Genomic DNA, 57671 nt, shown 5'->3' on the forward strand with positions numbered 1-57671 from the left:
ACAAACAAAAACTGACTGGCGCAGTTTCGGTGCTTTCTCGGCCTTTGTTATCGCTCTGTTTACCGAGATGTACGGCTTTCCGTTGACGATTTATTTCTTCTCTGGATGGTTGGCGGAAAAATATCCCGGCGTCGATTTTCTCTCCCACGAAAATGGGCATTTGCTGCATACCATCGTGGGGTTCGAGGGGGATCCGCATTTTGATCCACTACATATTGCCAGCAATGTCCTGATTGTACTCGGCTTCTTCCTGCTCGCTTCGGCGTGGAATATTTTGCACAGGGCACAACAAACCCGTTCTCTAGCGACAGCCGGCTGGTATGCCCGCTGTCGGCACCCACAGTACATAGCCTTCATTATGATTATGTTTGGATTTTTATTGCAGTGGCCCACACTGCCCACGTTGGTGATGTTCCCGATATTGGTAGTGGTTTATGTGCGTCTCGCTAAGCGGGAGGAGCGTATGGCGATAGAAGAATTTGGTGAAGAGTATCTCAGCTATATGAAGTCGACACCTGGGTGGATTCCAAAATTCACCATCGACAAAACCGTTTCCACATGATGAGCCCTTTCCGATTATTAACCCGGCTATTGCAGAGATCGACAATTTGTATGGCCTTGATAGCGTGTCATTTTATGCTATTAACCCGACAAACAAATAATTCTCCTGAATTATGTATTTGTCGCCCTTGAAATACTGGCGTAAATGCGCGGATTTACTGGTATTCCAAGGGCTCGCGCCAGCCTGCGGCTGTCGGCGGCACATCCCTGTGCCGCTATTAACCGGGCAATATTCTATTGCCGGGTTAATAAATCCCAGGTGTTGAATCCTGCCTGCGAAGCATCGCGAATCTGTCTGGATGGTATCGAAGACGTGCTGGCTAAACATGACCTGGAAATAGGTCGCGATTGGTGGACCCATTTCAAAGAAGGCTATTACAAGTTTGTCGATGAAAATATAAACGAAAATAGCCGTCATGAATCTTGGATCTGTCATCAGTCACCACCGGGGAAAGGTCTAAAGCGTTGATGAATAACGAGGATAATGAGGTGCCATCGGGAGCATTATGAAAGAAACAAATTCGCTTACGGTCATTGACATGGGTATCGACACCCATCAGGAGCCGGTTGTATACATGCGCAGTGACTGTCACATTTGCCGTTCAGAGGGTTTTACGGCTAACAGTCGTGTGCTGCTGCACTATGAAAACAATTCAATTATCGCCACTTTGAATGTCGTGGATGAAAAGGTGCTGGCGCCTGCGCATGCTGGATTGTCCAAAATTGCCATGCGCCGCTTGGGAGTGCTCGATGGAGTATCGATAACGATAAGTCACGCGCCGGTCATTACCTCACTGACAGCCGTTCGCAAAAAAATATTTGGTCACAAGCTTAGTGATGAGGAAATTTGGGCGATTGTCTCGGACATCAGCGCCCATCGATATTCCGATATTGAAATTGCGAGCTTTCTCAGTGTTTGTGCCGGCAGCCGCCTTGACGTGGATGAAATTATTAGTCTCACGCAGGCTATGGTGGCTTGCGGCAGGCGTTTAACCTGGCCAAATGAGACCCTGATTCTCGACAAACATTGTATAGGCGGGCTACCAGGAAACCGCACAACACCGTTGGTGGTTGCCATTGTCAGCGCGGCAGGATTGACGATTCCAAAAACCTCGTCGAGGGCAATCACGTCACCAGCTGGTACTGCCGATACCATGGAATCCTTGACCACCGTCAATCTAAACCTTGCGGATATTCAACGTGTCGTCAATGAAACCCACGCCTGCCTTGCCTGGGGAGGGGCGGTGAACCTGAGTCCTGCCGACGATCTTTTGATTCGTATCGAGCGAGCGCTGGACCTTGACGGCGAAGGCCAGTTGATTGCCTCGGTACTGTCAAAGAAGATTGCCGCCGGTTCTACTCATGCGGTGATCGATATTCCCGTTGGTGCAACGGCGAAAATTCGCTCGCAAGTAGAGGCCGAGCGCCTGGCATCATTGTTCACCCAGGTCGGGGCGGCCTGCGGTATCCAGATTCGCTGCCTGATTACTGATGGCAGTCAGCCTATCGGAGCCGGCGTCGGACCAGTCGAAGAAGCACGAGACGTATTGGCTGTTTTACAGGGGCGCGATGATGCGCCGCAGGATTTACGCGAACGAGCGCTTTATCTCGCTGCGCACCTGTTCTCACTCGCATATCAGGAGCGCTATGAACTCGGGCTGATCCGGGCAATGGATATCTTGGACAATGGCGAAGCCTGGTTGCAATTTCAGCGGATCCTGGCAGCACAAGGCGGAATCAAATCACTGCCGAAGGCCAGTTATCAACATACAGAAGCTGCTCCGATGACAGGCACATTGCAAGCCATCGACAATCGTCAGCTAGCGCGTTTAGCGAAACTGGCCGGAGCACCGACCACGGCAGCTGCAGGTTTACGTCTGCATAAACGTGTTGGTGACAGAATCGAGCGCGGAGAGCCGCTGTTCACCCTCTACTCCGATACAGCTGGAGAGCAACAATACGCCTTGGATTTTTATCAACAATCAGCAATTTTTAATATTGGAGAGGCTTGATGAACGAACAGAAAGAGACAGTCGGCCAGTCCCCATTGGTTTTTTCCCTTAATGATCACCCGTTGAAGAATTTGTTGACCAGGGCAATTGGCGGTCAGCAGGGCGGTTTTGACACGCGGCAGTTTCCCGATGGTGAGTCTTATCTGCGTGTTTCCTCAATGATTGAGAAAAGTCCCTGTGTGGTTATCGCTGACCTATCGCACCCGAATGACAAGTACTTACCGTTGCTGTTTTTAATCGAAACGTTGCGTGAATTGGGTGCATCCCAGGTCGGTTTAGTCGCACCTTACCTGAGTTATATGCGCCAGGATCGCCGTTTCATTGATGGTGAAGCAGTGACTTCACGCATTTTCGCCCACTCGCTGTCACGTCATATTGATTGGTTGGTTACCGTCGACCCACATCTGCATCGCTATCATGCCTTAGACGAAATCTATTCTGTGCCCAGCCGTGTTGTTCAAGGGGCGCCTGCATTAGCACAGTGGCTGCAGGGGCAAAATAACCTGCTATTGGTGGGACCGGATAGCGAAAGCGAGCAGTGGGTATCGAATATTGCTGAGTTTAGTCAACACCCTTACGTGATTGGCGAGAAGCAGCGTTTGGGAGATCGCAATGTCGAAGTGACCTTGCCGGATATCCATGTTCACGGTGGCCGAACCGCAGTCATTATCGATGATGTAATATCCAGTGGCCAGACTATCCTCCAATGTATAAAAGCCCTTCAATCAAAAGGGATTGACAGTATCCAGTGCGTGGCGGTACACGGTATTTTCGCCGATAATTCCGACAGGGCCTTGATGGCCGCCGGTCTCAGCCAGTTGGTAACTTCCAACACCATTCCCCATTCGTCCAACGCCATTGATATCACGCCGCAGCTGATCACTCCCGTTATCGACATGCTTAATTTGTCAGGAAAGTCTTCATGAAAATTACCTTTTTGGGCGGAACGGAAACCGTGACCGGTTCCAAATTTCTTCTGGAAACAGACAATACCTCGGTATTGGTCGATTGTGGCCTCTATCAGGGCTACAAATGGCTGCGGGAGCGCAACTGGCAATCTCTGCCACTGGATATCGACAAGTTGGATGCTGTCATACTCACCCATGCGCACCTCGACCACTCCGGTTATATCCCGGTGCTGTACAAGCGCGGATTTCGTGGGCCAATTTTTACCCATCATGCCACCAAGGCCTTGTGCCAAATCCTGCTGGCAGATAGCGGCCATATTCAGGAGGAGGACGCCAAATATTACAGTAGACATAAACTGAGCAGGCACGAACACCCTGAACCGCTCTATGACCGTCAAACGGCCGAATCCAGCATGGTCCTGTTTCAATCAGTTGACTTCGATGAACAGGTTGTTGTGGGGGATATTCGTTTTTACTTCCAGCCGGCCGGGCATATTCTTGGGGCTGCCAGCGTTATCGTTGAGGCAGAGGGAAAGCGCATTGGTTTCTCCGGTGATGTGGGCCGATTCAATGATGTACTGATGAAGCCACCGCGCCCCCTGCCTGAGCTTGATTTCTTATTGATGGAATCCACCTATGGTAACCGCCAGCATGAGACAAACGATGCGGCGCAGCAATTGGCCTCCATTGTAAATCGTGTCGCGAAGAGTGGAGGCGTTTTGCTGATTCCGGCTTTTGCGGTGGGGCGGGCGCAGGCCTTGCAACATCTCCTGGCAAGCCTGATGGACCAAGGCGTCATACCAAGGCTTCCGATCTATCTCGACAGTCCAATGGCGATTAAGGTGTCGGATATCTTTTGTCGTTTCAGTGAGCAGCATCGATTGACGGAAGCACAGTGTCACCGTATGTGCGATGTTGTCACCTATACCCGCACGGTGGATGAGTCCAAGGCGCTGGCTGGGCAGGCCTTTCCCCACATTATTATCGCTGGCAGCGGTATGGCCACGGGTGGCCGTATTCTTCACCACTTCAAGCGCCTGTTAGGCCACTCCAAAACCACAGTGCTGTTTACGGGCTATCAGGCAGGCGGCACTCGTGGCGCGAAAATGCTGGAAGGCGTCGATGCGGTGAAGATTCACGGTGACTGGATTCCAGTGAGAGCTGAGGTCGACTTGATCGCGGGTTTATCGGGACACGCCGATTATCTCGAGCTTACCGAGTGGTTGCGACAGTCAGAATTAACCGACGCCACCCGAATCAGGCTGATTCACGGTGATCCGGAGGCTCTTGAAGGCCTGCGAGTGCACTTGCAGGAGCAGACGAAATTAAAAGTGGATGTTGCGGGCTATCGCGATATTTTGCGTCTATAACAGATTCGGAAATCATTGTCAGAGGATAATTTCATGCAAATCGAGACCCTAAAAGATGTGCTGCACTGGACTAAAGAGTTTCATCAGCACCTAAGTCAGTGCTTATCCCACTGCGCGGACAAAAATACTGACGAGCGAGCTCGAATGATCCTTGCCTACCTTTCCGATCATGAAAAAGCGTTGACTAAGGTGGTGACTGGATTTGAAAAATCTGGGGAAGAGCATGCCCTTAACACCTGGTGCTATGAATACCTACACCATCATCCGATTGCCCGGCATGTTCATTGCGATTCCCCCTTCGCCGAACTGAATGCCGAGCAGATTATGGAAGTGATCGTCGATCAGCACCGGCAGGTGATTGAGTTGTATCGCTCCCTCGCATCGAGGGCGGATATTCCGCCTGCGAAAGAATTGCTGGACAACCTGAAGTCGATGGAAGAGCATGAAATGATGCGCATGTCGCAATCTGCCAACCGGTTTGAAGAGATGTAAGCAGTTGGAATCAAAAAACTGCTGAAGAGAAGGGGCTCCTATGCCATTACATACTTTGACATTGGGCCTGACGGGCGGCATTGGCGCCGCCATATTGTGGCTTGTTTGCGGCGTTTTGGTCATGCTGTTCCCTTCAATGTTGTTGTCCCTATGCAATGATATGTTGCCTGGGCAACAGCGGGGGCCGGACTGGCATCTAACTCTGGTTGGGGCAATTAACGGATTGCTGTACTGGATGATCATCGCAGCTATTACGGGTTGGCTTCTGGCCGCTGTTTACAAGCGGTTACTGGCTTAAGTATTGGGTACATCGTCCAAACCATGATGACTTTGCCAAATAAGCAGCCTGCTATACTGACCGTCAATTTAGGAAGTTCCAGTGTCAAATGGGCCCTATTTGGTGCCTCGTCACTGGACGCTTCAGGAACACCTTGCGCCATTGATTACGGACAAGTGTCCATACAGACTGGCGCGGACATACCCTTCCAACTGGATGGCGTGCTTGCAAATTGCGATGTTCGCGTACTGATCGTCAGGGTGGTACATGGTGGTCCGGAATTTCTGGCACCTGTGGAGATCAACGGTGAAAACCTTCAACGGTTGAAATCTGTGATTTCCCTGGCGCCGTTGCACAACAAGGTTGCAATAAATTTCATCGAACAATGGCGGAACACCCGCATTTCATCCCGGGTCTTTGCTGTATTCGACACGGAATTTTTTACCAATCTTCCAGCGGTTGCGCAGGCCTATGGCCTCCCCTCTCCATTGATGAAAAAATACCAGATACGACGCTACGGCTTTCATGGTTTTGCCCATGCCGATATGGTCCGGCAGTGGCGACAATTGAACCCGAGTATAAAACAGTACACTCTCGTCACCGCTCAACTGGGTAGCGGTTGTTCCATCGCTGCCATTCGCGACGGAAAACCGGTGGATACCACTATGGGCTTTACTCCCAATGAAGGTTTGCTGATGCGCACCCGCAGCGGTGATATCGATCCCGGTTTGCTGGTCTGGCTGCAAAAGCAGGAAAGTTGGTCCCCCGAAGAGGCCGACTACATGCTAAATCACGAGTCGGGTTGGCGCGGAATGTCCGCTGGAATCGACAACATGGCTGATCTGTTTATCAGCAGCCGGCCGCAAAGCCGCCTGGCTTTTGAGCTGTTTCGTTATCGCTTCCAGAAAACGCTGGGCGCTTACTTTGCGATTTCAGGCGGCCTGGATGGTGTGGTCCTAAGTGGTGGTATTGCAGAGAATAATGCAGCCATTTGCCGGAACCTGCTGTCCGGGCTTTCGCATCTGAATATAGAATTAGAACCTGACCAGGCCGATAGCGACCTGCCGTTATACCTCTCGACCGCCGAATCTTCGGTGAAATGTTATGTGGTCGCCGCGGATGAGGCGGCCGCGATGTTATGGGCTGTACAAGAGAAATTTTCTGATGATCTTGCCGTTCAGCTCGGAATTGACTGAGGAATCTCCATGTATGTGATAGACCAACAAAATGATCACAGAATCGGTCAACGGGCAAGGTTGTATCGCGAAACTTACCAAGCGTTTGCCCATTGGGCGAATGGTTATGGGGCAATACAACATCGAGATGAGACTCAGGTGCGTGTCTTTGATCTGTGCCAGCAGCTGGTCTGCGCGGGGCGGTTTCCACAGATCGAAGAGGCTTTGGAGTTATTTAGCGCTGCCGACCGCCTGGCGAGCGCGGCCATGTGGCTGGTGGTGCATATGACTTACAGTACCAAGGTAGATCTTGCCGGTGGAACGCTCGAAGCCGGCGACTTCAAGGTCAACCCCCAGGGACATACCGGCGGCTCTCTGAATATGGTTCCCGCCTATGTAGGTTATATGGTCGCCAACCAGCTGGCAGGTATCACCCGCAGCTGGTTGATGGGGCAGGGGCATTGCGTGGCAGCGGTTGATGCGGTCAACGTATTGTTGCAAAACCTCTATCCGGAACAGGCTGAACGTTACCCCTTAAATAACGAAGGGTTGTCGCAGTTATCCCGGGATTTTTACAGCTATGCCATCGCCGATAGCGGCCGGCCCGGTGTCCCCTTGGGCAGCCATGTGAACCCCCATACGGCCGGTGGCCTGATCGAAGGTGGTTATCTCGGCTTTGCCGAACTGCAATATGTGCATATGCCTCTGCCGGGCGAGCGGTTGGTGGCGTTCTTGAGCGATGGCGCTTTTGAAGAACAACGTGGCAGCGATTGGGCCAGCCGCTGGTGGCGTGCCGAAGATTGTGGTCTGGTCACCCCGGTGATGATCGCCAACGGGCGGCGTATTGATCAGCGCTCCACCATGTACCAGCAGGGTGGCCTATCGTGGTTTTATGAGCACCTGGAACACAATGATTTTTACCCTATTGCTATTGACGGGCGCGATCCCGCCGCTTTTATCTGGGGAATTTTTGAAGCGGAGGAAAGACTTCAAGCCTGCAGTACGCATATTCGCCAGGGCACAATGCGCTATCCGGTGAAGTTGCCGTACCTGATTGCCGAAACGGAAAAGGGCTACGGCTTTTACGGCGCTGGAACCAATGCCGCGCACGGTACGCCTTTACCTGGAAACCCGAGAAGTGACGAAGCCTCCCGGGATTTATTTAATTGCCACGCAGCCAGATTGTTTGTTCCGCAAAATGAACTGCACAAGGCTGTCGCGCAATTGACGCAACACGAAGCGGATAACCGCGTTCGGGAAAAGCACCACACGCTCTGTCAGCGTAAAGTTGTACTGCAAGTGCCTTCCGAGGCACCGCTGCACGAACAAGGCGAAACACTTTCACCTATGGCAGCGGTGGATGCACGACTATGCGAGTGGCATCTCGCCAATCCTGATGTGCGCGTACGTGTCGGCAACCCCGATGAGCTACGTAGTAACCGTATGGGTAAGACGCTGGACCTGCTCAAACACCGGGTGCTGAATCCGGAACCCGGTGTGGCCGAGTCGATACAGGGCTCCGTCATTAGCGCCCTTAATGAAGAGGCAGTGGTGAGCGCGGCGCTGGCTAATAAAGGCGGCATGAATCTGGTAGTCAGTTATGAAGCTTTCGCCATGAAGATGATCGGTGCATTGCGCCAAGAAATTATTTTCGCGCGCCACCAGAAAGAGCTCGGGCGAGCGCCGCACTGGTTGTCGTTGCCCGTCATCGCCACTTCCCATTTGTGGGAGAACGGCAAAAACGAGCAATCGCATCAGGATTCCGCCTTCGGCGAAGTACTGCTGGGCGAGATGAACGATATGGCACGGGTGGTGTATCCGCCAGATACCAATAGTGCCATTGCCTGCCTCGACGCCTGCTATCAAAGCCAGGGGAAAATCTGGGCGATGACGATTCCCAAGCAAGAGGTTACTACCGTTTTTAGCCCGGAACAGGCCAGGCAGTTGGTGGAGTGGGGCGCCCTGACACTAGAAGAGGACGAGAATGTCGATGTGCAGTTAGTTGCGGTGGGCGCTTATCAATTGCATGTCTGCCAGGAAGTGAGACAGCTACTGATAGCAGACGGTATTGGCTGCCGTATCACTTGCGTGATCGAACCAGGTCGGTTCCGAATCCCGCGGGATGAACATGAGCAATCATTTATTGGCACGACAAGCATTCGAGCAGAGTTGTTTAGCGATGATATTCGTCTGCGCGTGTTTGTTTGCCACCTGCGACCAGAAATCCTGCTTGGCGTCTGTCGTCCCCTGGACCTTGGCAGTGAACGCTGTTTGGCTTTTGGTTATTCCAATCGGGGCGGAACACTGGATACAAAAGGATTATTACGGGCAAATGGATGCGATGCCCGGTCTATTGCCGCGGCGATCACACAACGGTTGAGCTGAGCGTAAAGAGATCACCCCGATAAGGGCGCGACGCTGCCAAGGCTACTGAAAGCTATGCGGCCGATTACAAGCAAGCGAAGCAGGACTGGTGTCTGAAAGACAGTGTATTTACATCACCCGCTATCCACTGCGAGCTTCGTTTGATGTGATCGAAGTGGCCATCCAAAGGAAAGCGATAACGCCGCATTGCGAGCTTATCGACAGGACGGCGTGCGGGTTTATTCGCCATGGCGAAAATTGTGAATTCGATAATCTGGCGCATTGGCTAATCGGCGGCGGTTGTCATTGAGAAAAAAGTATGAATAAACAAAAGCAGTTTAACCTCGTCTATCTGTTCGTCGCGTTGTGGGGGATTGTATTGTTTCAGAGCTTTTGGGGGCATACAGCCCGCCAAGTTGAGCTCAGTTACAGTGAATTCGAACGCTACCTTGAACAGGACCGGTTAAAGGACCTGGTGGTTGATCAGCAAACCATTAGCGGCAGTTTTAAGGAACCAATCGAGGGAAAAGATCATTTTGTCACGCCAAGGGTTGAATTCGATCTGGCCGAAAAGCTGAATGCCTACAACGTGAATTATAAAGGCGTGGTTTCAGGGGGCCCTTTGGCTACGCTAATCGGTTGGGTAGCGCCGGCTCTGGTATTTTTCCTAGTGTGGATTCTGCTCTTCCGTAAATTTGCCGGCAAGCAAGGGATGGGCGGTATGATGAATATCGGTAAGAGCAAAGCAAAAGTATTAGTGGAAAAAAATACGGGTGTCGATTTCGAAGATGTGGCCGGCGTGGACGAAGCCAAGGATGAATTGATCGAAGTGGTACAGTTTTTAAAGGAACCCGGTCACTACAGCCGGCTGGGTGCACACATCCCCAAGGGCGTATTGCTGGTCGGCCCACCGGGTACCGGTAAAACCCTGATCGCTCGCGCTGTGGCCGGTGAAGCGGGTGTACCCTTTTTTTCGATCAGTGGTTCCGAATTTGTCGAGATGTTTGTCGGCGTCGGTGCGGCCCGGGTCCGGGATTTGTTCGAACAGGCAAAAAGTCATGCGCCGGCGATTATTTTTATTGACGAGTTGGATGCGCTGGGCCGTGTGCGGGGTGTCGGCGCCATGTCCGGGGGGCACGATGAGCGGGAACAAACCCTGAACCAATTGCTGACCGAGTTAGATGGCTTTAATCCCTCAGAGGGTGTGATTATTCTTGCCGCTACCAACCGGCCGGAAATCCTCGACCCGGCACTGTTGCGTGCCGGTCGGTTTGATCGCCAGGTTCTGGTGGATCGTCCGGATAAGATCGGCCGTGAGCAGATCCTGCGTGTGCATATGAAAAAGATCCATTCTGACCAAACCGTCAGCATAGAAGCAGTGGCTTCCATGACGACGGGGTTTACCGGCGCGGACTTGGCGAACCTGGTTAACGAATCAGCCTTACTTGCCACCCGGCGCAGTGCCGATGCCGTGTCCATGGACGATTTTGTCAATGCCATTGAGCGTATTGTTGCGGGCCTGGAGAAGAAAAACCGGCTGATTAATCCCCAGGAAAAGGCCATTGTGGCCCACCACGAAATGGGTCATGCCTTGGTGGGCATGGCGCTCAGTCCGGAGCAGCCGATTCAAAAAGTTTCTATTATTCCGCGCGGTGTGGGCGCACTGGGCTACACCATCCAGCGGCCTTCTGAAGATCGCTACCTGATGAGTAAAAAGGATTTGCAGAACCGGATTGCCGTTTTACTGGCGGGGCGGGCTTCGGAGCAACTAATATTCGGTGAAGTCACCACCGGCGCGGCAGATGACCTGGTAAAAGCCACTGACATTGCCAGAGCTATGGTGACCCAATACGGAATGTCGGATGAGATCGGTATGTTATCCATCGATGTACCGAAAACACAGTTTCTCGATCCCACTCTTGCTGAGTCAAGCCTGCGCTTTGGCCCGGATATGGCGCAACGTGTATCGGTAGCCGTCAGCAAATTACTGGATGAGGCCTTTCAGCTGGCCACTGACGTGCTGACGTTCAATAAGTCGGTTCTTGAGGAGACCGCCCGCGAACTGCTCGCGGAGGAAACCCTGGACGAGCGGCGCCTGGCGTCCATCAAGAAAAAAATTGCCGTTTCCGATTACATCCAGCAGGCGGCATTTTCCCGTTTAGCTTCAGTGGAGGAGCATTGAAGCGGTGACATCTTGAGGGGGTTTTATCGTCTACATCCTCATCTGTATTGTGGCCGCGTTTTGGTCGGGTGGTCACCGGCAGGTCAGGCGGAGCCCCGGAATACCGTCCGCGGTAGAGCGAAGTGATTGGGTGCGGATGCGCAAAACACTATTGAGGTGTTGCAGCAAGCCCGCGGTGCCGTGGTTTTTATCACTGCCTTGCTGCAGTCGCCAATCCCAGGGACCGAAGCGTATTTGAAGCGCCAGCCGGCACGGGCTCTGGATTCTTCCGGGATGTAAAAGGCCATATCGTCACCAATTATCAATTCATCCAGCGCGCCGGACGTGTGGCCGGTGTTAAAGCTGTATTAGCTCATTGTGGAACGGGACTGACTCGCCGATGACTGAATACCAGACAGAACTTTCCCACCTGATGCTCTTTGCGCAAAGCATTGGTATCGGTTTTTTGATCGGCCTGGAACGGGAGCGCCATCACAATACCATCGCCGGAGTGCGCACGTTTACGCTTATCGCACTGGCTGGTAGCCTGGCGGGGTATATCGGCATATTGAATCAAAACGCGGGCGTAGCCATTACCATCGGCGCCCTGGTTGGAGCGGCACTGGTGGTGGCGCAATTTCGGTCAACCTCGGAAGAGCCGGATACCACTACGATAATGGCCGGGGTGATTGCGTTCGGGCTGGGCTATGGGCTCTGGCTCGGTCACCCTCAGCTCCCAGCCGCACTGGCAATAGCCATTACCGCGATACTGTATTTTCGCGAACAGTTGCGGAGCATGCCCAAGCAATTGACCGACAAAGATATCCGCTCGTTTTTCCAGTTCGCGGCAGTAGCGTTTATCCTGTTGCCTGTGCTACCTGATACTACTTATGGGCCCTACGAGGTATTTAACCCCTACCAGGTCGGTTGGCTGGTGGTATTGATCAGTGGCATCAGTCTTGCTGGCTACGTCGCGTTGCGCTGTCTGGAAGGCAAGGCCGGACTCTTGGTAATTGGGCTGTTTGGCGGGCTTGTTTCCACCACAGCGACAACATTAGTCTACGCGCGACACAGTAAGAATATACCGGGATTTACTACTGCTGCCAGCACCATCATCTTGCTCTCCCACATTGTGCTGTTCGTGCGCATCGGAATTTTGGTTGCCGCGGTTGAGCCCTCGATGCTACAGCCCATGTTGTATTGGCTGCTGGGAGGAGGCTTGGCAGGTACGGCGTATGTGGTCTGGGCATATCAAAGCACCGCCAGCAGGAAGAAAGCATTGCCTGAATTGGAAGTACGAAATCCCGCAGAACTGAAGACGGCACTTGGGTTTGCTGCGGGTTTCGTCTTGGTATTGATGCTGTCTTCCTGGATGAACGATCAATTTGCAGATACCGGCGTTTATTTGGTGGCTTTCATTTCGGGGTTGACCGATCTGGACGCCATCACCATTTCAAACCTAAAACTGGTTTCCACGCAAGCGCTCACACCCTCTGTCGCGGTGATCGCTATTGTCATCGCTTTCATTGCCAACCTGATTTTTAAGTTCTCAATCGTGTTATTCGTAGGGGACCAATCCATGCGTCTACCTGTAGCGGCTGGTTTCCTCACATTGCTGATAGGCATTGGATTAGGTATTAGCACGGAGACATTGTGGTAACTACGACTCTTACAGATGACGGAAATGAACTATGAATATTTTGTTGGCACCGATTTATCCCCCTGATATTTTTTCGGCAATTGGGTATAGGCGGATTTTACGGCCACCATGGAGGTTGTTACGACAGCTCACGCCGGGCGGCTTTGGTAGTGGCAGTGGTAGTTTCGGCGGCGGTGCTTCAGGACCTTGGTGATGCGGTTTTCAATCGCCAACCCCCATTCCGCCATTGTTCATGGGCTCTCAACACGGGTAATCGGAGACCGTACTGTCAAGCTCCAGGTTTGGTACGACAACGAATATGCCTACGCCTGTCGATTGTTGGGTTTACTGGCGGGTTTATAACGTTGGCCTATGCGTTTTCATTAGCGGCAAGATGACAGTCGGCGCGATAGATCATAAGGGGGAATTAAAAATGGAAGAATATATAACTCACTCTGGGAATGGGGGCTCACTATTATCATGATTGTGGGGATTTCATGGCTTTCTACCGTTACGTGGTACCTAAAACCTTGCGTGAGTGGGCCAGCGCAGGGATGTGCAGATATTTATCTTTGCGTTGTATGTGGAGATGTATGGGTTTCCTCGGACCATTTATTTTCTTTCGAGATTCTTTGGGCTCGACAGGACCGATCTAAATGCAAGCTTGTGGTCCACCCTGTTGGGTAAGGGAGATACCGGTATGATAATTTCAGTGATTTTCGACTATGTTCTGGTCTCTCTAGGGATTGGCATTTTTTTAGAGTTGGCGGCAGGAGTTCCGTGCGCGACCAGCCAACGAGTTGGTCACTGATGGGCTGTACCACCTTGTACGGTATCCTCTGTACAACGGCTTATAATTGGGGCTGATGACTAATGCTCTCTAACGGAGGAACAAAAACACCTGAGTTTGATTGTATTGCTAACGCTGGTGATCGTAAGGAAACCTTTCGCTTGTTTATTGAGGGCGACGAGTTGTATTCAGCTATGTTGTCCTCAATCGCAAAGGCGAAAGATTGCATACAATTAGAGAGTTATATCTATGCTGATGATAGGGTAGGGCATCAGTTTAGTCAGGCTTTGATCGAACGGGCACGAGCGGGCGTGCTCGTTAGGGTACATATCGATGCAGCTGGTTCCCTGTTCTGGTTCTCACGAAAAATGCAAAACCATCTCCGTGAGCACGGTGTTCAATTGCGCTGGTTTCACCGCTGGAGCTGGCGCCAGCCATGGCGTTACAACCATCGCAATCATCGCAAGCTACTTATCGTCGATAATCGTATCGCGTATCTCGGCGGCTTTAATATCCACAATGAAAATTCCCGTAGCTTTTATGGAGAGTCCCGCTGGCGCGACACCCATGTGAGCTTTGACGGTCCGCTCGTCGACGTGGCCTCACAGTTGTTTGATACCTTCTGGCAGGGCCGCCAACACTGGGTTCCCAAACAGGAAAATTCCGGTAGCAAATTGTTACACAATCATACCCTGATGTGTCGTTATCGGCTTCGCTGTGTATTTGGGGCTGCATTCAGCAAGGCTAAACAATCTATTTTTCTGACAACTCCTTATCTGGTGCCGGATACGTACACGCTCAAGCAATTACGTCTTGCCGCAGAGCGTGGTGTGGATGTCAGGCTGCTTGTTCCCCGAGAAAGTGACGTGCCAATTGCGCGCTGGGCGGCTCGGCATATTTATGGATCGTTACTCGCGGCAGGCGTACGAATTTATGAATATCTGCCACGTGTACTTCACGCGAAAACCGTAGTCATTGATGGAAGCTGGTCGATGGTCGGAACAGCAAATTTGGATTATCGCAGCTTATTTACCAACTTTGAACTGAATTTGATTACCAGAAATATGAATTTATCCTGTAAATTGAATGATAATTTTAATAATGATTTGCGATTTTCTGAACGCATAGAGTTGGATTCCTGGAAAGAAAGAAAGTGGACATCTCGCGGACTGGAATATTTAGCGATCTTAACGAGGCGTTGGTTGTGGCCATGTTGGTCGTGACTGTATTGCGGTAAAGTCAATGGTTATTCATAGATATTTCTTATTGAAGATAGCGGTCGCGCTGCGATTTTTACAGATTGCGTACGCTGTTGCTGATAGTGCTTACACTGTGCGGGTTAAGTCCCGTGCAACATCGCAGTCGGTCTATAATCCCTCGCGATTAGCCGCTAATGCCACGGCGCGGCTTTTCATTGATGGTAAGTCAGTTGCTGATTGGCGCAATCTCGGCTTTCTTGACGTTATCACCGCGGGAATCCATCAGGGGAAAGGTTCACAGAAAAATAACAACGTGAAGCAGACCAAATTTTCTTCCGGTAAAAGACTGCCAGACGATTTTCCACTTGATATTAATCGAGAACTATCTTGCGCCACAACAAGTGAAGTTGATCAATTTTTCGAAAGCCAGCCAGTGTCGGGCAGGCCTATGGTATGGCACCATGGGCTAACCGGTCTTAAAGCGATAAACGGAGCGACACAGCGATGCGGTTGTTAGTGGTCGAAGATGAGATCAAAACAGGCGATTATTTACAACAAGGTCTGACCGAGGCGGGATTTGTGGTGAGCCTCTCACGAAATGGCCTGGATGGGCATCACCTTGCCATGACTGAAACCTTTGACCTGCTGGTGTTGGACGTGATGCTTCCGGGTATGAATGGTTGGCGCATTGTACAGTCACTGCGGAAAGCGGGCCACCAAACACCAGCCCTCTTCCTGACCGCTTGTGACAGCGTGGATGACCGGGTTAAAGGGCTCGAAATAGGCGCGGACGATTACTTGGTTAAACCGTTCGCGTTTGCCGAACTGCTGGCCCGTGTTCGTACCCTTCTACGAAGAAGCACTGCACCGTTATTGACGGATCAAATCAAGGCGATGGACCTGACCCTGGATCTAAGGCGTCATCGTGCCGTGCGCGCGGGTCGCAAAATTAACCTCAGCCACAAGGAGTTCTGCCTGTTGGAGCTGCTGATCAGTCGCCGGGGTGAAGTCTTGCCACGTTCACTTATTGCCTCTCAGGTATGGGACATGAACTTTGATTCCGACACCAACATAATTGATGTGGCTATCCGCCGCCTACGCGCCAAGATCGACGACGATTTTGAGCCGAAGCTTATTCATACCGTACGCGGTTTGGGTTACAAGCTGGATGTCGAGGATGACCGTGACGAAGTTTAGCCTCACTCGGTGTCGCCCGCTATCGCTCAATAGCCGGGTGATGTTCTTCGTAGCGGTTGCGATCAGCTTGAGCGTGTTGATCATTGGCCACCTGGTACAAAGCGCGGTGGAACGGCACTTCGCGGAACAGGACGCCGGCGAGTTGTTGGTCATTACTCATGCGGTGGAGGCAGCCCTGGAAAGGGCAAGCAATGAAGACCTGGCAGCAACGGACGCTTTGGCTCATGCCGTATCAGGGCATCATGGCGTTTATTTTCAGGTCTGGGATGAAAACAATCATTTGATTTATGGACCGCCTGAGTCGCCGCGTTCAGTGCAAACCATTATCCACGCCCCGGCAAACAGAGCCCGTTCTGACAATTTGTATCTCTGGCCACTAGATGGGAAAACCTACCGTGGCACAGTGACACAAACTCAGGTCGGTGAGAGCCGATACCGCATTGTCGCCGCCATTGACATCGGTCCCCATCTCCAATTTCTGCAAAGCTTTGGTCGCACCCTGTGGCTGATCATGACTGTGACTGGGATAGCTACGCTGCTGGCGGGCTGGTTCGGTGTGCAGCAGGGGCACGCGCCGCTACGCGAGCTGAGCGAAGCGATGCGGGATATACAGCCGGATCGGCTGGACGTTCGACTGGACACCGAGACTGTACCAGCTGAGCTAATGACCCTGGTGGAATCTTTTAATAGCATGATCGGCCGTCTGGAAGACAGTTTTGTAAGACTTTCCCACTTTTCGGCCGATATCGCCCATGAGTTGCGCACACCATTAACCAACCTGATTACACAGACTCAGGTGGGGTTGAGCAAATCCAGAAGCCGTGATGAATACCGAGAGTTACTTTATTCAAACCTGGAGGAACAGGAACGGTTGTCCAAGATGGTGAAGGACATGTTATGGCTGGCCCAGAATGAGAATGGTTTACTCAAACCTGATTGGGAACGATTGGAGTTAGTTCAGGAAGTAAAGGCGGCTATAGAGTTCTTTGCTGCCTTGGCGGAAGAAAAGGGTATCCGGTTACAAGTTGATGCTCAGCCAGCAACGGTCATTGGGGACCGGGCAATGTTGCGCCGTGTGTTGTCCAACCTGTTATCCAACGCACTTCCATTCACTCCTGAAGGGGAGAAAGTGCAGTTCAGAATATGGGAGACCGATAAAACTGCATACCTGAGCGTGGAAAATCCGGGCGCGAATATTGACGCCGAACACCTGCCTCGACTGTTCGACCGTTTCTATCGGGTCGATCCCTCACGTCAGCGCCAGACAGAAGGGGCAGGGCTGGGTCTGGCTATCGTCAAATCCATCGTGGACGCGCACGAAGGCACCATTGATGTTTCTTCTGCACATGGGATAACGTCTTTCACAATCAAGCTTCCTCGGCAGCGAGGGTGTTTCGAAAGCTGACTCGCAAAGACAAAGACCTATATCCCACATCCTTCTAATACCCTTTAGTATTCGACATAGCCTGTAGAGACCTGTAGAATGGGTTTCTCACTGAAAACCCGGACTTCAGGCTTACGTATGGCTATCCCCAAACCCGTCCCGCTGTATCCGACCTATGCTGAGCTTAAGGACTTCAGCTTTAACGACTATCCAGACCTCCGGGGCTTCCTGGAATCTGGCGAGACCTGGTGGCAGGCACACTGGCGCTGGGGCCAGGAGTTCCTGAGCTACACGGGCCGCAACAAGTCCGAGCATACCTTTACACGCTTCCGCAATGAGACCGAACGCTTCCTGTTGTGGGTGTTCCTGGTCAAAGGCACACCCACGGAGCGATTGCGCAAGGCCGATATCCTCGAGTATGCGGATTTCTGCTGGCAGCCGCCGGTGTCCTGGATCTGCCTGGCCAACCACGAGAAGTTCCTGTTCAACAACGGCCGGTTTATTCAAAACCCGTCCTGGGCGCCGTTTAAGCTCAAGCAGCCCAAAAATAGCGATAACCCAGACTCAAAGCCGGATAAAAGAAAGTACAAGCCATCACAGCAGACCTTGGCTGCCACGTTTACTGGGATCATTGCTTTCTACAAGTATTTGATGAACGAGGAATATCTGTATGGAAATCCCGCTCAAATTGCCAAACCAGATTGTCGCCATTTTATCAAGGACGCTCAGGTTAAAGAAGTTCGACGGCTGACCGAAGCCCAGTGGCAATATGTGTTTGATGTCGCATTGACCATGGCCGAAGAAGACCCAATCTATGAGCGAAGCCTGTTTGTAATTTGTGCGCTCAAGACGTTATTTCTACGAGTTTCAGAGCTGTCCGAACGCCCGCAATGGACTCCAATCATGAGCCACTTCTGGCAGGATTCGGACGGCAACTGGTGGCTGAAAATTTTCGGTAAAGGCCGGAAATTGCGTGATATTACTGTTCCAAATAGTTTTGTCCCACTCCTTAAGCGATACCGCGCCTACAGAGGCTTAAGTCCGTTGCCGGCTTCAAGAGAAAATCAGCCCATTGTAGAAAAAACTCGCGGACAAGGCGGTATGACATCTCGACAGATCACTCGTATTGTTCAGCAAGTTTTTGATCGTGCTTACGAGGAAATGCGATCCACCGAAGGTGAAGACAGCGCCCGTAAGCTAAAAGAGGCTTCTACACATTGGTTAAGACACACTGGCGCCAGCATGGAGATTGAACGTGGCCGTGCACTCAAGGATCTTTCCGAAGATTTAGGCCACTCAAGTATGGCAACCACCGATACTGTATACGTACAGACTGAGAATCGCATACGCGCGCAAAGCGGAAAAAGTCGCGGCGTCAAATAGCAGGGAAGGTATATTGCGAAACCGAACTCAAGCAGATCTATAAAATGAGTCACCGAGTATTGCCGATTCTTTTCTTGTTGATCACATTGGTATTCCCGGGGACAAGACGATCGTCATAGTGCTTGGAAAAATAGTAGGCGCCATTGAAAGCGAGGAACCAGGCGAGCCTACCATTCGGCCACCGCCTGACCTGAATCTCTCCGACGTTCGCGTGGTTAGCAAGACTGAGATAAGCGCGCCAGAGCGTACCGGTATGGCGGTCGTATGAACCGAAGAGATACTCACGCTCGTCTGCAAAGGAAAGATTACTAAACAGTAACACCGACGACAGCTTGACTTGGCATCCTTTGTCAATTTCCCAGGTAGTGCCGCTATACCAATAACTCAGCGCCTGAAAGATACCTCTTGAGGATTTCCCGTGAAAGCCCTTGTCAGTCCTAGGGTCAAGGAATTTTACTTCGACACCCATGTACTGATCGGCAAACCCGGCGCGCTGTAGGATCGGCTTAGGCCGGATTACAAAGTCAATCCGGAGATTTCTTTGCTCGCGATCAATATAGCCGAGGCCGTCAACTTCCTCGAAAATCTCAAACCAACGGGAAAATGCCCTCTTGAACCAGTGCGCCAAATCTAGCTCCGAAGACCATCGACTTTCAAGTGCGTCGATATGCGCAGCTCGCTGCTTAACCAGATAACTGTGAAACAACCGGTTGATTTCACAATCAGTGTGTTCAGCTCTAAAGTCCTCGATCGTTTGGTTGATCTGTCTCGAAAAAGCATCGTAGAGATCGACGCTGGGTGGGCGCGAAGGCAGCGCGGGGCGGCTATTGGCCCGTACCCTCCTCATCTCTTCCAGAAACCTAAATTTGACACTGGAATAGAGTTCACCAACTTCCTCATCAAACGGCAGCGGCTGTATAGAGACCCCTTTCTTGGATACCTCACTGCCCACGGCCTCGCCGCAGATCAGACATTGATAGGCGTAAGCCGTCCCCTTACCTTTCTGTCGCTCTCTCAATTCGAGGTGAGTTCTGCAGTCATGCTCAAGGTCTTCAATGCTGGCCGCATTGGCTATGAAACTCGCACCGATAGGATTTGCCATGTGGTATTACTGTACTGATTCCCGTAACTCTTTTTGGTATGAATCCCAAAGTTCAGTTTCGTGCCTGTGTAATCTCGCAATATTAATAAGGATGGAATTAGCTTGATCTGGTAATTCCCAGCAATATCCCATGACTATGTTCTCATACCACTCCAACTCGGGTGGAGGGCACCAATTATCATCTTCCGTTCCAAATGGTGCTAGTACATGCGTGAATGATGACCAGTATCCTCCACGAGACAAATTATGAGAAATTCTTTTTAGTGTTGCATTTGGGTTATCTTCAACAATAATCTCGTGCTTGAGAAAGCAATCTTTTTTCTGGGTCATGAATAACCCCACTAAATAGCCTGATTGTCACATGTCAGGCAATTTACTATATTTTCTGACATGGGTCATCCACCATAACCGCAAAATTGATTCGTGAGCGCTTCGAGGATAAGCGTTCACTTTGTCATTCAAGATCCCCTTCAAACTGGACGTCACAATCGCCACACAATATGTGTAGCTTTGGTCTTCCATACACAATGACATCACAACAAGGGCATTGATAACGGATGCGAGTCTTTCTTCTAGGAGCTTCCAGGATCTGGAGATTGCTTGGCAACAATGAACTGACCGTTGGGCCTGTAGAAGTGAATGGGTATCCTTGATCTAAAGGTGATACTTCGAAGCCATCTTCGGATTGAACATATTCACCAGAGTTACCACTCTCTTCAATGTGCCTATCCAGCAGCGCCCTATTAGGTTTTGAATTAGGGTTGGGTCCTGCAATTACTGGCTCAAATAATCGAGGCAGAGCTTTTCTGTCAAGCCAAGCCAAGCCAATTTCACGGTCCGCTTCAAGCTCCTGAAAGACTTTCAGAAAGCTGCCGTCCTCCAGGATGTAATCCCCCATAAACTGTCCAACTATATTCCCACCGGGCTCACCTGTTGAACTGGGCATCAAACCCACCTCAATCATTTTTTTCGCCCATTCCACATTGTGGTAGTACTTACGCCCGGGGCTCCCGTGGAAATGTTGCCAGCAATGAACCATTTCATGGACCAATGTTTGCATGACTTCAATAAGTCGTGAGCTAGCTATATAGGATGGATTGATCGCTATTTCACTCACAATCTTGCCGCGTACATCACTCCAACGATCACCAGTAAAGTACCCCATTACTCCGGGTTTACGTTGCACTGTGAAAATGACAGGAGGAAGAGATGCATCAAATAACCGCTCGTTAAATCGATCATATGCGACTTGTAGAGATTGATAGAGTTCTGCAGTAGGATTCATCGACTGAATTTTATCAAGTAAGCGATACAATTATCGCATCTTATAAGATATTGGAATTAAAAATCTTCATTTTATTCCATAAATACAATTTTACTGTTGTGTACACTACAGTAAAATCTATATTTTGTTATTAGAATATATTTTTTTATAACCAAATAGAATTAATGGCTTTGCTGGGCCAAGGAAGGGGCTACCAAAATAACATGAGTTCGAAGCAGGAGCACATACTCCCCCCATCCCGGCAAAAGGCTTGGGACGCACCTCCAAAACTCGATTTGCGGCAACGAAGCGTTTTTACGTGTGATTCGATTACCCAGCGGGCACTTAGGAAGATAACTCGCGAGGATTACAAAGTCGGCTTTCTTCTCCAAGTCATTTACTTCACGCGAAAACGTCAATTCTTCAACGTATCAGAGTTTCCAGTAGAACATATCCGTGCAGCTAGAAAAGCTCTATCTCTGAAGTCGACCAAGGCTTCGTTTGACTACCCCACAGATGTCGCTTCCCGGCACAAGAGTAAAATTCTAAAGCAATATGACTGGCAAGCTTTTGATGCGAGTTTCAAGGCAAGGTTTAATGATCTTGCGAATTCCCTAATTGATAAACGTCGCAGAAAATCTGACATCGCGGATTGTTTATTGGAGTATTGCCTGGAGCAACATCGAGAGGTCCCTTCATTTACCACTGTCCGAGAAACTATTCAACATGGATACCGAGACTACGAGGAAAAGCTCGCCACAGAAATCCGTACTCACTTGTCAGATGCGCAACAACAGGTTCTAAATAATCTAGTCTCGGAATCTGACGAATTTCTGCTGCATCGTGATGTCAAACGTATCAAACAGGGAAGCCAACTCAATCACTGCAAGTTAAATGGGAGAATATTGCAGAAATTTCATGATTTGCATACTGAGTTTTTACCTGTAATTTCGGCCTTATACCTTACCCAGGAGGCAACAGAAGATCTCGCTATTTGGGTAAAACAAGCGACCACCACTCAACTCCGAAAGTTTCGAAATCAGGATCGCCGGAACTTACATTTACTGGCATATCTACAGTACCAGCACTTTCACCGTTCAGATGCCGCTGTAGATGCGGGAAAAAAGATCGTCACACAGCTTTTAAATCATGCTAGGGCCTATCAAAATAGAGAAAGTGATAAGCACGAAAGTGAATTCTTAGACGCAGCGGCGGCTATAAGTAATGTTGCTCGCAACAGTAAAGAACTGATCAAGAAAATCATCGATATAGCACGATCAAACAAATTATCAGATCGGGAGAAGGTACGTAAAATTCTAAAATTAGCTGAATCGCTCATGCTTTCAGACTTTGAAGATGTCGACGTCACCTTGCAGGCTGTCGACACCGACATAATAAAGCGTCGCCAGAAGTTTGACTACTATAACTTTATATTTTCAAGATCCAGCTCAATTCAGAAATCACTAGGCCCGCTTTTGAGGCCGCTGGTTTTTGAAAGCTGCTCAAGCCCGGAGCTCCTTTCGGCGATAACAGCATATCAGAAAGGTCTGGATAAGATTTCCGATACAACTCCAATGAAATTTTTAACAAAGTACGAGCGTGATCTAATCTGCCGAGAGGACGAGTTTTCCGCTATTGGAAAGTACAAAGCATTACTAATTATCCGCGCTTTCGAGGGGTTTAAAGATGAATCTTTGACTCTAAAGTACAGCTACAAGTACCGACCTACAGAGTCTTATTTTATGCCATCTGAAATATGGCGAAAATCTTTCGATGAGATTCTTATTTCTACAGGCTTGAATGAATACCGTGACCCTGAGAAATACTTGGATTCGATTGGAAAAACCGTGACAGAACTCTTTAAAACGGTTAACCATCGAATCGATAGCGAAGAAAACACGTATGTAAAATTTAATAAAAACGGAACTTGGTCAGTCGACACCCCAGCAACGGACTTTTCAACTGATCAGTTTGTCTCTCAGCTCATGGGAGAAGAAGCAAGCTTTAGTCTTTATCAAATCATCCACCAAATAAATACGTACACAAATTTTACCGAAGAGCTAGAGCATCGCACAAAACGATTTGCCAATGAGGAGTTTATGCTGTCGCATGCCTATGCGGCACTCATGAGCTTGGGTACAAATATTGGCCACAATCATATGGCCAAGGCATGCCAAGAAATTTCTTTAAAGCAGCTTAGAGATATTGAATCTAATCGCTTTTCTGTGAATAACTTAAAGAAAGTAAATGAGAATATAGTACATCTAATTAAGAGCTTGTCACTTCCAAAAGTATATTCTGGTGACGATGGGAGATTACACACCTCTAGTGATGGCCGCAAGATTGTAGTGGCTGTAGATTCACTGATGGCAAATTTTTCATATAAATACTACGGAAAAGATAAAGGAATTAGTGCAAACGCTTTTATCGATGATCAGCAGATTTTCTTTAATGTCAACGTTCTAACATCTTCAGAGCGCGAAGCTCCATATATGCTAGCCGGGATTGCTGAATCCAAGCGTACTCTTTACCCGGAAACCAAACTAAAGAAGGAAAATCACTTACATTCTACAGATACGCATGGATATACAGAAGCGATATTTGCTGGCCTACATTTTTTGGGAGTAACTTTTGCCCCAAGAATAAAATCCGTACAAGGGCAAACGCTATACTCTTATGAAAATGAATCACTAAAAAAGAATAGTAAGTTTAGAATCGGCCCGAAGACCAAGCTAAATAGAAAACTCATTATTAAGCGCTGGGATGACATTTTACGGCTAATGGCCAGCATCAAAATGAACTATGTCTCCGCAAGTGATATTTTTCGAAAACTATCATCAAGCTCAAGAGATACTGAATTGTATCGAGCTGTTAAAGAGTTTGGCCGACTACTTAAAACACACTTTATATTGACTTACGTAGATGATCTGGAGTTGCGTCAAGTAATTGAAAAGCACCTCAGCCGAATCGAACTGGGCCAAGGCTTGTCAAGGTCAATTTTTCACGGCCGAGGTAAACGGCTATATGTTGGCTCAAAAGAAGAGATTGATAGAGTTTTACTCTGCAGCACAATACTTCAGAATATTGTGATTGCATGGAACTATCTCTACTTGTCTGATTATTTGCTTTCTATCGATGATGCTGAACAGCGCCAGTCTATCGCTGATGGTATTTCTAATGGCTCAGTTATCAGTTGGGAGCATATCAATATGCTAGGTAACTTTGATGAGCAACTACAGGGGCCGGCCTTCTTGGCAACCCTCCAGGAAATGCGAAATATCAAACTCCGTACGTAACTCGCAACTACTTAACCTTGATCTCTGTACGGCTCATCCTCCTTCTTGCTGGAGGTGATTCAATAAAAAAACCCATATATATCAATACGTTAAGAGGGCTTTGTGCAATGTTTCCCTCGATTTTGTCAAATAGCCCTTCTACGGCGCTATGCAGCTGATCGAACAGCTGGACTTGCAGCTGGTGGAGGTACCCGCCGCCTGCGACAGCGGCATGGATATCGATGCGCTCGAAGACGTGCTGCGGCGCTGGAAGGTGCGGGCCTGTATCGTGTCACCGGCGTTCGCGACACCCGGCGGCGCGCTGATGCGCGACAGCGCCAGGAGGCGGCTTTTGGCCCTGGCCGAGTCCTACGACCTGGCGGTGATCGAGGACGATATCTACGCCGACACGGCGCTCGGCCCGGTACCGGATCCCCTCAAGGCGCTGGACGCGGACGAGCGGGTGATTCTGTGCAGCTCCTTTTCGAAGAGCCTGTCCCGCGATCTGAGGCTTGGCTGGGTATCCGGCGCCCGCTGGCACCGGCGCATTCTGCACCTGAAGCTGGTGACCCAACTGGCCAGCAGCCGCTATCTGCAGCAGGGTGTGGCCGAATTCATCGCCGATGGCAGTTTCGCCGCCCATCTGCGCCGCCAGCGCAACAAGCTGCGCGAGCGGCGCGACCAGTTGCTCGCGCTGTTGCAGGACTGGCCCGGCAACGTCAGGGTCAGCGCCCCGCAGGGCGGGCTGGCAGTCTGGGTGGAACTGCCCGACAGGGTGGATACCCTGGCCCTCTATACTGAGGGGCTGAAACAGGGCGTCGTGATTACGCCCGGGCCCCTGTTCTCCGCGTCGGGGCAGTTCAGGAACTGCCTGCGCATCAGCTTCGCCCACCCCTGGGATGCGCCGCGCGTGGCGGCCCTCGATCGGCTGTCGCGGCTGCTGCTACGCGGTTGAGGGCAGAGGGGAGGGCGCTCAATGGAGCTGGCTCCGTGAGTATCCATTTTCAGCCGGGCGCAATCGAGCCGAGGGGAGCTGTCAATGAAAGCATCCGATCTGTTTGTCCGCGCCCTGGAGGCGGAGGGCGTCGACTATGTGTTCGCCATTCCCGGGGAGGAGAACCTCGACTTGCTGGAATCCCTGCGCGGATCGAAAATCAAGCTGATCGTCACGCGCCACGAACAGGCCGCGGGCTTTATGGCCGCCACCTACGGCCGCCTGACCGGCAATTCCGGCGTCTGCCTGTCGACCCTGGGCCCGGGCGCAACCAACCTGGTGACCGCCGCCGCCTACGCCCAGCTCGGCGGTATGCCGATGGTGATGGTGACCGGCCAGAAGCCGATCAAAAGCTCCAAGCAGGGCCGCTTCCAGATCATCGATATCGTCGACATGATGCAGCCCTTGACCAAGTTCACCAAAGCCATCGTCAGCGGCGACAATATTCCCGCCCATGTGCGCGAGGCCTTCCGCCAGGCGGAGGAGGAGCGCCCGGGGGCGACCCATCTGGAACTGCCGGAGGATATCGCCCGCGAGCACTCGACCATGCCGGTGCTGGAGCCCAGCTACACCCGCAGGCCCATCGCGGAAGAAAAGGCCGTGCGCCAGGCCGCCGAGGCCATCGCCGGCGCGCGCAAGCCGCTGTTGCTGATCGGCGCCGGCGCCAACCGCAAGCTGACCGCGAAAATGCTGCGCGAGTTCGTCGAGAAGCTCGGCATTCCCGCGGTCACCACCCAGATGGGGAAGGGCGTTATCGACGAGTCCGGCCCGCACTTTATCGGCAACACGGCCCTGTCCGATCACGACTTCGTGCACCGCGCCATAGACCAGGCGGACCTGATCATCAATGTCGGCCACGACGTGGTGGAGAAGCCGCCCTTCTTTATGCGCCCCGGCGGCGCCGAGGTGGTGCACATCAATTTCAACTCCGCCCAGGTGGATCCGGTCTACTTCCCGCAGATCGAGGTGGTCGGGGACATCGCCAACAGCCTGTGGCAACTGAAGGAGCGGCTGGAGCCGCAGGAGCACTGGAGCTTTGCCGACGCGCATCGCATCCGCGATGCGCTGCACAGGCATATTTTCGAGGGTTGCGGCGACGACAGCTTTCCGGTTCGCCCGCAGCGCCTGGTCAAAGAGGTCCGCGAGGTCATGCCCGACGACGGCATCATCGCGCTGGACAACGGCATGTACAAAATCTGGTTTGCGCGCAACTATCCCGCGCACGCGCCGAACACCGTGCTGTTGGACAACGCCCTGGCCACGATGGGCGCGGGCCTGCCCTCGGCCATGGCCGCCAAGCTGGTCTACCCGGAGCGCAAGGTGCTGGCGGTCTGCGGCGACGGCGGTTTTATGATGAACTCCCAGGAGCTGGAAACCGCCGTGCGCCTCAAGCAGGACCTGGTGATACTGCTGCTGCGCGACGACGGCTACGGCATGATCAAGTGGAAGCAGAAGCAGATGGATTTCCACGACTTCGGCCTCGATTTCGGCAACCCGGATTTCGTCGCCTACGCCCAGTCCTACGGCGCGCGCGGCCACCGGCTTGGCGCCACCGCGGAGCTGAAGCCGCTGATTGAAAAATGCTGGTCCGAAGGCGGCGTGCACCTGATCGATGTGCCGGTCAATTACAGTGACAACGACCGCATTCTGAACCGGGAAATTCGCGAACTGTCGCGCAAGTTGTAGAGGTGCAGGTGGGGGAATGGCCGGCTGGGCTGGGGTCGTCTTTATATCCAATACTGTTTAGTATTCGACATAACGGATTGAAGCCTGTAGAATGGTTTTCCAACTGAAAACCCGGACTTCAGGCTCATGGCAACCCCGAAACCCGTCCCGCTGTATCCGACCTATAGCGAGCTCAAAGACTTCAACTTCCGCGACTATCCGGATCTCAGGGGTTTTCTGGAAAACGGAGAATCCTGGTGGATGTCCCATTGGCGCTGGGGCCAGGAGTTCCTGAGCTACACCGGCCGCAACAAGTCCGAACACACCTTTACACGCTTCCGCAATGAGACCGAGCGCTTTCTGTTGTGGGTATTCCTGATCAAAGGCACACCCATCGAGCGACTGCGCAAGGCAGATATCCTCGAGTATGCGGATTTCTGCTGGCAGCCGCCGGTTTCCTGGATATGCCTGGCCAACCACGAAAAATTCCTGCTCAACAATGGCCGCTATATTCACAACCCGTCCTGGGCGCCTTTTAAACTCAAGCTGCCGAAAAACAGCGATACTGCCGGCTCTGCGCCCGACAAGAGAAAATACAGGCCGTCACAGCAGACCCTGACCGCGACCTTTACCGGGATAATCGCGTTTTACAAATACCTGATGAACGAGGAATACCTGTATGGCAATCCCGCCCAGATCGCCAAGGCGGATTGCCGGCATTTCATAAAGGATGCGCAGGTTAAGGAGATTCGGAGATTGACCGAGGCCCAGTGGAAATACGTCTTCGACGTGGCGCTGGATATGGCCAATGAGGACCCGATCTACGAGCGGAGCCTCTTCGTCATCTGCGCGCTGAAAACACTGTTCTTACGTATTTCTGAGTTGTCCGAACGCAAGAACTGGACGCCGGTCATGAGCCATTTTTGGCAGGATTCGGACGGCAACTGGTGGCTCAAGATATTCGGCAAAGGCCGAAAACTGAGGGATATTACGGTTCCCACCAGCTTTATCGAATACCTGAAGCGCTATCGTATCCACCGCGGCCTGAGCCCCCTTCCGTCGGTGGGAGAAACCCACCCCATCGTCGAGAAAATCCGCGGTCAGGGCGGGATGACGTCGCGGCAGCTGACCCGAATCGTCCAGCAGGTTTTCGACAGGGCCTACGAGGCGATGCGGCAGGCGGAAGGCGAAGACAACGCGCGCAAGCTAAAAGAGGCGTCAACACACTGGCTCAGGCACACCGGCGCCAGTATGGAGGTGGAGCGCGGCCGGGCGCTGAAGGATCTCTCCGAGGATTTGGGGCACTCAAGCATGGCCACCACAGATACCGTGTACGTACAGACGGAGAACCGGGTGCGTGCGCAGAGCGGTAAAGGTCGCGAGGTCAGCTAAATTTAGTGCGAGCGCCCCTGGATTTTACACCCGGATTTGCTAATAGAATCATGAGGTTAGGGTGCTCTTTGGAAGTGCTGACTCATATTCCGACCAGCCTCGGCATCCCGCCCCTTGCGGTATCAGAAGCCGTAACGCGCGCTTGCCCGCAACCGGGATAAACCTCCTCTAAACTGATGCTATCGCGGTACCTGGAACCCAACACCGCACCGGGAGGTAATCATGTGCACCGCTCGCGCCACTGGCGCCCTACTAATTCGGATGCTTGTGCTGGCCACTGCGCTCGTAGTCGCGCCAATCGTCTTCGCCCAGTCGCCAGACAAGAAGAAGCCCGAGTCCGCCGCTGAAGCGGCCGAACCGGCGCTGGATCCAGAGTCCCTGGCCGCGCTGGCGCGCATGGGGCAATACCTGGCATCGCTGAAAACCCTGGCGTTCGACGCGCAGATTTCCACCGACGTGGTTTTGGACGACGGCCAGAAGTTGTTGATCGGCGGTGTGATCCGCTACCTGGCCGCGCCGCCGGACAAGGTTCGGGTCGAGCTGATCACCGACTCGATAAAGCGCCATTTCTTTCACAACGGCAGGAAATTCACACTGGTAGCGCCGGAGGAAGGTTACTTTGCCCAGCTGGACGCACCCGGGCCCAGCGGGGAGTTTCTGGCCGTCGCGGCGCGGGACTACGGTATCGAAATGCCCTTCTCGGATCTGCTCGAATGGGGCCGCAAACAGGACTCCTGGAAGGATATCAGCGCCGGGTTTCTGGTCGGAAAGCCCGAGATCGACGGCGAGCAGACGGAACACTGGGCCTTTAGAAGCCCGAATCTCGACTGGGAGATCTGGATCCGGACCGGTGACAAGCCGCTGCCGCTGCGGATATCCACGGTCAATACCCGGGACGCCGCGAAACCGCGTTTCGAGGCCACCCTGAAGTGGTCCGAGTCGAAGGTTGTGAAGGATACGCAGTTTGCACCGCAGCCGTCGAAGGCGCTGCGGCGGATCGAGTTCAAGAAGGCCGCGCCGGCGAAGGAGGTCAGACAATGATGAAGTTCCGTGCAATAGGCGACCGGTGCCAGAGGCTGGCGCTGATCCTGCTGGCGGCCGCCCTGCTCTTGTCGCTGTTGAGCCGCCCGGCAGAGGCGCTCGGGCGCTTTGCCGGTGGCGGCGCCCATTTCAATATCGGCGGGCACTTTAACGGTATGCGGCCGATCGGCGGTGGGGATTTCCGCCAGCGCTTCCCGAACGTGCATCCGTTTGAGAACCACCCGTTGCGCCCGTACAGACCGCTACATCCGAGCTACTGGCCCTATCCCGGCCCCGGCTACTGGGCCGGGGCCGCCGCCGGAGCCGCCGCGGTAGCGGGCGCCTGGGTCTATGCCCTGCCCCCGGACTGCACCTCTATTTCCGTGGGCGGCATCACCTATGAGCGATGCGGCTCCGAGTGGTACAGGCCGCACTATACCGGCACTCAGATCGTTTACGAGGTGGTGACGCCGCCGCGCTAGCGCCGGCTATGTCGGGGCGGCGATGGACAGCTTACTGGAACGGTTCGGCAAACTGCTGGCGCGCTATCTGGAAAAGCCGCACAGGCCGCCGGCCCCCGAGGTCGCCACGCCCCTGCCACTGCTCTGCGCCTCGCTGCAACCGGCGGATGTTCTGCTGGTCGAGGGCAATATGCGTATCAGTACCGCGATCAAGTACCTGACGCAGTCCACTTGGTCTCACGCCGCGCTCTATATCGGCGCGCACGGGGAAACGGAACACAGCTTGCTGGAAGCGGATGTGCAGGAGGGGGTGCGGACCCTGCCGGTCGATCACTATGCGGGTATGCACACGCGGATCTGCCGGCCGCTCGGCCTCAATGGTGAAGAGCGACGGGCGGTAATCACCTACGGGCTCGACCGCCTGGGGCACCAGTACGATCTGCGCAATGTGTTCGACCTGGTGCGCTATCTGCTGCCGACCCCGCCGGTGCCGTCGCGCTACCGGCGTCGGATGATCGCCCTCGGCAGTGGGGATCCAACCCGGGCAATTTGCTCCACGTTGATTGCGCAGGCATTTCAGTCAATCCAATACCCGATACTGCCGCAGCTGGAGTATCGAGCGGCGAACGGGGGCGGGACGGAGGAACTCTACCACATCCGTCACCACAGCCTGTTTACGCCGCGGGATTTCGATGTTTCCCCCTATTTCGCCATCGTCAAACCGCTCGTCGAGGAGGGCTTCGACTTCCGCCGTATGCGCTGGGCCAATCACTAGCCCGAGTCTGCGGTACGGCTGTCAGTTATCGCGTCTTCGATCGCCGGGCTTGTCGCCCTTCAGGCGATCGGCGGAGCCGCCGGAATAGGAGCGCGCGATGGAACGGAGAATGGTCAGCTGCTTGCCGAAGTTTCGGCACGCCGAGCACATCATGGTGTGAAACTTGAGCTCCGCGCGCTCGCCCAGTGTCAGATCGCGATCCTGGGCCTCGGAAAGCAGGCGTGTGATTTCCCGGCAACTCTTCATCCCGGTTTACCTCTCTCGCAGGAACCAGTTGTTTTCCAGGCACTCCCGCAGGCGCAGGCGCGCCCGGTGGAGCGTGACATTGAGGTTGCCCACGGTGATCTCGGCGGCGGCGCAGATCTCGTGAGTTTCCAGTTCGATAAATTCCCGCATCATAAACAGGCGCGCCTGGCGGGCCGGCAGGTGATTCAGGCAGGTCTCGAACACACGCCAGAAATGTTTGTCGCGAATCGCGGATTCCGGGTCCTCCCAGTGCGCAGGGCGCTCCTCCCGGAGCCAGTGGCCGCGCTGGTCGAACAGCTCGTCGTGGTCATGTTCCTCCCTGTCTGCTCCGAGCAGCTGGTCCGCGTCGACGAAACGCCGGCGCTGGCGAAAAATATCGGCGATCTTGTGTTTCAGGATCGCGAACACCCAGGTTTTGAGCGCCGAGCGGCCACCGAAGCTGCGCGCATTCTTCAGGGCGCCGATCAGCGCCTCCTGCACCGCGTCCTCCGCCAGCTGCGGGTCGTCGAGCTGCAGCGTCGCGAAGCGCTGCATCTGCTGGCGCAGTTCCTGCAAAAAATCCGCATCCTTCAGCGGCGACGAAACGGCGTCGTCGGTGGCGTCTTCAGCACCCGGGGCCAGGTTGTCGTTCACGGACTTTCCCTTCAAGCGGTCATCTGGAAGCGGGCAATGGTAACCGAAAAGCTCCCGCTCCCGAACACCCTTCCAATCCGCCGCTGCCGCGCCAAACGGTGGGAATCCAGTGCTTCTGTCGCCGTGCGGAAAGAATCCTTACACCGTTTCGGGATTTTTTGAGTCGAAGACCTGTGTAAGAATCCTCCGCTGAATAGCGACTCATAGGGAGGGCAGCGCCCTCTCCCGCCTTTCAACAGAGGTCCACCATGGAACAATCATCGATGCATCAGGCCGTCCGGGACTACTACGGGCGACAATTGCAGGGATCTGAAGATCTGAAGACCGACGCCTGCTGTGATGCCAGCGCGGTGCCCGAGTGGCTGAAGCCGCTGCTGGCCAAAATCCACCCGGAGGTCTTGTCGCGTTACTACGGTTGCGGGCTGGTGTGCCCGCCGCTGCTCGAGGGCTGCCGGGTGCTGGACCTGGGCTGCGGATCGGGGCGCGATGTCTATGCCCTGGCCCAGCTGGTGGGGCCGCGCGGCTCCGTGGTCGGCGTCGATATGACCGAGGAGCAGTTGGCGGTGGCGGAACGGCACCGCGAGTACCACGCGCGGCAGTTCGGCTTCGACAATGTGCGCTTCCTGCACGGCTATATCGAGCGCCTCGACGAGCTGGACCTGGAACCAGCTAGTTTCGATGTCATAGTCTCCAACTGCGTGGTGAACCTGTCGACCGACAAGCGGGCGGTGTTGCAGGGGCTGCACCGCCTCTTGAAAGACGGCGGTGAGTTCTATTTTTCCGACGTCTATGCCGACCGGCGCGTGCCGGAGGCGCTGCGCCGGGATCCGGTGCTCTACGGCGAGTGCCTCGGAGGCGCGCTCTACTGGAACGATTTTCTGCGCCTCGCGCGCGCCAGTGGTTTTATCGACGCGCGCCTGGTCGAAGACAGGCCGCTGCAGATTACCAATCCGCAGCTCGCCGAGCGCTGCGGCAACCTGCGGTTCTTTTCCGCGAGCTATCGCCTGTTCAAGCTGACCGGGCTGGAGAGCGACTGTGAAGACTACGGGCAGGCGGTGATCTATCGCGGCACTGTGCCCAATAGTCCGCACCGCTTTGTGCTCGACAAGCACCACCTGATCGAGACGGGCAGGGTCTTCCCGGTATGCGGCAATACCTGGCGCATGCTGGCGGAGACACGCTTTGCCACACACTTCGATTTTATCGGCGATTTCTCCACCCACTACGGCCTGTTCGAGGGGTGCGGCGGCGGCCTGCCCTTCACTCAGGTTGTCGAAACGGAGGCCGCCGGCCCCTGCTGCTGAGCGGTGACTGAATTGAGGAAGGCCGGGATACGGCTTTCCAGCCAGTAGTGCGGGCGCCACAGGCTGCCGCCGATAAATCCGACGTGGCCGCCCTTCTCGCTCACCTGCAGCTGCACCGAGGAGCTGACTTCTGCTGCCGCGGGAATGGCCGACGGGCAGATAAAGGGGTCGTCTTCGGCGTGGATGATCAGTGTGGGTACGCGGATATGCCGCAGCAGTGGCTTGCTCGAGGCGCGGGTGTAGTAGTCGTCCACGTCGCGAAAGCCGTGCAGCGGCGCGGTAAACGCATCGTCGAAGTTGCGGAAGTTGCTGAAGTGGATCGTCTCGTCCAGATCCGGCATCGCGGCGGCGAGCCTCGGGTCGGTCGCTTTCTGCTGCAGGCTCGCCCTCAGACAGGTCAGCAGGTGGCGCTGGTAGATGCGCGACAGGCCCCGATTGATACGCCGGGCGCAGGCGTGCAGGTCCATCGGCGCGGAAACGGCGACGGCCGCGCTGAGGAGACTGCCCTGCCCGTCCTCCCCGAGCATTTTCAGCAGCACATTGCCGCCGAGGGAGTAGCCCACGGCAACAATCGGTGTGTTTGGCAGCCGCTTTTTCAGCTGTGCGATCAGCCAGCGCGGATCGTCACTGTCGCCACTGTGGTAGGCGCGCGGCAACCGGTTTGGGATGCCGCCGCAACCGCGAAAGTGCATTACGGCCACCTGGTAGCCGCGCCCGAGCAGAGCCTCCATCAGGCCCTGGGCGTAGGGGGAGGCGACGGAGCCCTCTAACCCATGCAGCACCAGTACCAGCGGGCGCGCCGGGTCGTCTTCCAGCGCGCCGGGCGTGTGCAGAGCCAGGCTGTCGCCGTCCGGTGTCCGGTACCAGTGGCACTCGGTGGCCACCCAGGGTTTCGGGCGGTGGAAACGGGCGAACACCGTCTGCAGATGGCAGTTGCCCAGGCCTGCGGCGGGTGAGAACTTCTCAGTCATACATCGGACTCAACTGTTAACCCGGCAATCCTCGCTGCCGGGTCAGTGGCTTAGCACCTTACCTCTTTCGGCGGCGGAACCAAAGATCCGCCGTCAGAGGGTGTACAGATAGGCCACCAGATCCTTCTTCTCCCGCTCGGTGAGCTGGGTGCCGAGCACGAGATTGAAGAACTCCACCGTGTCGTCCAGCGTCATCAGGCGGCCGTCGTGCAGGTAGGGGGGCGAGTCCTTGATACCGCGCAGCGGGAAGGTCTTGATCGGGCCGTCGGCGCTGGCGAGGCGGCCGTTGATCATCTTCGGCTCGAAGAAGCGCTCGGTGCGCAGGTTGTGCATCAGGTTGTCGGTGAAGTAAGGCGGCGTGTGGCAGGCGGCGCACTGACCCTTGCCGAAGAAAACCTGCTCCCCGCGCAGCTCCTGTTCACTGGCCTTGGACTTGTCCAGGCGCCCGAGCAGGTTCAGCTTGGGGGCCGGCGGGAAGTCGAACAGTTCCTGCACTTCCGCCATAAAGTGCACCTGGCTGCCGCGCTCGAGAATATTCACGCCCTTCTTGGTCGCGATCACCGGATCGCCGTCAAAATAGGCCGCGCGCTGTTCGAACTCGGTGAAATCCTCGATACTTTTCAGCGCGCGCTGGGAACCGAACAGGCGCTGGATATTGACGCCGCGCAGCGTGGGCGTATCGATACGGTGGCGGTGCTTCTGCGGGCGGATATCGCCCACCAGGTGCGTGGCCGCGTTGGTGTGGCCGTTGACGTGGCAGTCCAGGCAGGCAACCCCCTGGCTGGGTTTCATCGAACGCCTGTCCCAGGTGGCATTGAACTGCTGCTGGGGGAAGGGTGTGACCAGCAGGCGCAGCCCCTCGAGCTGCTTCGGGTTCAGGATGCCGTTAAACAGATCGTAGTAATTGCTCAGGGTCACCAGCTTGCCCTGGGATACGTCGCCCAGGTCCGGGCGCGTGGTCAGGAAAATGGGCGGCGGGAATTCCGGCAGAAACTCGTCCGGCAGCACAAAGTCCAGGTCGAAACGGGTCAGGTCCCTGCCCTCCTGCTGCTTCACCGCGTCGATATGAAATTGCGGGAACAGCATGCCGCCTTCGTTCTGGTTCGGGTGCGGCAGCGGATAGAAGCCCTCGGGCCAGAGCCCTTTGCGCTTGATTTCTTCGGGAGACATCTTCGCCAGCTGTTCCCAGCTGACACCTCGGGGCAGCTTCACGCGCACGCCGCCCTGCACCGCCTTGCCACCGCTCATGGTGACGCCCTTGACCGGCTTGTTGGACAGGTCGTAGCGCCGGCTCAGCAGGTCCTTGTGGCGTTTTTCGACATCGCCCTTCTCCCCACGCATCCGCTTGACGGTGGCGCCGAATGTCTCCCTATCCACCACCGGCGCGTAACTGCTCGGCGGCGCGCTCATTTGGGCGGCGGCTGGTAGGGACATCAGCGTGCCAGTACCCAGAAAAGGTGCGCACAGCGCGGAATAGAAAAGTGTACGAATGCGCATAAAGCTCCTCCGTAAAACCGAATCTAGTAGTCCTTTGTTTCAGCTGAGCTTCACAAACGCCGGGGGCGCTACCGCTGCGAGACACTCCATTAGATAGACCAAGGGGATGGGCGCCGCCAATAGAATTTGGCTTTGACGGCGATAGCGGCGCTGAAGGCCGTTGGCGGGGCGGGCAAATTCCTGCGGCGGCGCCGAATGTGCGGGCATCTTGGCGGCCGCTCAGTGCCGCTCCGGTTCCTCGACGCGGGCATAGAAGCGGTAGTCGCCGCCGCGCAGCAACAGATAGATATTGTAGGGTTCGAAATTTTTGCCACCGTACATACCGGGGCTGCCCTCCGGCATGCCCGGCACCGTCAGGCCAAAACTGCCCTCCGGCGGATCGGCCAGAAACTGGCGGATGTATCTGGCCGGCACATGGCCCTCGAACACATACTGGCCGTGCCATACGGCGGTGTGGCAGCCCTCCATCCCCTGGGGCACGCCCCAGCGGCCCTTGACCTCGCTCATATCGCCCTTGTGGCGGGTCTCGGTTTCCAGACCCGACCGGCTCAGGTGGCGGATCCACTTCTTGCAGCAGAAACACAGCGGGTGCTTGTAGACGACGAAGCCGCCCGCCTGTGAATCGGGCTCCGATGCGACGACTGCGGGCGTGCGCAGCGAGCCGGCCAGGGCGAGCAGGCAGAGCGCGAGGCTAAGCGATTTGCGCATAGTGGATCGCATAGCGCCGTTGCGGATCGCCCCAGTGGCACAGCGGCGCGAAACCGGCTTCGCGGAGCCGGTCGCTAAAGCCGGCGACAGAGTACTTGTGGCTGTTTTCGGTGTGGATCGTCTCCCCTTCCCTAAAAGCCACGGGCCGGCCGGCGACGCGTACGATATGGTTGCGCAGGCAGACCAGGTGCATTTCCACCCGCTGGCGCAGAGGGTGGTAAAAAGCCCTGTGGGAAAACAGGGACAGATCGAAGTCGGCATCCAGTTCTCTGTTGATACGCGCGAGGAGATTCTTGTTGAACGCGGCGGTGACATGTTCGCTGTCGCAATAGGCGCGCTCCAGCACCACCGGGTCCTTCACCAGGTCGGTGCCGATCAGCAGGCCGTCACCGGCGCGCAAGCGGGAGGCGAAGAAGGCGAGCAGTGCCCTGGCCTCGCTCGGTGCAAAATTGCCGATGGTGGAACCGGGGAAGAACAGCACCCTTTTGCGTGCGGGCGTATCGGCGAGTGCCGGCCACACTTCCGCCTGGGTGAAATCGCCGACCGACGCGCGCACTTCGAGCTGCGGCAATGTCGCGTGAATCCGATCCCTTGCGGCAAGCAGAATCTCCGCGGAGATATCGATGGGGCAGTAGCCGCTGGGGTTCTGCAACCGTTCGAGCAGCGGCTGCGCCTTCTCGCAGTTGCCCGCGCCCGGCTCCACGACCAGGGCCCCGGGGCCTATACGCCGGGCCATATCGTCCAGGTGTTCGGAGAAAATGGCGGCTTCGGTGCGCGTCAGATAGTAGTCGTCCAGCTCGCAGATGCGCTCGAACAGCTTGGATCCGGTTTCGTCGTAGAGGTATTTACACGGCAGTGTTTTCTGTATTCCGCTCAGGCCTTCCAGTACATCCCTGAGAAATTCGTTGTCCTGCAGTTGTTCGTCGCGGATGGACGGCAAGGCCATGTTCACATTCAGTCTCCTGCCAGGCGGATTCCGGTAAATTGCCACGATTGGTGTGGGTAGAAGAAATTGCGGTAACTCATGCGGATATGATCCGCCGGTGTAATACAGGAGCCGCCGCGCAGAACTTTCTGGTTGCACATGAACTTGCCGTTGTATTCGCCGACGGCATCGCTGCTGGCGCGGTAGCCCGGATACGGCTGGTAGGCGCTGGAGGTCCACTCCCACAGATCGCCGAGAAACTGTGTCTGGCCGCCACTGGCCGCAAGGGGGCGAAAAGTGCGCTGCTCCAGCAGGTTGGCGGAGGCCAGCTGGTCCGGTTTTCGCAGCAGGCAGGCGGCCGCCTCCCACTCGAACTCGGTGGGCAGACGGAAGCCGGCCCAGGTGGCGAAGGCGTCCGCCTCGTAGAAATTCAGGTGGCAGACAGGTTCGGCGTCGGCGATCGGCTGCAGGCCCGCGAGCGTAAACTGGTACCAGTGCCCGTCGCGCCTGTGCCAGTACTCGGGGTGCTCGCTGCGATTTTTCTGTATGTGGGTCCAGCCGTCGGACAGCCACAGGCGCGGCTCGCGGTAGCCCCCGTCCTCGATAAACTCCAGGAACTCGCTGTTGGTGACCAGGCGCGAGGCGATGCGGAAACCCTGCAGCAGCTGCTGGTGTGCGGGGCTTTCGTTGTCGAACTGGAAATGCTCGCCCTCGCTGCCGATTCGGTAGACGCCGCCGGGAATCTCCAGCCAGTTCAAAGGCGCGGCCCTGTCTTGCGCGCCGTCCTCGGGGGCAATGTCGGTATAGGCCGGCAGTGTCGGGTTGATCGAAAAGGCGTGCTTGATATCGGTCAGCAGCAGCTCCTGGTGCTGCTGCTCGTGGTTGAGGCCCAGCGCTATCAGGGCCTTCAGCTCCGGGCCCAGGGGATGGCCGGTCAGCAGCGCCTCTATATGGCGATCGACAAAGCGCCGGTAGGCGAAGACGCTGTCGAGATCGGGGCGCGACAGCAGGCCGCGTTGCGGGCGCCGGAACGGCGTGCCGAGGCTGTTGTAGTAGGAGTTGAACAGCTGGTGGAAGTCCGGATCGAAGCGGCGGTATCCGGGAAGGTGTTGGCGCAGCACGAAGGTTTCGAAGAACCAGCTGGTGTGGGCCAGGTGCCACTTGGTGGGGCTGGCGTCCGGCATCGACTGCAGCTGCATGTCCTCCGCCGACAGCGGGTCTGCCAACTGCTCCGTCTCCCCGCGCACGCGCTTGTAGCGCGCGAGCAGTTGTTGCCGAACTTCCGTATCTACCTCACCCGCCAGTATTGTCATGGCAACTGCCGACTGCGATTAAGTTCCAATGCTTGTCATTGATCATACGCAGTTCTGGCGGAATTCCCACGAAATGGACCGGAAACAGGATAGATTCTGCGCCAGTTTCGGGCATAAAAAAGGGCCGGCGCTGCCGACCCTTTTCCAGTTCAGGCGATATCGCGCTGAGCTTAGAAGCGCACGGTGAAGTCGGCGCCGTACATGCGCGGCATATAGCGCCAAGCGGGGCTGGCACCGATGGCGGAACCGGTGCCGCCATAACCGCCGGCGATTTCCTCGTCGGTGGCGTTCTGCACCCACAGGGCCGCGGAGTAGCGGTCTGAGGCGCTGCTCCAGGCCGCGCGCAGGTTCAGCAGCTGGTAGTCCTCAACCACGCGAGACGGGTCGGTGACGGTGCCGACGCGCTCGTCGGTCCAGTTGTAGTCGCCGCGCAGTACCACGTTGGCACCGGAAGCCAGGTCAAAGCCGTACTCCGCCATCAGGTTCAGCTTGTTTTCCGGGGTACCTACGCGCGGCTGGCCTACGCGGGAGTCCTCTTCGGTTTCCCCGGCCGCTTCGAGAATCTGATAGCGGGTGTACTCGGTTTTCAGGTGCGAGTAGTTGCCGCCGAGCAGAAGGTTGTCGGTGGCAGCCCAGAGCACTTCAACTTCCATACCCTGCCCTTCGGCATCGGCATTGCGCAGGTAGTAGTTCGGGATGGGCTTACCAACCAGATCCAGTTCCTGCAGGTTGTCGTACTCGTAGCTGTAGAGCGCCGCGTTGAGCTGCATGCGGTTGTCGAACAAATTGCTCTTGATGCCGACTTCCAGGTTGGTTACGTCTTCCTGGTCAAACGACGGGTCGATGCCCGGCGCTGCGCTGAAGCTGTTGAAGCCGCCGGCCTTGAAGCCCTCCGCCAGCGACACATAGGTCATGACGTCGTCGGTCCAGCGGTAATCCAGTACGATACGGCCGGAAATATCGCTCCAGGAATCGTCGAGCTCCTGATACAGGTCGGCGATGCCGTTGTTGTTGAACGCCATGCCGAAGCGCGGCGCAGGGATTGCGCCCAGAGGCATGGTCGGCAGGGTCATGGTGCCGATTACGTTGCCGTTCCCATCCATCAGCCTCACATCACCGCCAGTCAGGGCCAGAGGCAGGGTGTTCTGATAGGAGCTCTCGATGGTGAAGTCTTTCTTGTCGGAGGTGTAGCGAGCACCGACGGTCAGATCCATCTTGTCGGTCAGGCTCCAGGTGAAGTCGCCGTACACAGCCGCGGAGCGGTAATCACCGCTGTTGAAGACGGACTCGTTCCAGGGCGTGTCCGCCATCACCCAGGGCGATATGCCGGCCATCAGCTGGGCGGCCATGTCTTCGCGGTTGAGCATACTGCCGGTGATATAGTCCGGTGCACCGAACGCGGCCAGCAACTGGTCCACCTGCCCGGATTGCAGCATCAGGTCGTAGACGAAGGTGGAAACCGCCGCGCCTTCCTGCCCCAATCCGATCATGGCCTGACGCGCCAGAACGGCAGTATCTTCCAGTTCGGTAGTGGTCAGGCCGGCGCCTGCATAGGCTGCCTTGATCCCTTCATACACCGCAAAAGACTCCAGCGAGCCGGCGGTAAAGTAGGCATCGGTCGTATGTTCCAGTTTCTCCTGGGAGTAGGAGGCGCCGAGGGTCCACTTCAGGGTGTCGGTTGCGCCGTTCAGGCGGAATTCCTGCGAGAACTGCTCCTGCTCGTCGAAGTTGGCGGAACCGAACATATAGTCCGGGTTGGCGGTACCGTCCTCGTCCTGCTGCAGGTGTGCGTCGAACTTGCTGAATGCAGTGATCGAGGTGAAGGTAAAGTTCTCGAAATCCGAGGTAACAGTCAGCGAGGTGCCGAAGGAGTCGCGGTCTTCGATGGTCGGCGTATCCAGCGCGTAATCGCCGAACACGTCGGTACCGCCGTCCATTGCCTGCAGGCTCGGTACTACGCTTGTGCGCAGTGCACTGCCCTGGTCCATCACCCCGTAGTCTGCGCGCCACAGAACCTCGGTGTTTTCACTCGGCTCCCACAGCAGGGAGGCGCGATAGGTCTGGGTGTCCTGGTTGCCGGCAGAGAAGCCGCCGGCCAGGTTGTCGGCGAAGGCATCGCGGCGATTGTTGGACGCGGTGATACGGCCGTACAGATTGTCGCTCAGCTGGCGGTTGATCAGCAGATCGGTGGACTGGCGGCCGTAGTTGCCGGCAGTCAGGCTCAGCTCGGTGGTGTCGTCCGCCTGCGGCTTCTTGGTAATGATGTGGATGGCGCCGCCGGTGGCGTTGCGGCCGAACAGGGTACCCTGCGGGCCTTTCAGCACTTCCACGCGCTCGATATCCGCCAGCGGTACCTCGGCGCCGGCGCCGCGGCCGTTGTAGACACCGTCCACATAGACTGCCACCGCCGGGTCGGAGCCCACGGTGAAGTCGGAAGTCTGGATACCGCGAATGTTGTAGGTTGGCTGCAGCGGGGTATCGTTATTCATCTCGACACCGGGCGTTGACTTGCCCAGGTCGGTCAGGTTCCTGACGCCCATGGCCTTGATGTTGTCGCCGGTAACGGCGGAGATGGCAATGGGTACGTCCTGCAGGTTTTCCGCACGTTTCTGCGCGGTAACCACCACTTCCTCGATTTCCGCAGCGTAGGCCGTGCCGCTGATCGCAGTGGCAAAGGCAATGGCTCCGGAGAGGATAGACAGGCTGAATTGCCGGTTTTTTCCGGTCTGATCGGCGTCGTGCATCATCGCGTCCTCGCGTTTGTTGTTATAAAAGCGTGATGTTTTAAATCGTTTTTTGTTATTGGGCGCCATCTTACGATCAGACAGGCGGATTTGAAAGCCTGTTATGACTTTTTTCTAGTGACTGGTCAGTTCTGTGTGGCGCGGAATAGAGAATCGACACCTTGCTGGCATTAGATTCCACACAAAAACTCTTTTTGTGACCGATATCTGTCCCACAGTAACTATTTGCCCGGTGGCGCCGCTGCTAAAATCCCGGAACTGGCGCCCTACAATAACGATCCACCGGTACTCCCCTATGGTCCAGAGTTCTGCTCTATCCCGCCCCATCTTCCGCTGGCTGTTCGGCCTCTTGGCGCTGCTGGCCGTGATGGCCTTCGCCATCTGGCTGTGGCTCCGACAGAGTCTGCCGATTCTCGAGGGCACGCTGGATACCGGCGGCATGCTGCGGGCTCCGGCCACCATTTACCGCGACGCACAGGGTATCGCCCTGATCGAGTCTGAGGACCGCAACAGCACGGCCTTTGCGCTGGGCTTCCTGCACGCGCAGGAGCGCTTCTTCCAGATGGATCTTCTGCGGCGCAATTCCGCCGGCGAACTTTCCGAGTTGGTCGGGGCGGCGGCGCTGGACCACGATAAGGAGGTGCGCCTGCACCAGTTCCGCAAACGCGCGGAGCGCAATATCGCCGCCATGCCCACGGCCCAGCGCCTGCTGCTGCAGCGCTATGTGGACGGCGTCAACTACGGCCTGCGCGAGCTGGGCGCCAAGCCCTGGGAATACGTGCTGCTCGGCCGGGAGCCGAAGCCCTGGACCGGCGCCGACAGCCTGCTGACGGTGTTCAGCATGTACCTGACGCTGCAGAGCCCGATCGGCAAGTTCGAGCTGCGCGACACGGCACTGGCGGAACTGCTGCCGCGGGACCTGTACGAATTCTATTTTCCCGACGGCGGTCGCTGGGATGCCCCGCTGATCGGCGAGGCCCGCGGCCCGGTCACTATCCCGCAGACGCCGATCGCGTCGCTGCTGGAGGCGGGGGAAGCCGTCGCCTATCGGCCGATGGAGAGCGACGACAAGATCTTCGGCAGCAACAACTGGGTTGTCGGGGGCGCGCTGACGGAACACGGCGGCGCGATACTGGCGGACGATATGCACCTGGGGCTCAACGTGCCCAATATCTGGTATCGCGCCGGATGGAATATTCCGGGCACCGAGCGCTGGCTGCGCGGCGCCACCCTGCCCGGCGGCCCCATCGCTGTGGTAGGCAGCAACGGCCTCGTGGCCTGGGGCTTTACCAACACCGCCGGGGACTGGGGTGACCTGATTCCACTGGAGTTGAGCGAGGACGGCCGCCAGTACCGGACGCCGGACGGCTGGCGCGATTTCGAGATTGAGCGCGAGACCATCGCCGTCAAAGGCGGCGACGCCGAGACTATTGAGGTGAAGAAGACCATCTGGGGTCCGGTGGTGACCGAGAACCACCGCGGTATTCCCCTCGCCTACCGCTGGGTCGCCCACGACATTCGCGGCGGCAACCTGAATCTGTTGCGCATGGAGACGGTCACCACGGCCAGGGAGGCGCTGGATCTGGGGCCGGAACTGGGCATACCGCACCAGAACCTGGTGGTCGGTGACAGCGACGGGCATATCGGCTGGACCGTCGGCGGTGCGATACCGCGCCGCGTCGGCCTGGACGGCAGCCGCTCGGTTTCCTGGGCCGACGGCAGCGCCTACTGGGACGGCTACCTGGGCGTGGAAGAGCAGCCGCGGGTCTACGACCCGCCCTCGCACCGCATCTGGACCGCGAACGCGCGCACGATGGACGGGGGTTACCTGCGCCTGATGGGCAATCACGGCTACGCCCTGGGCGCGCGCCAGCAGCAGATCCGCGACGCTCTCTTCGCCCGCGACAGCTTCGACGAGCAGGCGCTGCTGGATATACAGCTGGACGATCGCGCGGTGTTTCTGCAGCGCTGGCAGGAGCAGCTGCTGGCACTCCTTCAGGGGGAGGAAAATTACGCGGATGTGCGCGAACAGGTGCAGAATTGGGGCGGTCGCGCCAGCGCCGATTCCGTCGGCTACCGTATAGTGCGCAACTACCGCCTGAAATTTATGGAAATCACCACCGCGCCGATCCTGACTTATATGCGCCGCCACCAGCCGGATTTTTCCTTCGGCCCGCTGAAGCGCCAGTTCGAGTACGCGCTGTGGGAGATGGCGCTGCGGGAGCCGGCGCAACTGCTGAACCCCGACTTCGAGTCCTGGCGCGCCCTGAAGCTCGCCGCTCTGGACAGGACTTTGGAAGAGATGGCCGGGGACGGCCGCCCGCTCGCGGAACAGACCTGGGGCGTCGAAAACAGCGCGCGTATCCAGCACCCGCTGGGTAGGGGCCTGGCGGCGGTCAACTGGTTTACCGCCATGCCGGCGGATCCGCTTCCCGGGGACACCCATATGCCGCGCTTCCAGTCCCCGACCCACGGCGCCTCCGAGCGCATGGTGGTCGCTCCCGGACGCGAGGAAAACGCGATCTTCCATATGGCCACCGGTCAGAGCGCGCATCCGCTGTCGCCCTTTTTCGGCAATGGCCACCAGGACTGGGTTGACGGAAATGCGTCGCCACTGGTGGAGGGGGAGAGCCGCTATACGCTAACGCTGCACTGAGGCGATTTGTTTGGCCGAAGGCGCGGAGCGGCTGGAACCGACCTTTTGTTCGCCCGTCAGGCGGTCTCGTCCAGGATTGCGAAGGAAAGAAAGGACGTAAGCAGACCCAGCGCCAGTACAAACGGCAGCAGCGGAAAGCAGAGCATCAACAGCGCGGTGCCGATCCAGAGGTTCTTTACCCAGCCTCTCTTGACGCGATAGCGGCGGCTGTAACGGCGGCCGTGACTGTCTGCGCTATTCGGCAACGGGATTTCGCTTTCCCGCGGCAGATAAAAGCGCACCAAAAGGGTGCAGTAAAAGCGGATCAGGGCCAACAACATAGCGAGCACCACGGGTGGACTTCCCTTGCAGTATAGGTGCTCGCCGTATTGCAGATTGCGACCCTAGGAGCGGCCCATGGCCGCGATAGGACTCTGCCAAGAGCGCAGATCGATCGCGGCCATGGGCCGCTCCTACTGGGGGTTAAACCAGCGCAGTTTCTCGTGCAGGCTGACGACCCCACCGACGATCGTCAGCACCGGCGCCTCCACGGCTTCCTTCTCCGCCAGCTCCGGCAAGGTAGCCAGATCCCCCACTACAACGCGCTGCTCCCTGGTGGTGCCCTTCTCGATCAGCGCGGCCGGCGTCTGCGCCGGCAGGCCGTGGGCCGCCAGCTGTGTGCAGATGGTTTGCAGGCCGGTAAGGCCCATGTAAAAGACCAGTGTCTGCCCCGGTGATGCCAGCTCGCGCCAGGGGAGTTCCAGCTCCCCCTGCTTCAGGTGGCCGGTGATAAAGCGCACCGACTGGGCGTGATCGCGGTGCGTCAGCGGAATGCCGGCGTAGCTGGCGCAGCCGGAGGCCGCGGTGATGCCGGGCACCACCTGGAAGGGGATTTTGGCTGCGGCCAGGCGGTCGATCTCCTCGCCGCCGCGGCCGAATATAAAGGGATCACCGCCCTTCAGGCGCAGCACCTTTTTGCCCTGCCGCGCCAGATCCACCAGCAGTTGATTGATATCTTCCTGGGGTACCGAGTGAAATTCCTTCTTCTTGCCCACGTAGATGCGCTCGGCATCCCGGCGTACCAGATCCAGCACCTGCGGCGACACCAGCCGGTCGTAGAGAACCACATCGGCCTGCTGCATCAGGCGCAGGGCGCGGAAGGTCAGCAGGTCCGGATCGCCGGGGCCGCCGCCGACCAGATAGACTTCGCCGCCCGGTGCCGGGCTGCCGCGCCAGCGTTCCAGCGCCGCGAGCAGTTCCGCTTCGCCCTCGGCCACCCTGCCCGCCTCCACCTTGCCGGCCACCGGGCCCGAGAAGACCCACTGCCAGAAGTCCTTGCGGCGCGCCTCCGGCAGAGAGTCCTTGACCCTGTCGCGCATGCGCGCCGCCAGTTCCGCCAGCGCGGCGATACCCGGCGACAACAGCGCCTCCAGTTGTGCGCGGATACGCCGCGCCAGTACAGGGGCCGCGCCGCCGCTGCTGATACCGATCGACAGTGGCCCGCGCTCGACGATGGCCGGGAAGGTGAAAGTGCACAAACCTGGTGCATCCACCACATTGACCGGCAGGCGCCGGGACTGGGCGTCGGCGGACACTGCGCGGTTGGTGTTGCTATCCCCTGTGGCGGCGATCACCAGTTCGGCGTCGTCGAGGTAGTCCGCATGGTATTGGGCACAGAAGTGCTGCCCGCCACTGTCGGCGACCAGCCGGCGCAGTTCGTCGGTAATTTTCGGGGAAACCACTACCAGGCGCGCGCCGGCTCTGGCCAGCAGGCGCGCCTTGCGGGTGGCGACCGCGCCGCCGCCGATCAGCAGGCAGGCGCGGTCTTTGACATCAAAGGCGAGAGGTAGGTAACGCAAATTGGAATTCCGTTCGGGGGCGGACCCCGTGCCCGCCCTTCAGCTCCGGGCGAGCCTGCGGCTCGCCCCTACGGATTGCGTCATGCAGATTCCGGGCCAAGAACTTCCTGGCCGCGCATATAGGGGCGCAACACTTCCGGTACCTCGATGCTGCCGTCCTCGCGCTGGTAGTTTTCCAGCACCGCGATCAGGGTGCGTCCCACCGCCAGGCCGGAGCCGTTCAGGGTGTGCAGCAGTTCCGGCTTGCCGGTTTCCGGGTTGCGCCAGCGGGCCTTCATACGGCGCGCCTGGAAATCGCCCACCAGTGAGCAGGAGGAGATCTCCCGGTACTTGTCCTGGGACGGAATCCAGACTTCGATATCGTAGGTCTTGCGCGCGGCGAAGCCGATATCGCCACCGCACAGCACCACGGTGCGGTACGGCAGCTTCAGTTTTTGCAGAATGGTTTCCGCGTGCTGCGTCAGCGTCTCCAGCGCCTCCTCGGACTGATCCGGGCGGGTCACCCACACCAGTTCCACCTTCTCGAACTGGTGCTGGCGGATCATGCCGCGGGTGTCGCGGCCGTGGGAACCGGCTTCGGAGCGGAAACAGGGGGTGTGCGCGACGAGCTTGTGCGGCAGCGACTGGGCGTCCTCGACGATCTCGTCGCGGTAGAAGTTTGTCAGCGGCACTTCCGCGGTCGGGATCAGGTAGAAGCCGCGCTCGTCGGTCAGCTTGAACAGATCCTCCTCGAACTTCGGCAGCTGCGAAGTGCCGTACAGGGAGTCGCCGTTGACGATCACCGGCACATTGGCCTCGCGGTAGCCGTGCTCCTCGATATGGGTGTCGAGCATAAACTGCGCCAGGGCGCGGTGCAGTCTGGCTACCTGCCCGGTCATCACCGCGAAGCGCGAGCCGGTCAGCTTGGTGGCCATCTCGAAGTCGAGTCCGCCCAGTTGCGCGCCCAGGTCCACGTGGTCCCTGATCTGGAAATCGAACTGGCGCGGCTGGCCCCAGCGGCGCACTTCGACGTTGTCGTCTTCGCTCTCCCCTTCCGGTACCGATTCGTCGAGCAGGTTCGGGATGGCCGATAGGATTCCATCCAGTTCGCCCTGCAGTTCAGCCAGCGCCTGCTTGGCCTGGTTCAGCTCGCCGCCCAGGGATTCCACCTCTTTCAGCAGCGGCGCTATGTCTTCACCGGCGGCCTTGGCGCGACCGATGTTCTTCGACTTGCTGTTGCGCTCGTTCTGCAGGCTTTCGGTGCGCACCTGCAATTCCTTGCGGCGCTCCTCGAGGCTTTCCAGCCGGGCCGTGTCCAGTTCCACGCCGCGCTTTTTCAGGGCTGCGGCCACTTGGTCCATCTGTGTGCGAATCAATTTAGGGTCGAGCATGGTGGTCGTTTTACTGCATTAAAAGAATTTCATGGTCAGCGCTATGGCCCCGGCGGTCGCGGCCAGGCACAGCAGCAGGCTGATAAGGAGATAGGCCAGCGCCGTCAAAGGCTGGCCATTGTGCCACAACATGACGGTTTCCAGCGAGAAGGTGGAGAAGGTGGTCAGGGCCCCGAACAGGCCGGTCATCAGCAGCAGGCGCCACTCCTGGCCGAGCGCGGCCCGCTCGACGATCAGCACATAGGCGACGCCGATCAGCAGGGAGCCGCCGACATTGACGATCAGGGTACCGAGAGGGAATTTGCCGTTGAATACCGGGTAGCTCCACACGGTGATCAGGTGGCGCAGGATTGCGCCCACCGCGCCGCCGAGGGCAATTGCCAGCCATTGCATAAGGGGGTTGCCCCGAATTCAGTTATCTTGCGTGTTTCTGTAGCGCTGCCGCTCGCTTTCCCGGTTCAGCCGGCGCAGGTTTTCCAGCTTCTCGCCGATTTTCAACTCCAGCCCCCGTGGCACCGGCTGATAGTAACGGCGCTCGGCGATCTCCTCGGGAAAGTAGTTCTCTCCGGCGGCGAACGCATCCGGCTCGTCGTGGGCGTAGCGGTAGTCGGCGCCGTGGGCCATGCTTTTGGCCAGTTTGGTCGGCGCGTTGCGCAGGTGAATCGGCACCTCGTAGCTCGGGTCGCGGCGGATGTCCGCCAGCACCCGCTTGTAGGCGGTGTAGACGGCGTTGCTCTTCGGCGCCACCGCCAGGTAGGTCACCGCCTGGGCGATGGCCAGCTCCCCCTCCGGGCTGCCGAGGCGCTCCTGCACATCCCAGGCGTTCAGCGCCAGGGTCAGCGCCCTCGGGTCGGCGTTGCCGATATCCTCGCTGGCCATGCGCACCACGCGGCGGGCGATATACAGCGGATCGCAGCCGCCGTCGAGCATGCGCGCAAACCAGTAGAGGGCCGCATCCGGATCCGAGCCGCGCACCGATTTATGCATCGCCGAAATCTGGTCGTAGAAGTAGTCGCCGCCTTTGTCGAAGCGGCGCACGTCGGCGCTCAGCACCTCCGCCAGCACGGATTCGTCCACCAACTGCCGGCCACCCTCCTCCCGCGACAGGTCGCAGGCGATCTCCAGCAGATTCAGTGCGCTGCGCGCGTCGCCGTCGGCGGCGCGGGCGATCTTGGCCAGCACGTCACCGGAGATGTCGATCTCTCGCCGCGCCAGCTCCTCGTCTTCGCTCAGGGCGCGCCGCAGCAGCCCGAGCAGTTCCTCTTCCGCGATTGAGCGCAGCAGGTAGACGCGGCAGCGGGACAGCAGCGCGTTGTTCAGCTCGAAGGCGGGGTTCTCGGTGGTGGCGCCGACGAAGGTGACTGTGCCCTCCTCCACATAGGGCAGGAAGGCGTCCTGCTGCGCTTTGTTGAAGCGGTGCACCTCGTCCACGAAGAGTATCGTGCCGCGCCCGAACTGGGCCTGGTGCTGTTCGGCCTCGGCCACCGCCTGGCGTATCTCCTTCACACCGGCCAGCACCGCGGACAGGGTCGCGAAGCGCGCGTCGCACTCCCTGGCCAGCAGGCGCGCGAAGGTGGTCTTGCCGACGCCGGGCGGCCCCCACAGGATCATTGAGTGCAGCTGACCGCGCTCCACCGCCTCCCGCAGCGGTTTTCCCGGGCCCAATAAATGCGTCTGGCCCACGTACTGGGCCAGGGATTCGGGCCGCATGCGTGCGGCCAGGGGCTGGTGTTTCGGGGGTTGCTGAAACAGGTCGCTCATCGCGTGCTATTCATCCCGAATAATGTCCGTGCCTTTTGGTGGCTTGAAGTTGAAGATCGAGGCCGAGAGCTTCGGGTTGGCCTGCAGGCCGCTGAACTTGATCTTGGTGGTCTGGCCCATGCCGTCGCGCACGGTCATGCGGGACGGCAGGCCGTTCTTACCGAAGCGGATCTCCATCGACTTGAAGGGCGCCGAGGCGCTCTTCGGGGTCAGGTGGTAGGCCCCCTTCTTGCTGGTGACATTGAAGGAACCGCGGATTTCCTCCACCTTGCCGCCGAGCAGCAGCGCCGGGGTTTCCTTCATACGTTTGTCCACCGGGCGTATCGTGACCTGCTCCAGGTCCGGGTCGTAGAGCCACAGTTTCTTGTTGTTGGTGACCAGCAGCTGCGGAAAGGGTTCGCCGGTCTGCCAGCGCAGCTTGCCGGGGCGCTGCACCGAAAAGTTGCCGCTGCTCTTCTGCAAAACCTCGCCGCGCTCGTCGATCAGTGTCTGTTGAAAATTGCCCGAAATGGCCGCCAGGGGCTGCAACAGGCGGCTCAGCTCGTCGGTGGCGTCGGCCCAGGCGCCGGCAGCGACCAGGGCGAGTGATCCTATCAGGGCGTTGAAAATGCGTTTCATAGCGGGATTCCAGTGCTGGGATTTCCTTAAAGCCTAGCGTCCGGCGGTTGAACCGAAACTGAATCAGGCCGGCGGTGGGGCCAGCACGGTGCGGTTGCCGTTGTGTTCCGGCGGGGACACAACGCCGGCGGCCTCCATCGCGTCGATCAGGCGCGCGGCGCGATTGTAGCCGATGCGCAGCTGGCGCTGCACCGAGGAGATGGAGGCCTTGCGCGACTTGGTGACGAAGGCCACCGCTTCGTCGTAGAGGGCGTCCGCCTCCGGGTCGTCCTCGTCGCCACCCTCGGTCTGCAGGCCCGGCACCGGAATACTGTTGGTGGAATCGTCGGTGATGCCTTCGATATAGTCCGGCTCGCCGCGGCGGGACCAGTCCGCGACCACCTTGTGTACCTCGTGGTCGTCGACGAAGGCGCCGTGCACCCGCACCGGCACGCCGCTGCCCGGCGGCAGGTAGAGCATGTCGCCGTGGCCCAGCAGCTGCTCGGCCCCGCCCTGGTCGAGAATGGTGCGGGAGTCAATCTTGGAAGACACCTGGAAGGCGATTCGCGTGGGCACATTGGCTTTGATCAGGCCGGTGATCACATCCACCGACGGGCGCTGGGTGGCCAGCAGCAGGTGGATGCCGGCGGCGCGGGCCTTCTGTGCGATGCGCGCGATCAGCTGCTCCACCTTCTTGCCGACGATCATCATCATGTCGGCGAACTCGTCGATCACCACGACGATGGCCGGCAGCGGCTTCAGGTGCGGGCGCGTCTGCTCCGCCTCCGGTACGCTGGACAGGGGATCCGGCTGCCAGGTGGGGTCTTCGAGCGGCTCCCCGGCCTCTATCGCCTCGCGCACCTTGCGGTTGAAGCCGGCCAGATTGCGCACGCCCATGGCCGCCATCAGCTTATAGCGCCGCTCCATCTCGCCCACGCACCAGCGCAGGCCGTTGGCGGCGTCGTTCATATCGGTGATCACCGGGGTCAGCAGGTGTGGTATGCCCTCGTAGACCGACAGCTCCAGCATCTTCGGGTCCACCAGGATCAGGCGCACCTCTTCCGGCGTCGACTTGTACAGCAGCGACAGCAGCATCACGTTGATGCCGACGGATTTACCGGAGCCGGTGGTGCCGGCCACCAGCAGGTGCGGCATCTTGGCCAGGTCCGCCACCACCGGCTGCCCGGAGATATCGTGACCGAGCGCCAGGGTCAGGGCGGACTTGGCGTTGTCGTAGACATCCGCCGACAGCACTTCGCTGAGGCGCACCATCTGCCGGTTCTCGTTCGGTATCTCGATGCCCACCACCGATTTGCCCGGAATCACCTCGACCACGCGCACGCTGATCACGGCCAGGGAGCGGGCCAGGTCCTTGGCCAGGTTGGAGATCTTGCTGACCTTGACTCCCGGCGCCGGCTGAATCTCGAAGCGGGTCACCACCGGTCCCGGCAGCACCGAAACGACTTCGGCCACCACGCCGAAGTCCTTCAGCTTCAGTTCCAGCAGGCGCGACAATGCCTCGAGGGATTCGCGCGAGAAGCCCGCCTTCTTGTTCTTGTCCGGCGCATCGAGCAGAGACAGCGGCGGCAGCGTGCCGGTGACCGGGCCGGCGGAGAAGAGCTCGCCCTGCTTCTCCTTGGCCGCGCGCGGGCTCTGTTTGGGCTTGGGGGCGGCCGGCTCTATTTTCGGCGGCAGCCGCTTGGCGGTGCGCTGCTTCTCCTCCTCCACGGCGGCCTTGCGCACCACGATGGCCTGGCGCGCCGCGCGCTCCTCGGCCCGCTTCTGGCGCGCGCGCTGCAGGCGGCTGGCGAGCCAGGCGCAGAAACCGAGGATATTGCGCCCGATGGCGTCCGCCAGCTTCAGCCAGGACAGGCCGGTAAACACGGTGATGCCGATCGCAAACAGCGCCAGCAACAGTATGGTCGCACCCACGTAGCCGAGGCTGGTTTCCGCCGCCTGGGCGATAGTCGCACCGATAATGCCGCCGTTGGAGAAAGGCAGCGGCTCCTCCGCCTGGGCGAAACAGAGGGTGGCGATGCCGGCACCGGTGGCCATCAGCAGGGCGAGCCCGGATACCCGCAGCGCAAACAGCGGGCCGTGAAAGCGCGCGTTGCGATCGCGAAGAATGCCGAAGGCGCGCCAGCCGATCAGCAGCGGGAACAGGTAGGCCATCCAGCCCAGCAGGGACAGGCAGACATCCGCCAGCCAGGCGCCGGTGGGTCCTATCGCATTGTGCACCTGGCCGCCGTGACCGGTATGGGACCAGCCGGGATCCTGTGCGTCGTAGCTCATCAGGCTGATCGCGAGCAACAGGGCGCCGGCCAGCAGCGCGATCAGGGCGCCCTCGCGCAGCAGGCGGGCGATCAGGGAGTCCGCCTGGGGGGCTTTCTCTTCGGTGGATTGTTCGGTTGCGCTATCAGCCTTCAATGGCTTACCTCGGCTCTTGTTGCGGCTCTTTGATATCGGCTCGGCGGCGTTCACTTCCGCAGCTGCCGACTGTGTACTACAGACGTGGCGGAAATGCTACCGGCGGCCCGCGTGAGACATTACTTTAACTTTCTTTTTATTCAGTAAAATCAATAGGATAAGAGATATTGCTGATAATTTGTGTGAAGTGTGTCGAGATTTGTCTCGTCCGCACCTGTGGCGCGGCCGGTCTCCCGTATAGAGGCCCGCAATCGGTCAAATTAAGCCAAACTATTTCGCCCACCTGTCCGTATCGCCTATGATGGCGCCCAAGCCGGGACCCCGTGAAACGCTCGACCGATCGCAAAGCCGTCGGGCGGATTGGTCCGCGAATCGCCGAGTACACTGTGTTCAATACCGTTTCCTAAGAGTGCTTCATGAGTAAAAACAACCACCATCGACTGATTATCCTGGGCTCGGGCCCTGCCGGTTACACCGCGGCCATTTACGCCGCGCGCGCCAACCTGAACCCGGTGGTCATCACCGGCATGCAACAGGGCGGACAGCTGACCACCACCACCGAGGTGGAGAACTGGCCCGGCGGCCCGGCGGATCTGCAGGGGCCGGACCTGATGGTACAGATGCAGCAGCACGCTGAGCGTTTCGATACCCAGATCATCTTCGATCACATCGACTCAGTGGACCTGAAGCAGCGCCCCTTCACCCTGAAGGGCAACGACACCTACACCTGCGACGCGCTGATCATCGCCACCGGCGCCTCTGCCCAGTACCTGGGCCTGCCCTCCGAGGAGGCCTACCAGGGGCGCGGCGTCAGCGCCTGCGCCACCTGTGATGGCTTTTTCTACCGCGACCAGAAGGTGGCAGTGGTCGGCGGCGGCAACACCGCGGTTGAAGAGGCGCTCTACCTGTCCAATATCGCCAGTGAGGTGACCCTGATCCACCGCCGCGACGAGCTGCGCGCCGAGAAGATCCTGCAGGACCGCCTGATGGACAAGGTGGAGAACGGCAATATCAACGTCTGCTGGCACCACACCCTGGACGAGGTGCTGGGCGACGACAACGGCGTCACCGGCGTGCGCCTGCGCAGCACTCAGGACGACAGCACCAAAGAGCTGGAGGTCTCCGGTGTGTTTATCGCCATCGGCCACAAGCCGAACACCGAGATCTTCGAGGGCCAGCTGGAGATGAACGGCGGCTATATCATTGTGCAGAGCGGCCTGGACGGCAATGCGACCCAGACCTCGGTCCCCGGCGTCTTCGCCGCCGGCGACGTCTCCGACCATATCTACCGCCAGGCGGTGACCTCTGCCGGCACCGGCTGTATGGCAGCGCTGGACGCGGAGCGCTTCCTGGACGCGCAGTAGCCGGGGCTCGGCCCGCGGACCCCAGGGGCCGCGGGCGGATACCGGGCTCCGCGCCAATCTTCCCAGGTGCCCGCGAACCCCAAGTCGGAGACGGAGGATCGAGTGTGACCGGAAGCAGCGACGGCCATCTGACCCTGCTCGACCCCGGGCGGATCGAATTTCCGCCGACGAAACTCGCCCTGAAGGACCCCAATGGACTGCTGGCCATCGGCGGAGACCTGACTCCGGACTGGCTGCTGGCCGCCTACCGCCGCGGCATATTCCCCTGGTATTCCGACGATCAGCCGATCCTCTGGTGGAGCCCGTCGCCCCGCTGCGTGGTGCTTCCCGATCTGTTCCGTATCCGCCGCAGCCTGCGCAAGGCACTGCGCCGCGGCGACTTCCGGGTCACCTTCGACTGTGCGTTCGAGGCCGTGATCGAGGGCTGCCGCGCGCCCCGGGCCGACGGTGAGGGCACCTGGATCACCGACGAGATGCGCGATGCCTATATCGAGATGCACCGCCTGGGGTACGCCCACTCGGTGGAGGTGTGGCGGGACGGGGAGTTGGCGGGCGGCCTCTACGGAATGGCGCTGGGGCGGGTATTCTTCGGCGAATCCATGTTCCACCGCGTCACAGATGCGTCCAAAGTCGCTTTTGTCCACCTGGTGCGGCAATTAGAATTGTGGGGCTGCCCGCTGATCGACTGCCAGGTGCGCAATCCGCACCTGGCCAGCCTCGGCGCGGTGGAGATCAGCCGCGGGGATTTCGAGCGGCTGCTGGCGGCCGGCCTCCGGCAGCCGCCCTTCCCACAGCCGTGGAAACTGTCGTGGAGCTATGAGTAAGTATTCCCAGCTGGATTCCGTGCGCCTGTTGGCCACCCTGCCCCACCCCTGCGGCTATCTGCCCGGGCAGGAGGCCACCACGGTGTTCGTGGACCCGCAGACGCCGATCGACCAGCGCCTGTACAGCCGCCTGTCCGAGCTGGGTTTTCGCCGCAGCGGCGGCTACCTGTACCGGCCCCAGTGCGCGACCTGCCGCGCCTGCGTGCCCGCCAGAGTGCCGGTGAGCCTGTTCGTGCCCAGCCGCAAGCAGCGCCGCTGCTGGCGGCGCAACCGCGACCTGGACATCTTTCACGTCGAGACCATAGACACCGACGAGCACTACGAGCTGTACGCGCGCTATATCGAGCGGCGACACGCAGAGGGGGAAATGTATCCGCCGAGCCGCGATCAGTACCGCAGCTTTCTGAGCCCCGCCTGGGGCAGCACGCGCTATATCGAGTTTCGCGCCCGCGGCCGGCTGATGGCGGTGGCAGTGACCGACCTGCTGACCGCCGGATTGTCGGCCATCTATACTTTCTTCGACCCCGACGAGGACAAGCGCAGCCTCGGCACCTACTGCATCCTGTACCAGATCGAATGGGCGCGGCGCCTGGGTCTGCCGAGCCTCTATCTGGGCTACTGGATAGAGCAGTGCCAGAAGATGGCCTACAAGAGCCAGTTCCAGCCCACCGAGCTGTTGCGGGACAATCGCTGGGCGCTGAAGTCCCGATAGCCCCGCGCCTTTGCTCTATTGTGCCTTTTCGTGCAAAATGCTCGCCCGTCGCGCCGCGGCCCCCTGTCAACGGGGAAGATAGCCGGGGTAATGGTCAGAACAAGTTATTATTTGAAGGTTACTGCCGCATGGCAAAAGACGATTACATTGAAATGGAAGGCGAGGTGATCGACACCCTGCCCAATACCACTTTCCGCGTAAAGCTGGAAAACGGACACGTGGTGATCGCGCATATCTCCGGAAAGATGCGCAAGAACTATATCCGCATCCTCACCGGCGACAAGGTCAAGGTAGAGCTGACGCCCTATGACCTGAGCAAGGGGCGTATCACCTACCGCGCCCGCTGATACGCGCCGCGAGTGGTCGGCGGCGATCGGCAATGTGCGATCAGTAGGAACCGCCGTCCCCAAAAACGAAAAGGCCACCGCGGGGTGGCCTTTTCGTTTTTCGGGTACCAGGCGCAGGGCGCTAGGCGGGAACCGCCGTCTTGATTGCCAACTCGTCGTTCTCGATGGTGACCTCCACACGACCGCCCTCTTCCGCCAGCTCGCCGAACAGTACCGCCTCCGCCAGCGGCTTGCGCAGCTTGTCGCGGATCAGCCGCGCCATCGGGCGCGCGCCCATCTTCTCGTCGTAGCCGTTTACGGCCAGCCACTCCCGCGCCTCCTCGTCCACATCGAGGGTTACGCGGGACTCGTCCAACTGCGCCTGCAGCTCGACGATAAACTTGTCCACCACCGTCTTGACCACTTCCAGGTTCAGCGCGCTGAACTGGATAATGCTGTCCAGGCGGTTGCGGAATTCCGGGGTGAACATCTTCTTGATCTCCTCCATGCCGTCGCTGGAGTGATCCTGGCTGGAGAAACCGATGGAGCGGCGGCTCATCAGCTCGGCGCCGGCGTTTGTGGTCATGATCAGTATGACGTTGCGGAAGTCCGCCTTGCGGCCGTTGTTGTCGGTCAGGGTGCCGTGATCCATCACCTGCAGCAGCAGGTTGAAGACTTCCGGGTGCGCCTTCTCTATTTCGTCCAACAACACCACGCTGTGGGGGTGTTTGGTGACCGCGTCGGTCAGCAGACCGCCCTGGTCGAAGCCCACATAGCCGGGGGGCGCGCCGATCAGGCGGGAGACGGTGTGGCGCTCCATATACTCGGACATATCGAAGCGGATCAGCTCTATACCCATCACCTTGGCCAGCTGGCGGCAGAGCTCGGTCTTGCCCACGCCGGTGGGGCCGGCGAACAGGAAGGAGCCGATGGGCTTTTCCTCGGCGCCGAGGCCCGCGCGGCTCAGCTTGATGGCGGTGCTGAGCGCCTCTATCGCCTGATCCTGGCCGAACACCACCATCTTCAGGTTTTCATCTAGCTTGGCCAGCTGCTCCTTGTCGGAGGCGGATACGCTCTTGGCCGGAATCCGCGCCATCTTGGCGATGACCGTTTCGATCTCGGCGACACCGATCACCTCCTTGCGCTCTTCCGGCGGCAGCAGCGACTGGTAGGCGCCGGCCTCGTCGATCACGTCGATGGCCTTGTCCGGCAGGAAGCGCTCAGTGATATGGCGGCTGGACAGCTGCGCCGCCGCCTCCAGGGCAGCGTCGGTGAAGCGCACCTTGTGGTGGTCTTCGAAACAGCTCTTCAGCCCCTGCAGTATCTGCACCGTCTCCTCGACCGTGGGTTCGCTGACGTCAATCTTCTGGAAACGTCGCGACAGTGCGCGATCCTTCTCAAAAATTCCGCGATATTCGCTGAAGGTGGTGGATCCGATACAGCGCAGCTGGCCGCTGGACAGCAGCGGCTTGAGCAGGTTCGACGCATCCATAACGCCGCCGGATGCGGCGCCGGCGCCGATAATGGTGTGAATCTCATCGATAAACAGCACCGCGTTTTCGCGTTTCTTCAGTTCGGCCAGCAGGGCCTTGAAGCGCTTCTCGAAGTCGCCGCGGTACTTGGTGCCCGCCAGCAGCGAGCCGAGGTCCAGGGAATAGATGGTGCTGTTGCGCAGCGGCTCCGGCACCTCCTCGTCGACGATACGCCGCGCCAGTCCCTCGGCGATGGCGGTCTTGCCCACACCGGATTCGCCGACCAGCAACGGGTTGTTCTTGCGCCGGCGCGCCAGCACCTGGGTCACCCGCTCCACTTCGGGGCCGCGGCCGACCAGCGGGTCTATGCGACCGAGTATCGCCTCCTGATTCAGGTTGGTGGCGTAGCTCTCCAGCGGGTCCGAGCCGCCCGGCTCGGCGGCCGCGCCTATATCCTCGTCCACCTGCTCCGGCGCCGGGTCGGTGCTATTGTGGTGGTTGTTGCCGCTGGAGCCGACGCGCGAGATGCCGTGGGTGATGTAATTGACCACGTCAATGCGGGCGACGCTCTGCTGCTTCAGGTAGTAGACGGCCTGACTCTCCTGTTCGCAGAAGATGGCGACCAGGACATTCGCGCCCGTGACCTCCTTCTTGCCGGAGGACTGTACGTGAAACACCGCGCGCTGCAGCACGCGCTGGAATCCCAGTGTCGGCTGGGTCTCCCGATCGGTATCCGCCTCCGGGATCAGCGGGGTGGTGGAATCGACGAATTCGAGCAGTTCGCGACGCAGGGCGCTGAGATCGGCCCCGCAGGCGTGCAGTACATCTGCCGCTGACTCATTGTCCAGAAGCGCCAGCAACAGGTGCTCTACGGTCATAAACTCGTGCCGTTTTGCGCGCGCACCCTTGAACGCCAGATTGAGCGTTACCTCTAAATCTTTGCTGAGCATCTAAACCTCAAACCCCTTAATCGCCAATGTCACCCGCCGAGTCCACAGGATAGCGCGCGCCGGAAGGCGGCGACTTGAATGTGCCTGATTCCCTTCAGGCGACGGGACCTTTGTTACATACAGCGTCAATCTTCTTCGCTTTCGTCCGCTTCGATCTCACACAGCAGGGGGTG

Annotated in this window: 50 protein-coding genes (2 of these 50 only partly in view); 29 read left to right on the top strand and 21 right to left on the bottom strand. The window is 57.7% G+C overall.

The genetic code is table 11. The features are described from left to right. On the top strand, positions 1 to 562 hold the 3' portion of the coding sequence (locus ACXAF3_RS02265; protein ID WP_323844283.1) for a methyltransferase family protein. Its footprint begins 89 nt before the window's first position; only the last 562 of its 651 coding nucleotides appear in the window; its start codon lies off the left edge, out of view; its stop codon occupies positions 560 to 562. A 72-nt stretch (positions 563 to 634) separates the two neighbouring features. On the opposite strand, the gene ACXAF3_RS02270 is transcribed toward ACXAF3_RS02265, so the two are convergent. Beyond that, complete coding sequence (locus tag ACXAF3_RS02270) at positions 635 to 997, bottom strand: hypothetical protein (protein ID WP_323844282.1); 363 nt, start codon at positions 995 to 997, stop codon at positions 635 to 637. 70 nt (positions 998 to 1067) lie between these two features. Here ACXAF3_RS02270 and ACXAF3_RS02275 point away from each other — a divergent pair, with 70 nt between their 5' ends. The 15 genes from ACXAF3_RS02275 to ACXAF3_RS02345 all read left to right on the top strand — a co-directional run bounded on the left by ACXAF3_RS02275 (position 1068) and on the right by ACXAF3_RS02345 (position 18912). After that, positions 1068 to 2573, top strand: a complete 1506-nt coding sequence (locus ACXAF3_RS02275) for a thymidine phosphorylase family protein (RefSeq protein WP_475110664.1) — start codon at positions 1068 to 1070, stop codon at positions 2571 to 2573. Continuing rightward, entirely contained in the window at positions 2573 to 3499 is a 927-nt protein-coding gene (locus ACXAF3_RS02280) for a ribose-phosphate diphosphokinase (protein ID WP_323844280.1), read from the top strand. Before ACXAF3_RS02275 ends, ACXAF3_RS02280 begins: the two co-directional genes overlap by 1 nt. Further along, the gene (locus ACXAF3_RS02285; RefSeq protein WP_475110665.1) at positions 3496 to 4851 is read left to right on the top strand and encodes an MBL fold metallo-hydrolase; all 1356 of its coding nucleotides are present in this window, start codon (positions 3496 to 3498) and stop codon (positions 4849 to 4851) included. Before ACXAF3_RS02280 ends, ACXAF3_RS02285 begins: the two co-directional genes overlap by 4 nt. Before the next feature lie 33 nt (positions 4852 to 4884). Next, a complete protein-coding gene (locus ACXAF3_RS02290; RefSeq protein WP_323844278.1) occupies positions 4885 to 5343 on the top strand; it encodes an ATPase in 459 nt (152 codons plus the stop codon). A gap of 40 nt (positions 5344 to 5383) precedes the next feature. Next, entirely contained in the window at positions 5384 to 5641 is a 258-nt protein-coding gene (locus ACXAF3_RS02295; RefSeq protein WP_323844277.1) for a DUF5676 family membrane protein, read from the top strand. A 23-nt stretch (positions 5642 to 5664) separates the two neighbouring features. Further along, positions 5665 to 6816 carry a hypothetical protein gene (locus tag ACXAF3_RS02300; protein WP_323844276.1) on the top strand — a complete coding sequence of 384 codons (1152 nt, stop codon included), beginning with the start codon at positions 5665 to 5667 and terminating at the stop codon, positions 6814 to 6816. A 9-nt stretch (positions 6817 to 6825) separates the two neighbouring features. Next, the gene (locus tag ACXAF3_RS02305; protein WP_323844275.1) at positions 6826 to 9180 is read left to right on the top strand and encodes a phosphoketolase family protein; all 2355 of its coding nucleotides are present in this window, start codon (positions 6826 to 6828) and stop codon (positions 9178 to 9180) included. 88 nt (positions 9181 to 9268) lie between these two features. Beyond that, the gene (locus ACXAF3_RS02310) at positions 9269 to 9469 is read left to right on the top strand and encodes a hypothetical protein (RefSeq protein WP_323844274.1); all 201 of its coding nucleotides are present in this window, start codon (positions 9269 to 9271) and stop codon (positions 9467 to 9469) included. 9 nt (positions 9470 to 9478) lie between these two features. After that, positions 9479 to 11341 carry an ATP-dependent zinc metalloprotease FtsH gene (ftsH, locus tag ACXAF3_RS02315; protein WP_323844273.1) on the top strand — a complete coding sequence of 621 codons (1863 nt, stop codon included), beginning with the start codon at positions 9479 to 9481 and terminating at the stop codon, positions 11339 to 11341. A gap of 379 nt (positions 11342 to 11720) precedes the next feature. Continuing rightward, positions 11721 to 12980: an MgtC/SapB family protein gene (locus ACXAF3_RS02320; protein ID WP_323844272.1), complete on the top strand. Its 1260-nt coding sequence runs from the start codon at positions 11721 to 11723 to the stop codon at positions 12978 to 12980. Between the two features lie 852 nt (positions 12981 to 13832). Then, on the top strand, positions 13833 to 14972 hold the full coding sequence (locus tag ACXAF3_RS02325) for a phospholipase D-like domain-containing protein (protein WP_475110666.1): 1140 nt from the start codon (positions 13833 to 13835) through the stop codon (positions 14970 to 14972). Between the two features lie 19 nt (positions 14973 to 14991). After that, positions 14992 to 15465 carry a fatty acid cis/trans isomerase gene (locus tag ACXAF3_RS02330; protein WP_323844270.1) on the top strand — a complete coding sequence of 158 codons (474 nt, stop codon included), beginning with the start codon at positions 14992 to 14994 and terminating at the stop codon, positions 15463 to 15465. Further along, positions 15453 to 16145: a heavy metal response regulator transcription factor gene (locus tag ACXAF3_RS02335; RefSeq protein ID WP_323844269.1), complete on the top strand. Its 693-nt coding sequence runs from the start codon at positions 15453 to 15455 to the stop codon at positions 16143 to 16145. The genes ACXAF3_RS02330 and ACXAF3_RS02335 overlap by 13 nt, the downstream gene beginning before the upstream one ends. Next, positions 16126 to 17550: a heavy metal sensor histidine kinase gene (locus tag ACXAF3_RS02340; RefSeq protein ID WP_323844268.1), complete on the top strand. Its 1425-nt coding sequence runs from the start codon at positions 16126 to 16128 to the stop codon at positions 17548 to 17550. The genes ACXAF3_RS02335 and ACXAF3_RS02340 overlap by 20 nt, the downstream gene beginning before the upstream one ends. A 78-nt stretch (positions 17551 to 17628) precedes the next feature. Next, entirely contained in the window at positions 17629 to 18912 is a 1284-nt protein-coding gene (locus tag ACXAF3_RS02345) for a tyrosine-type recombinase/integrase (protein WP_475110667.1), read from the top strand. 49 nt (positions 18913 to 18961) lie between these two features. Here ACXAF3_RS02345 and ACXAF3_RS02350 read toward each other — a convergent pair whose 3' ends face one another. The 3 genes from ACXAF3_RS02350 to ACXAF3_RS02360 form a co-directional block, all read right to left on the bottom strand. After that, on the bottom strand, positions 18962 to 20014 hold the full coding sequence (locus tag ACXAF3_RS02350; RefSeq protein ID WP_475110668.1) for a hypothetical protein: 1053 nt from the start codon (positions 20012 to 20014) through the stop codon (positions 18962 to 18964). A 6-nt stretch (positions 20015 to 20020) separates the two neighbouring features. Continuing rightward, positions 20021 to 20344, bottom strand: coding sequence for a hypothetical protein (locus ACXAF3_RS02355; RefSeq protein ID WP_475110669.1), 324 nt, complete (start codon positions 20342 to 20344; stop codon positions 20021 to 20023). A gap of 124 nt (positions 20345 to 20468) precedes the next feature. Next, positions 20469 to 21329, bottom strand: a complete 861-nt coding sequence (locus ACXAF3_RS02360; RefSeq protein WP_475110670.1) for a SprT-like domain-containing protein — start codon at positions 21327 to 21329, stop codon at positions 20469 to 20471. A 134-nt stretch (positions 21330 to 21463) separates the two neighbouring features. Here ACXAF3_RS02360 and ACXAF3_RS02365 point away from each other — a divergent pair, with 134 nt between their 5' ends. The 7 genes from ACXAF3_RS02365 to ACXAF3_RS02395 all read left to right on the top strand — a co-directional run bounded on the left by ACXAF3_RS02365 (position 21464) and on the right by ACXAF3_RS02395 (position 30860). After that, complete coding sequence (locus ACXAF3_RS02365) at positions 21464 to 24574, top strand: Tn3 family transposase (protein ID WP_475110671.1); 3111 nt, start codon at positions 21464 to 21466, stop codon at positions 24572 to 24574. 148 nt (positions 24575 to 24722) lie between these two features. Beyond that, entirely contained in the window at positions 24723 to 25508 is a 786-nt protein-coding gene (locus tag ACXAF3_RS02370) for an aminotransferase-like domain-containing protein (RefSeq protein ID WP_475110672.1), read from the top strand. An 84-nt stretch (positions 25509 to 25592) separates the two neighbouring features. Continuing rightward, complete coding sequence (locus tag ACXAF3_RS02375) at positions 25593 to 27233, top strand: acetolactate synthase large subunit (protein WP_475110673.1); 1641 nt, start codon at positions 25593 to 25595, stop codon at positions 27231 to 27233. A gap of 126 nt (positions 27234 to 27359) precedes the next feature. Beyond that, positions 27360 to 28604 (top strand): tyrosine-type recombinase/integrase, encoded by a 1245-nt coding sequence (locus ACXAF3_RS02380; RefSeq protein ID WP_475110674.1) that lies wholly within the window; start codon positions 27360 to 27362, stop codon positions 28602 to 28604. Positions 28605 to 28871: 267 nt separating this feature from the next. After that, the gene (locus tag ACXAF3_RS02385; RefSeq protein WP_475110675.1) at positions 28872 to 29645 is read left to right on the top strand and encodes a DUF2092 domain-containing protein; all 774 of its coding nucleotides are present in this window, start codon (positions 28872 to 28874) and stop codon (positions 29643 to 29645) included. Continuing rightward, positions 29642 to 30106, top strand: a complete 465-nt coding sequence (locus tag ACXAF3_RS02390) for a hypothetical protein (protein ID WP_475110676.1) — start codon at positions 29642 to 29644, stop codon at positions 30104 to 30106. The genes ACXAF3_RS02385 and ACXAF3_RS02390 overlap by 4 nt, the downstream gene beginning before the upstream one ends. 22 nt (positions 30107 to 30128) lie before the next feature. Next, a complete protein-coding gene (locus ACXAF3_RS02395) occupies positions 30129 to 30860 on the top strand; it encodes a YiiX/YebB-like N1pC/P60 family cysteine hydrolase (protein WP_475110677.1) in 732 nt (243 codons plus the stop codon). Between the two features lie 21 nt (positions 30861 to 30881). On the opposite strand, the gene ACXAF3_RS02400 is transcribed toward ACXAF3_RS02395, so the two are convergent. Both ACXAF3_RS02400 and ACXAF3_RS02405 read right to left on the bottom strand, forming a co-directional pair. Next, the gene (locus ACXAF3_RS02400) at positions 30882 to 31106 is read right to left on the bottom strand and encodes a zf-HC2 domain-containing protein (protein WP_475110678.1); all 225 of its coding nucleotides are present in this window, start codon (positions 31104 to 31106) and stop codon (positions 30882 to 30884) included. A 6-nt stretch (positions 31107 to 31112) separates the two neighbouring features. Then, positions 31113 to 31739 (bottom strand): RNA polymerase factor sigma-70, encoded by a 627-nt coding sequence (locus ACXAF3_RS02405; protein ID WP_475110679.1) that lies wholly within the window; start codon positions 31737 to 31739, stop codon positions 31113 to 31115. Positions 31740 to 32002: 263 nt separating this feature from the next. On the opposite strand from ACXAF3_RS02405, the gene ACXAF3_RS02410 reads away from it, so the two are divergent. Continuing rightward, entirely contained in the window at positions 32003 to 33043 is a 1041-nt protein-coding gene (locus ACXAF3_RS02410; protein WP_475110680.1) for a methyltransferase domain-containing protein, read from the top strand. Here the strand turns inward: ACXAF3_RS02410 and ACXAF3_RS02415 are convergent. From ACXAF3_RS02415 to ACXAF3_RS02440, 6 genes are all read right to left on the bottom strand, one after another. After that, on the bottom strand, positions 33004 to 34014 hold the full coding sequence (locus ACXAF3_RS02415) for a hydrolase (RefSeq protein ID WP_475110681.1): 1011 nt from the start codon (positions 34012 to 34014) through the stop codon (positions 33004 to 33006). The genes ACXAF3_RS02410 and ACXAF3_RS02415 overlap by 40 nt on opposite strands. A 93-nt stretch (positions 34015 to 34107) precedes the next feature. After that, positions 34108 to 35448 carry a hypothetical protein gene (locus ACXAF3_RS02420; RefSeq protein WP_475110682.1) on the bottom strand — a complete coding sequence of 447 codons (1341 nt, stop codon included), beginning with the start codon at positions 35446 to 35448 and terminating at the stop codon, positions 34108 to 34110. 282 nt (positions 35449 to 35730) lie between these two features. Continuing rightward, positions 35731 to 36219 carry a DUF411 domain-containing protein gene (locus tag ACXAF3_RS02425; RefSeq protein ID WP_475110683.1) on the bottom strand — a complete coding sequence of 163 codons (489 nt, stop codon included), beginning with the start codon at positions 36217 to 36219 and terminating at the stop codon, positions 35731 to 35733. Next, positions 36203 to 37165 (bottom strand): L-histidine N(alpha)-methyltransferase, encoded by a 963-nt coding sequence (egtD, locus tag ACXAF3_RS02430; protein ID WP_475110790.1) that lies wholly within the window; start codon positions 37163 to 37165, stop codon positions 36203 to 36205. Before egtD ends, ACXAF3_RS02425 begins: the two co-directional genes overlap by 17 nt. An 8-nt stretch (positions 37166 to 37173) precedes the next feature. Next, on the bottom strand, positions 37174 to 38457 hold the full coding sequence (egtB, locus tag ACXAF3_RS02435; RefSeq protein ID WP_475110684.1) for an ergothioneine biosynthesis protein EgtB: 1284 nt from the start codon (positions 38455 to 38457) through the stop codon (positions 37174 to 37176). 170 nt (positions 38458 to 38627) lie between these two features. Beyond that, positions 38628 to 41201, bottom strand: a complete 2574-nt coding sequence (locus ACXAF3_RS02440) for a TonB-dependent receptor (protein ID WP_475110685.1) — start codon at positions 41199 to 41201, stop codon at positions 38628 to 38630. 295 nt (positions 41202 to 41496) lie between these two features. On the opposite strand from ACXAF3_RS02440, the gene ACXAF3_RS02445 reads away from it, so the two are divergent. Further along, positions 41497 to 43857: a penicillin acylase family protein gene (locus ACXAF3_RS02445; protein ID WP_475110686.1), complete on the top strand. Its 2361-nt coding sequence runs from the start codon at positions 41497 to 41499 to the stop codon at positions 43855 to 43857. Positions 43858 to 43913: 56 nt separating this feature from the next. Here the strand turns inward: ACXAF3_RS02445 and ACXAF3_RS02450 are convergent, their stop codons facing one another. The 7 genes from ACXAF3_RS02450 to ACXAF3_RS02480 all read right to left on the bottom strand — a co-directional run bounded on the left by ACXAF3_RS02450 (position 43914) and on the right by ACXAF3_RS02480 (position 51850). Continuing rightward, a complete protein-coding gene (locus ACXAF3_RS02450; RefSeq protein WP_475110687.1) occupies positions 43914 to 44177 on the bottom strand; it encodes a hypothetical protein in 264 nt (87 codons plus the stop codon). Between the two features lie 132 nt (positions 44178 to 44309). After that, the gene (gene cysG / locus ACXAF3_RS02455) at positions 44310 to 45695 is read right to left on the bottom strand and encodes a siroheme synthase CysG (RefSeq protein ID WP_475110688.1); all 1386 of its coding nucleotides are present in this window, start codon (positions 45693 to 45695) and stop codon (positions 44310 to 44312) included. 80 nt (positions 45696 to 45775) lie between these two features. Next, positions 45776 to 47065, bottom strand: a complete 1290-nt coding sequence (gene serS, locus ACXAF3_RS02460) for a serine--tRNA ligase (protein ID WP_475110689.1) — start codon at positions 47063 to 47065, stop codon at positions 45776 to 45778. Between the two features lie 18 nt (positions 47066 to 47083). Then, the gene (gene crcB / locus ACXAF3_RS02465) at positions 47084 to 47458 is read right to left on the bottom strand and encodes a fluoride efflux transporter CrcB (protein WP_475110690.1); all 375 of its coding nucleotides are present in this window, start codon (positions 47456 to 47458) and stop codon (positions 47084 to 47086) included. Positions 47459 to 47476: 18 nt separating this feature from the next. Next, the gene (locus ACXAF3_RS02470; protein ID WP_475110691.1) at positions 47477 to 48826 is read right to left on the bottom strand and encodes a replication-associated recombination protein A; all 1350 of its coding nucleotides are present in this window, start codon (positions 48824 to 48826) and stop codon (positions 47477 to 47479) included. 6 nt (positions 48827 to 48832) lie between these two features. Continuing rightward, positions 48833 to 49444 carry an outer membrane lipoprotein periplasmic chaperone LolA gene (gene lolA / locus ACXAF3_RS02475; protein ID WP_475110692.1) on the bottom strand — a complete coding sequence of 204 codons (612 nt, stop codon included), beginning with the start codon at positions 49442 to 49444 and terminating at the stop codon, positions 48833 to 48835. Between the two features lie 63 nt (positions 49445 to 49507). Continuing rightward, positions 49508 to 51850 (bottom strand): DNA translocase FtsK, encoded by a 2343-nt coding sequence (locus ACXAF3_RS02480; protein ID WP_475110693.1) that lies wholly within the window; start codon positions 51848 to 51850, stop codon positions 49508 to 49510. A gap of 416 nt (positions 51851 to 52266) precedes the next feature. Between ACXAF3_RS02480 and trxB the strand changes: the two genes are divergently transcribed. From trxB to infA, 4 genes are all read left to right on the top strand, one after another. Then, entirely contained in the window at positions 52267 to 53214 is a 948-nt protein-coding gene (gene trxB, locus ACXAF3_RS02485; protein ID WP_475110694.1) for a thioredoxin-disulfide reductase, read from the top strand. Between the two features lie 104 nt (positions 53215 to 53318). Then, a complete protein-coding gene (aat, locus tag ACXAF3_RS02490) occupies positions 53319 to 54038 on the top strand; it encodes a leucyl/phenylalanyl-tRNA--protein transferase (RefSeq protein ID WP_475110695.1) in 720 nt (239 codons plus the stop codon). Beyond that, a complete protein-coding gene (locus ACXAF3_RS02495) occupies positions 54031 to 54750 on the top strand; it encodes an arginyltransferase (protein WP_475110696.1) in 720 nt (239 codons plus the stop codon). The genes aat and ACXAF3_RS02495 overlap by 8 nt, the downstream gene beginning before the upstream one ends. A 128-nt stretch (positions 54751 to 54878) precedes the next feature. Beyond that, the gene (infA, locus tag ACXAF3_RS02500) at positions 54879 to 55097 is read left to right on the top strand and encodes a translation initiation factor IF-1 (RefSeq protein WP_010130378.1); all 219 of its coding nucleotides are present in this window, start codon (positions 54879 to 54881) and stop codon (positions 55095 to 55097) included. Positions 55098 to 55218: 121 nt separating this feature from the next. Here the strand turns inward: infA and clpA are convergent, their stop codons facing one another. Together clpA and clpS are read right to left on the bottom strand one after the other, a co-directional pair. Further along, entirely contained in the window at positions 55219 to 57498 is a 2280-nt protein-coding gene (gene clpA, locus ACXAF3_RS02505; protein ID WP_475110697.1) for an ATP-dependent Clp protease ATP-binding subunit ClpA, read from the bottom strand. Positions 57499 to 57623: 125 nt separating this feature from the next. After that, positions 57624 to 57671, bottom strand: partial view of an ATP-dependent Clp protease adapter ClpS gene (gene clpS, locus ACXAF3_RS02510; protein ID WP_475110791.1) — the end only. 333 nt of this gene lie beyond the right edge of the window; the window shows 48 of its 381 coding nt (coding positions 334-381); the start codon falls outside the window, past its right edge — the gene reads right to left on this strand; its stop codon occupies positions 57624 to 57626.

Source organism: Microbulbifer sp. ABF4_143 (genome assembly GCF_056160225.1).

Coding starts and splice junctions, on each gene's coding strand:
- ACXAF3_RS02270 (WP_323844282.1), bottom strand. CDS start 997: ATGACAGATCCAAGATTCATGACGGCTATTTTCGTTTATATTTTCATC.
- ACXAF3_RS02275 (WP_475110664.1), top strand. CDS start 1,068: ATGAAAGAAACAAATTCGCTTACGGTCATTGACATGGGTATCGACACC.
- ACXAF3_RS02280 (WP_323844280.1), top strand. CDS start 2,573: ATGAACGAACAGAAAGAGACAGTCGGCCAGTCCCCATTGGTTTTTTCC.
- ACXAF3_RS02285 (WP_475110665.1), top strand. CDS start 3,496: ATGAAAATTACCTTTTTGGGCGGAACGGAAACCGTGACCGGTTCCAAA.
- ACXAF3_RS02290 (WP_323844278.1), top strand. CDS start 4,885: ATGCAAATCGAGACCCTAAAAGATGTGCTGCACTGGACTAAAGAGTTT.
- ACXAF3_RS02295 (WP_323844277.1), top strand. CDS start 5,384: ATGCCATTACATACTTTGACATTGGGCCTGACGGGCGGCATTGGCGCC.
- ACXAF3_RS02300 (WP_323844276.1), top strand. CDS start 5,665: ATGATGACTTTGCCAAATAAGCAGCCTGCTATACTGACCGTCAATTTA.
- ACXAF3_RS02305 (WP_323844275.1), top strand. CDS start 6,826: ATGTATGTGATAGACCAACAAAATGATCACAGAATCGGTCAACGGGCA.
- ftsH (WP_323844273.1), top strand. CDS start 9,479: ATGAATAAACAAAAGCAGTTTAACCTCGTCTATCTGTTCGTCGCGTTG.
- ACXAF3_RS02320 (WP_323844272.1), top strand. CDS start 11,721: ATGACTGAATACCAGACAGAACTTTCCCACCTGATGCTCTTTGCGCAA.
- ACXAF3_RS02325 (WP_475110666.1), top strand. CDS start 13,833: ATGCTCTCTAACGGAGGAACAAAAACACCTGAGTTTGATTGTATTGCT.
- ACXAF3_RS02330 (WP_323844270.1), top strand. CDS start 14,992: ATGGTTATTCATAGATATTTCTTATTGAAGATAGCGGTCGCGCTGCGA.
- ACXAF3_RS02335 (WP_323844269.1), top strand. CDS start 15,453: ATGCGGTTGTTAGTGGTCGAAGATGAGATCAAAACAGGCGATTATTTA.
- ACXAF3_RS02340 (WP_323844268.1), top strand. CDS start 16,126: ATGACCGTGACGAAGTTTAGCCTCACTCGGTGTCGCCCGCTATCGCTC.
- ACXAF3_RS02345 (WP_475110667.1), top strand. CDS start 17,629: ATGGGTTTCTCACTGAAAACCCGGACTTCAGGCTTACGTATGGCTATC.
- ACXAF3_RS02350 (WP_475110668.1), bottom strand. CDS start 20,014: ATGGCAAATCCTATCGGTGCGAGTTTCATAGCCAATGCGGCCAGCATT.
- ACXAF3_RS02355 (WP_475110669.1), bottom strand. CDS start 20,344: ATGACCCAGAAAAAAGATTGCTTTCTCAAGCACGAGATTATTGTTGAA.
- ACXAF3_RS02365 (WP_475110671.1), top strand. CDS start 21,464: ATGGCTTTGCTGGGCCAAGGAAGGGGCTACCAAAATAACATGAGTTCG.
- ACXAF3_RS02370 (WP_475110672.1), top strand. CDS start 24,723: ATGCAGCTGATCGAACAGCTGGACTTGCAGCTGGTGGAGGTACCCGCC.
- ACXAF3_RS02375 (WP_475110673.1), top strand. CDS start 25,593: ATGAAAGCATCCGATCTGTTTGTCCGCGCCCTGGAGGCGGAGGGCGTC.
- ACXAF3_RS02380 (WP_475110674.1), top strand. CDS start 27,360: ATGGCAACCCCGAAACCCGTCCCGCTGTATCCGACCTATAGCGAGCTC.
- ACXAF3_RS02390 (WP_475110676.1), top strand. CDS start 29,642: ATGATGAAGTTCCGTGCAATAGGCGACCGGTGCCAGAGGCTGGCGCTG.
- ACXAF3_RS02395 (WP_475110677.1), top strand. CDS start 30,129: ATGGACAGCTTACTGGAACGGTTCGGCAAACTGCTGGCGCGCTATCTG.
- ACXAF3_RS02400 (WP_475110678.1), bottom strand. CDS start 31,106: ATGAAGAGTTGCCGGGAAATCACACGCCTGCTTTCCGAGGCCCAGGAT.
- ACXAF3_RS02410 (WP_475110680.1), top strand. CDS start 32,003: ATGCATCAGGCCGTCCGGGACTACTACGGGCGACAATTGCAGGGATCT.
- ACXAF3_RS02415 (WP_475110681.1), bottom strand. CDS start 34,014: ATGACTGAGAAGTTCTCACCCGCCGCAGGCCTGGGCAACTGCCATCTG.
- ACXAF3_RS02420 (WP_475110682.1), bottom strand. CDS start 35,448: ATGTCCCTACCAGCCGCCGCCCAAATGAGCGCGCCGCCGAGCAGTTAC.
- ACXAF3_RS02425 (WP_475110683.1), bottom strand. CDS start 36,219: ATGCGCAAATCGCTTAGCCTCGCGCTCTGCCTGCTCGCCCTGGCCGGC.
- egtD (WP_475110790.1), bottom strand. CDS start 37,165: ATGGCCTTGCCGTCCATCCGCGACGAACAACTGCAGGACAACGAATTT.
- egtB (WP_475110684.1), bottom strand. CDS start 38,457: ATGACAATACTGGCGGGTGAGGTAGATACGGAAGTTCGGCAACAACTG.
- ACXAF3_RS02440 (WP_475110685.1), bottom strand. CDS start 41,201: ATGCACGACGCCGATCAGACCGGAAAAAACCGGCAATTCAGCCTGTCT.
- ACXAF3_RS02445 (WP_475110686.1), top strand. CDS start 41,497: ATGGTCCAGAGTTCTGCTCTATCCCGCCCCATCTTCCGCTGGCTGTTC.
- ACXAF3_RS02450 (WP_475110687.1), bottom strand. CDS start 44,177: ATGTTGTTGGCCCTGATCCGCTTTTACTGCACCCTTTTGGTGCGCTTT.
- serS (WP_475110689.1), bottom strand. CDS start 47,065: ATGCTCGACCCTAAATTGATTCGCACACAGATGGACCAAGTGGCCGCA.
- crcB (WP_475110690.1), bottom strand. CDS start 47,458: ATGCAATGGCTGGCAATTGCCCTCGGCGGCGCGGTGGGCGCAATCCTG.
- ACXAF3_RS02470 (WP_475110691.1), bottom strand. CDS start 48,826: ATGAGCGACCTGTTTCAGCAACCCCCGAAACACCAGCCCCTGGCCGCA.
- lolA (WP_475110692.1), bottom strand. CDS start 49,444: ATGAAACGCATTTTCAACGCCCTGATAGGATCACTCGCCCTGGTCGCT.
- trxB (WP_475110694.1), top strand. CDS start 52,267: ATGAGTAAAAACAACCACCATCGACTGATTATCCTGGGCTCGGGCCCT.
- ACXAF3_RS02495 (WP_475110696.1), top strand. CDS start 54,031: ATGAGTAAGTATTCCCAGCTGGATTCCGTGCGCCTGTTGGCCACCCTG.
- infA (WP_010130378.1), top strand. CDS start 54,879: ATGGCAAAAGACGATTACATTGAAATGGAAGGCGAGGTGATCGACACC.
- clpA (WP_475110697.1), bottom strand. CDS start 57,498: ATGCTCAGCAAAGATTTAGAGGTAACGCTCAATCTGGCGTTCAAGGGT.